Raw genomic sequence first — 57,671 nt, 5'->3', positions numbered from 1 at the left:
GGGTGATGCTCAACCGCGCCTTCGGCATCCCCATCTTCCTCTTCGTCATGTACCTGATGTTCATGTTCACCATCAACATCGGTGGTGCATTCATCGACTTCTTCGACATCGCGGCCGGCACCCTCTTCGTCGACGGCACCGCCGCCTTCCTGACAGCCGCCCGGGCACCCGAATGGTTCGTCGTCGGCGTCGCCGGTGGCATCGGCGGCGGCATCCAGGTGGTCGCGACCTTCATCCCCATCATCGCCTTTCTCTATCTGTTCATGTCGGTGCTCGAGGACTCGGGCTACATGGCGCGGGCGGCCTTCGTAGTCGACCGCTTCATGCGCGGCATCGGACTGCCCGGCAAGTCCTTCGTGCCGCTGCTGGTCGGATTCGGCTGCAACGTCCCGGCCATCATGGCTGCCCGCACCCTGGAGAATCAGCGCGACCGGATCCTCACGGTGCTCATGGCACCTTTCATGTCCTGCGGTGCGCGGCTGCCCGTCTATGCGCTCTTCGCGGCGGCCTTCTTCACCTCCGGCGGACAGAACATCGTCTTCGGTCTCTATCTGATCGGGATCGCGGCGGCCGTGCTGACCGGATTCATCCTCAAGCGGACACTCCTCCAGGGCCAGGCCATGCCCTTCGTGATGGAACTGCCCCCCTATCATCTGCCGACCCTCAAGGGCGTGGCGCTGCGCACCTGGGACCGCACCAAGGGATTCGTGGTCCGCGCCGGATCCGTGATCGTGCCCATGGTGCTGGTCATCAACGTGCTCAACAGCACGGGCACGGACGGCAGCTTCGGCAACGAGGACAGCGACCGCTCGCTCCTGGCCGAGATCGGACGCACCATCGCGCCCGCCTTCGGTCCCATGGGGCTGGACGAGGAGAACTGGCCGGCGACCGTCGGCATCTTCACCGGCATCCTCGCCAAGGAGGCCGTGGTGGGAACGCTCGACGCCACCTACTCGGCCCTGGGCAGCCAGGACCAGGGCGGTGAGGCAGCCGCCGCGGAAGAAAAGGATGGCGGCTACGACATGGGCGCCGGCCTGGCCGAGGCCGTGGCCACCATCCCGGCCAATCTCGGCGACGCCTTGGGCGGCTGGGCCGATCCGCTCGGACTCGATATCGGCGATGTCGACGACCAGGAGCTGGCCGCCTCGGAGCAGGAGGTGACGACCACGACCTTCGGCGCCATGGCGGCCCGCTTCGACGGCGCGGCCGGCGCCTTCGCCTATCTGCTCTTCATCCTGCTCTATGCCCCCTGCGTGGCGGCCATCGCGGCCATCAACCGCGAGACCTCCCCGGGCTGGACCCTGTTCGCGGTGACCTGGACGACCGGGCTCGGCTATATCACCGCGACTATCTTCTACCAGGCAGCGATCTTCGCGCGCGATCCGGCGAGCTCGGCATCCTGGATCGGCGCCATGCTCGCGCTCTTCGGCGCCGCCGTCGTCGCCATGCGCTGGTGGTCCCAGCGCACCTTGCCGAAGCGCGACCTGGCGCGTGAGACCCTTTAAGGAGCCACTATGATCGTCACCGAACTTTCTGGCTATCTGCGGGAGAACGGACGGGCCGCCTTGCGGGATCTCTCGCACCGGTTCGACGCGAATCCGGAGGCATTGCGCGGAATGCTGGAGACGCTGGAACGCAAGGGCCGCGTCCGCAAGCTGCCCGCCAACACGCCGTGCGCCGGAGGCTGCTGCAGTTGCGATCCGGCCTCGATCGAGATCTATGAATGGGTCGGCTGATCCTACCCTCGGCACCGCCAGAGCGACCTGGCGAACGCCGAGGCAAGAACTGAGAAGACAGACAGCAGAGTCGATTCGGATCGGAATCGAAGGGCCGACCTAATCAGTCCTTGATTATTTACTAAAATAAAAGACACGGGGCCCGGATCCCATACTTCCGTGGGATCGGATTCGAGGTCCCAGTGGAGGTGCATCATGAAACGTCCACATGTCTTCCTTTCCGCATTGTTCGCGACCCTGCTGCTTGCGACTCCGGCACAGTCGCAAGCCTTCTTCGGGTTCTTCGGCGGCGGCTTCAGCTTCGGTTTCGGCGGTGGCTGGAGCGGCTGGGGCGGTCCGGGCTGGTGGGGCCCCGGATACTGGGGCGGACCAGGCTATTGGGGCGCTCCGGGTTACTGGGGTGGCCCGGGCTACTGGTATCGGCCCTATCGCCATTGGCACCGCTACCATCATTGGCTCGGATATCCTCGCTACTGGGACCATGCCTATCCGGCACTGCCCTACGTACCCTGGCAGCAGCCGGCCCAGCTGACTCCTGAAACCCCGACATCGGCCCAGGAGAAGTGATTCCCTGCCGATATCGGGTCGACGGATGAAACGAGGGATCCGTTTCCGACTCGAACGGCTCCATAAGGCCAGGGAAGGCCGCCTCACCACCTGCCGAACCGCGCTCCATCATCCATTCGACAGGCTTGGCCCCGTCGGACCTCCATGGAGTTTGGCAAGCCGGCCCGGAGCGGTTATCTTCCCCTGCTCATGGACACCCTCGTTCGCGTCACCGATCTCTCCAGACGATTCGGAAGCCAGCAGGCGCTCTCCGACGTGAATCTGTGTCTGGACAGGGGCGAGGTACTGGGCCTGCTGGGACCGAACGGCGCCGGAAAGACCACCTGTCTGCGGATCCTGTCCGGAATGCTCGCCCCCAGCCGGGGCCGCATCGAGATCCAGGGGATCGATCTCGCGCGCAAACCCTTGCAGGCGAAGCGCCATCTCGGCTATCTGCCCGAGCGTCCGCCGCTTCACCCAGAGTTGCGGGTAGACGAATATCTGACCTTCTGCGCCCGGATCCATCGCCTGCCCTCCCGCCGCATCCCCGAATCCGTGGCCGAGGCCAAGCGCCGCTGCGGTCTGGAGAACAGCGGACAGCGGCTGATCGCCAAGCTGTCGAAGGGCTTCCGTCAGCGGCTCGGGATCGCCCAGGCCATCCTGCACCGGCCCAAGCTCCTGATCCTGGACGAGCCGACGGAGGGCCTGGATCCCTTTCAGATGCGCGAGCTGCGCGCGCTTATCCGCAGTCTGGCCGAGGAATGCGGCGTGATCCTCTCGAGCCATCTGCTCGGCGAGGTCCAGGCCGTCTGCGATCGTGCGGTCATCATGCATCAGGGCCGCGTCCGGTTCGACGCCCGGCTCCAACCCTCGTCTCAGTGCAGCCAGTGGCGGATTCGCCTCACGCCCACCTCGGACGCCGGGGTGCTGGTCACCCTGCCGCACGTGCTGAGTTCCGAGGCGATCGGCGGAGACCGGTATCTGGTCGAGCTGGACGAACTTGGCACGGCCGCCGACCTGTCCCGTGGCATCGTCATGGCCGGTCTCGGGTTGCTCGAGCTGCTTCCCGAACACAGCGATCTGGAGCGCGTCTTCTTCGACCTGATCGGCGTGGAGGACAGGACATGATCGGCGCCATCGCCGGACGCGAGATCCGGAGCGGTCTGGTGACACCCCTGATCTGGGTTCTGCTCGGGGCCGGGCAGGTCGTGCTCGCCTGGATCTATCTGAAGGTCGTCGAGGATTTCAGCGGACTCTCGGCCGACGAGCGCGTGGGCAGCCTGACCCAAGAGCTGGCACTCAATCTGTTCGGATTCGCGGCCGTGATCGCCCTGCTGGCGGCCCCCCTGCTGGCGATGCGGTCTCTGAGCGCCGAATTGCGCGAGGGCAGCTTCGACCTGCTGGGCTCGGCACCCGTCCGTCTGGGCGAGGTGGTGATCGGCAAATTCCTGGGGCTGATCCTGCTCATCACGCCACTGTGTCTCCTGCCGGCCGCGAATCTGCTCATGCTGAGCGGCATCGCCGACCTGGATCCGGGTCATCTGGCCGCGGCGACGCTCGGGCTCTGGCTGGCCGCCGTCATGTTCTGCGCCATCGGTCTCTATGGATCCAGCCTCAGCTCCCAGCCTGGCGCATCGGTCCTGATCGGATTCGGTCTGCTCCTGCTGCTCTCGATCGTCGGCCGCGCCGATTCCATCGGAGACATGAGCCTCTCGCTGTTCGACTGGCTCTCCTGGAACGAGCATCTCCTCTGGTTCCTGCTCGGTGCGGTCCGCATGAGCGATCTGGGCTATTTCGTTCTCTTCACGCTCTTCTTCCTCGCGCTCACGCATCGCCGACTGATCAACCGTCGTCTGCAATGAAGCCCTTCCCGCAACAAGAATTCCCGCAACGTCTGTGGATCCGGCTGCAGCGGGTGGAGCGCGCCCTGGCCGACCTGACGTTCGTCCTGCTGCTGCTGGCGCTGGTGATCGGATCCGGATGGCTGATCGCACGCCACGATCGCTACTGGGACTGGACAAGCTCGGGAAGCAACAGCCTGACCGCCGAGAGCCTGGCGATTCTCGACCGTCTCGACGCCCCGCTGCGGATCACCGTCTTCTCGCCCGAGGATACGCCGCTCGGCGAGGCCATCGAGCGTCTGCTCGCCCCCTATCGTCAGAACCTCCCCGAGATGCAGGTCGACTACCTGGATCCGCAGCTGTTCCCGGAACGGGCGCGCGACGCGGACGTCACCCTGATCGGTCAGATCCTGCTCGAATACCAGGGACGCCGCGAGACGCTCAAGGAGGTGGGGGAGCGCTCCATCTCGGCCGCGATCGCTCGGCTGGCCGAAACCCGTTCGCCCTGGGTCGCCGTGATCGAGGGTCACGGCGAGCGCTCCATCCAGGGCGGGGGCACCACCGATCTGGGACGGCTCGGACAGGAGCTCCGGGATCAGGGCTTCCTCGCCCGCCCACTGGACCTGGCGACCATCCAGGAGGTCCCGCACAACACCCGCCTGCTCGTGCTCTCCATGCCCCAAATCCAGCTCTTTCCGGGCGAGATCGAGAGCCTGCTGCGCTATCTGGATCGCGGCGGCAACCTGCTGTGGCTGATGGATCCGGGCCCCATGCACGGACTCGACCCTCTGGCGGCTCAGCTGGGACTGTCCATCCTGCCGGGCGTCATCGTGGACGCCGCCGCCGCCAAGATGGGCGTGGAGACCCCAGCCGTCGCCGTCATCTCCGACTACCCCACCGACCCGCTCACAGAGGGGCTCAGCGCACCCGCGCTGCTGCCGGGCAGCTTGGGATTCGAGACCCGAATCGCCCCCGGCTGGGATCTCGCGACCTATCTCTCGACCGGCAGCCAGAGCTGGAACGAGACCGGCCGTCTGGAGGGCAAGATCGTCCGTGACGAGGTGGTGGGCGAGCAGGCTGGGCCGCTCGCCGTGGTCCTGGCGCTGACCCGCAATCTGCCCGACTCGGATCGCCAGCAGAGGGTGCTGGTCGTCGGCGACAGCGACTTCCTCAGCAATGCCCAGATCGGCAGTCACGGCAACCGCGAGCTGGGTCTGAGGTTCTTCCGCTGGCTGAGCGGCGAGGAGCCGCCGCTCGCATTGCCCCCTCCGCCCCAGGCGGCCGAGGCGCTGGAGCTGAGCTCGACTCAACGCATGCTGATCGGCGTCGGGGTGCTGCTGCTCCTGCCCGGACTCTTCGTGACCAGCGGATTCGCGATACGCTGGTATCGCTGGAGGGGACGATGAAGGGACGCTGGCTGATCAATCTGCTCCTGGCCGTGGCGGTGATGGTTGTGGGTATCCGCATGCAGCAGGAGCTGGCCCAAACGGATTCAGGATCGAGGCTGACCGATCTCAGCGCCGCCAATCTGCAGCTGATCGAGATCGCCCGCGACGGCGAGCCGCTCATCCGGCTCGGTCGCAGCGGATATGGCTGGCGACTCGAAGAGCCCATGCAGGTCGATGCCGAGCCCGCTCAGGTCGAGAGGCTGCTCGGAATCCTGGCGACGCCCGTCCATCGCAGCGTCCCCGAAGAGGCCGCCGCGATCGACGAGATCGGCCTCACCACGACCCGGCTCCGTCTGAGGCTGGATACGCTCGAACTCGTCTTCGGTGGAATCGATCCGATCACCCAGGATCGCTACGTCTCCGCGGAAGGGGTGGTGCACCTGATCGACGATCGCTTCTATCCGTCCCTGATCGCCCCGCCCGTCCTCTATGTCTCGCGGCACCTGCTGCCGCGCGGTTTCGAGCCGGTGTTCGGACGCATCGGCGGCACGCCGCTCGCTTCCAAGGTATTGAAGGATCTTGAATCGGTCGTCGCCGAGCGCGTGGAGCCGCTCTCGGGCGCATTCGATGGCGTCGGTGTCGAGCTCGAGGTCTCCGAGGACGATATCCTGGCCTTTCGGGTCTCCCCGGACCGGAAACTCTGGGCTCGACCGGATCAGCGCCTGCTCTATGTGCTGGCGACCGCCCCCGATCTGGTCGAGAATCCGGCCGCGATCGATCCGACCCCGGACGCCCGGCAAGCCGTCGCGGATATACCCGCCGACCCCATCGATCCGGAGGAGGTGTTCGCACCCATCATGGAGAAGCCGACGCCTCCCTTGTCGCTGTCCGAGGGTCTCTACGCCCCGTCCAAGGATCCGGATACCATCCTTCCCGGAGACGTTCAGCTCGGCAAGCCACCCGAGGTTCGCCTGACGCCGGATGGAGAGATGCCGGCTGTCGCCAGACCGCGTCCCAGGCCACGCACCATGACCAATCCGGGAACGGCCGAGGATTACGGTCTCGGTCAGGATCCGTTCGCCCCGGATCCGGAGATGGACATCACGACCGATCCGGACAGATTGGATCGATAAGTCCGCCGATGCCGGAGCTGCCCGAGGTCGAGACCACCCTGAGGGGGATTCGCCCGCATCTGGAGGGACGCCGCATCGCACGACTCCTGGTCCGCGAACCGCGACTGCGCCTGCCCATCCCTTCCGACATGCCGGCTCGGGTCGACGGCCAGCCGATCCTCGGACTCTCACGCCGCAGTAAATATCTATTGATTCACTTGGAGCGGGGCACACTGCTGGTCCATCTCGGGATGTCCGGCAGTCTCAGGGTCGTCCCCGTATCCAGTCCGCCGAGGAAGCACGACCATCTTGACCTGATCCTGAACGATGGACGCTGTCTGCGTTTTCACGATCCCAGACGCTTCGGCATCTTTATCTGGGAGCCGCAATCGGCCGACAGACTGGAGTCGCAGCACCCGCTGCTCAAAGACCTGGGACCCGAGCCGCTGGGCGACGGATTCGACGGGGATCATCTCTACGCACTGAGCCGCAGACGACGTATCGCGGTGAAGTCCTTCATCATGGACGCCTCCGTGGTGGTGGGCGTGGGTAACATCTATGCCAACGAGTCGTTGTTCCTTGCCGGCATCCATCCCTCACGAGCCTGCAACCGGATCGGCCTGGAGCGCTATCGGCGGCTTGCCGCGACGATTCGCTCGCTGCTGCAGGACTCGATTCGTCAAGGCGGAACCACATTGAGGGACTTCGTCCGCGAGGACGGACAACCCGGCTACTTCGCCCAATCGCTCCGGGTCTATGGACGCGCCGGCGAACCCTGCAAGGTCTGCGGAACGCCGGTCGGGCAGATCCGTATCGGACAGAGATCGACCTTCTACTGTCGAACGTGCCAGCATTGAGCTCGGACGTGAAGGCGTTTCAGAGCATAACCATCCAACCCGGAGTCGACGAATGAGTCCATGGTGGAACGAGTACGCGGGCGACATCATCTGGGTCGGCGTCGGGCTGACCGTTCTGATCGCCTACCAGATCGCGCTCGCCTGGTGCGTCCGCCGCAATCCGCGCTGCACCATCCAGAGCGTCAACCGCCAGGCCCGCACCCTCTGGGTCCAGCACATCATGGAAGAACCCAGTCTGCGAATCCTCGCGGTACAGACGCTGCGCAACTCCACCATGGCCGCGACCTTCTTCGCCTCGACCGCCGTCATCCTGGTGATAGGCGTCCTGAACCTCAGCAGCGAGGCCGACAAGCTCGCCGAGAGTTGGCATACCCTGAACGGGATCGGCTCGCATCACCCGGGTCTGCGGGCCGCGAAATTCATGGTGCTGCTCGCCGATTTCCTGGTCGCCTTCTTCAGCTTCGCCATGTCGGTGCGGCTCTACAATCACGTGGGCTTCCAGATCTCGCTTCCGCCGTCGTCGCGTCCACCCGGAGTCTCTCCCGAGCATGTCGCCAAGCATCTCAATCGCGCGGGTGCCTTCTACAGCGTCGGGATGCGAAGCTACTATCTCGCCGTCCCGCTGGTCTTCTGGCTGTTCGGTCCGCACCTGATGGCCGTTGCCAGCCTGGTGCTGGTCGCCGCGCTCTATTTCATCGATCGCATCGCCCCGGATGCTGCCGAGGATTGAGCGGCGATCCCGATGTTGTTGAACCGCAAAGGCGCAAAGGACACGAAGATCGATATTCCATCAGGCTCTTCGGGTGCCTCGCGGTTCGGCGGTGGATTCAGGCTTGCTGGGACAGGTTGGAGAACTGGCGGCAGTTGTCGATCAGATCGCGTCCGTTGGCGTGCAGGTCACCGCCGATGAGCAGGATCACGTCGGGGCCGTAGAAATCGCACATCTCGGCGACCCGATCCAGGCGCATGCCGCCCGCGGGAACGGGGAAGATGGGCCTGATGGACCCCATGGGGCGGACCGTACCCTCGACCAGATCCAGACAGGCCTCCCTGGTGAAGGAGAAGCGCCCGCCCCAGTTGGGAAAGATGGTCGCATCGGCACCGGCCATTCGATTGAGCTGCCCGAAGAGGGCGCCATGCGACACTCCAGAATCGGGATGGATGCAGTGACCGCCCTGGAAGGCCGGGTGACTGAGAATGGGCAGATCGAGCCGATCGTCGGCGGCCAGTGCCCGCACGGCATCGAGTCCGGCGAGTCCAGGGCAGAAGAGCAGCCCGCCCGCGCCGGCCTCCTTGGCGAAATGGGCGCGCCGCCCGATCTCGCCGGCCGGGGCGGTGACGTTGGGCAGATAGAGGGCATTCCCGCCGGTCTCGCGGTTGGCCCGAGACACGGCCTCCGAGCAGAGTGCCACGCGTTCGTCGAATGGGCAGAAGACCTGATCGGCGAGGCCGTGATCGTCCTTGATGAGATGGATGCCGCCCAGGGCCAGCCGATGGGCGAGATCCGCCAATTCATGGGGTCCGAGACCCATAGGTTTGATGGCGGTACAGAGCAGGGGCCGATCCGTCACGCCCACCAGTGTCCGCAACCCATCGCGGCCGAATCTGGGTCCCGGATAGAGATCGGCCAAGGCATCCGGAACCTCGAATCGAACCAGTCTCACCCCGGGCTTCAGACTGATATTGCCGAAGAGCAGATTGACGAACTGCGTCAGCTCGGATCCGGCCGCCTCGACCGGATAGGCGATCCTCGCCTCGAAACGTCCGGCATCCAGTGCCTCGATCGCGAGGATGCGTCCGACGATCTGCTCCCGGATCTCTGGATTCGGGATCGCGGACTCGGGGAATTCGACGGTCTGCTCGATACAGATATCGCGAGCCCGCGTCTCGACCTCGGTGCCCGGACAGGCCAGATGGTAGACGACCTCAAAACGCGCCCGGCTGAGATCCAGGGAGGCGCCGGAAACGCTCGAACCGGACGGCATCAGAGGTCCTCGGTCTTGTCGATTCGGCTCATGGTCTCCAGCCGCACTCGACTCAGAGCCTCTTCGGTGAGATCGAACTGCGTGCTGGTCAGATCCTCGGCGGCCCGCACCAGCGCCATGGCATCGAGTCCGTACTCGCGCATCAGATAACGACGGCTCGCTCCGTGCGCATAGGTGTCGCGCAGACCGATCCGGATCAGACGCCCGCCCAGCCCCTTCTCCGCCATGAGCTCAGCGACCACGGATCCGAGCCCGCCGATGATGCCGTGGTTCTCCATGGTGACGACACCGAGACGCGCACCGGCGATGGCCGCCTCGATCGCCGGATCCTCGAAGGGCTTGAGCGTGGAGACGTGCAGATGCGCGATCGAGAGCCCCTGGCCACGCAGCGCCTGGATCGCGCGCATCGCCTCCTCGGTACAGATGCCGCTCGAGAGCACCGTCAGATCCCTGCCTTCGCCCAGCACGCGCGCCCGGCCCAAGACCATGGGCTCGCCGGCATCGAACAGACGCGGGACCTCGCCGCGCAGCATGCGGACATAGACGGGACCATTCACCGCCTGGGCGACGTCGAGCACGGACTCGACATCGGTCGCGTCGCCGCATTCGAGGACGCTCATGTTCGGCAGGATCCGCATCAGGGCGACGTCGTCGATCGCCTGATGGGTCACCCCGCCAGCGGTGGTGATCCCGGGCAGGAATCCGATCAGCCGTACCGGAAGATTGGGATAGGCGATCGACATAGCGACCTGGTCGAAGGGACGCCGGGTGACGAAGACGGCGAAGGTATGGATGAAGGGAAAGAGACCCTCGCGCGCCAGACCGGCGGCGAAGCCCATCATGTTCTGCTCCGCCATCCCCATGGAGAAGAAGCGCTCGGGATAGGCGTCGCGAAAGCCGTCGGCCTCGCAGGAGGCGGTGAGATCGGCCGACAGCACCAATACCTCGGGGCGAGACTGGGCCCAACGCACCAGGTTTTCGCGGTGGGGACGCTGTACCGTTTCCATCAGCGAATACCCTCGCGCATCTGGTTCAAGAGTGTCCGATAGGTCTCGAACTCCGTCTCAGACTTGAAGCGGACATAGTGGAGTTTGGGTGCACGTTCGCGGAGCCGTTCGATCCCCCGACAGGGATCGGTCCGTGCAATCACCACCAGCGGCCGGTCGCGCTCCGCCATCGACTCGGCGGGCGCGGCGAGGGCATCCGGATCATGCCCGTCCACCTCGTGCACCTCGGCGCCGAAGGCGCGGAGCCGGTCGCCGAGCGGCTCGATGCACATCACCGAGTCCATGGGGCCGTCGCACTGCTGGGCGTTGGCGTCGACATAGACCCCGATGTTGCCGAGTCCGTGATAGGCGAGGGCGGCGAAGGCCTCCCAGGTCTGTCCCTCCTGGAATTCGCCGTCCGACATGAAGACCCAGACGCGCCCCGAATCCCCCCGAAGCCGCCGCGCCAAGGCGATCCCGCCGGCCTGGCTGATCGCCTGCCCCAGGGATCCGGCCGTGACCTCGTGACCCGGCGAATGCTCGGCGCCGATCAGGTCGACCGTGCTTCCGTCCCGATTGAAGGCGTCGAGCGCATTCGGGTCCAGCCGGCCGAGCTCGATCAGAAGCGAATAGAGCACCAGGGCATAGTGGACCGGGGAGAAGATGAACCGATCGAAATCAGGCCCTTTCGGTCCGTTGTATCCGGCCCCCGTGAAGGCATCCGGATTGTCCGCGCCCGGGACGCCCGCAAAGGGTTTAGGGATCGAGGAGGCATCGCTCGGACCCAGCCGCATGACCCTCAGATAGAGGGTCGCCAGGATCTCGGCGGAGGAACAGGCCTGACTGAGATAGCCGCCGTTGTTGGTCAGCGTATGTTCGAGCACCCGACGACGCACGGCATCGGCGACCGAGCGGATCGAATCGACAGTAGGTCGCTCGGACGATTGGGAATGGATTCGTGCCATGAATCGGTTCTCCGGACCGGAGGCTGAGGGATCTCTCCGACGCACATCACGGCACCGGGTGATCCGAAAAACGGACGAACCGGGATTTATACACCCAAGAGTTGAAGAAGAGATGACGGTGCTGGAGTCCCGCCGGAGCGCGAGACCTGACGCGATCCAATCACTTGCCGATACAGAAACTGGAGAAGATCCGTCCCAACAGATCCTCCGATGTCACCTCTCCGGTGATCTCGCCGAAGGCCGTTTGGGCGAGCAAGAGTTCCTCGGCGACCAGTTCGGGACCGAGTCGTCCCGCGAGATGTCGCTGGGCCTCGAGCAGTCGCTGGAGACCTCGATTCAAGGCGTCCAGATGGCGGCGGCGCGCGATGAAGACGCCCTCGTTTCCGAAGTCCAGACCCGCACGGACTTTGAGATGGGTCCGCAGCAGTTCCAGCCCCTGTCCAGTGGCGACGGAGAGCGAGATCTCGGTTCTGGATTCACTCTGCTCGATCCGAGGGGACGCGTCGATCAGGTCGATCTTGTTGCGGATCCGCACGACAGGAATCCCAGAGGGCAGCGCCTCGGTAAGGCTCGCGTCCGGTCCCTTTTGGGCATCGTAGACCAGGAGCACCAGATCCGCGTCGTCGAGCTGTCTGCGGGCGCGCCGCACGCCCTCGCGCTCGACCGGATCCTCGGTTTCGCGCAGTCCGGCCGTATCCACGACCCGAATCGGCAATCCGTCGATCTGGATGTCCTGACGCAGGACGTCGCGCGTGGTCCCGGGAATCGGGGTGACGATGGCGGCATCCGTATCGGAGAGCGCGTTGAGCAGGCTCGACTTGCCGACGTTCGGCGCACCGGCGATCACCACGACCAGACCTTCGCGCAGAACCTGGCCGCGATGGGCCTCGTCCAGGACCTGACGGGTCATGACGATGGCCCGGTCCAGATCCTCGGCGACGGACGAGTCGGCCAGAAAATCGATCTCCTCCTCGGGAAAGTCGAGCGCGGCCTCGATGAAGACCCGCAGTCGGACGAGTTCCTCGACCAGCGACTGGATGCGGCGCGAGAAGTCGCCCTGCAGGGTCCGTCCGGCGAGACGCACGCCGAGGGCGGTCGAGCTTTCGATCAGATCGGCGACGGCCTCGGCCTGAACCAGGTCGAGCTTGCCGTTGAGGAAGGCCCGTTCGGTGAATTCGCCCGGCCGGGCCAGTCGCGCGCCCAGAGCCAGACAGCGCTCGAGCAGAAGATCCATGACGACCGGACCGCCGTGCCCCTGGAGTTCGAGCACGTCCTCGCCGGTGAAGGATCCGGGACATGGAAAATAGAGGGCGATGCCTTCGTCGATGAAGCCGTTCTCGGCATCGCGGAAGAGGCGATAGGTTGCCGTGCGAGGGGAGGGGAGCGCGCCCGTGACGGCCCGGGCGATCTCCGGAGCCAAGGGCCCGCTGACGCGGACGATGCCGACGCCCCCGAGTCCCGGGGGCGTGGCGACGGCCGCGATGGTCTCTATGTCCGCCATGGCTGGCGAAGGAGAAGCGGCACGCTCAGCGGCGCTTCTTGGCGGATTCCTTCTCGATGGTGCGGGTGATGTGCCATTGCTGGGCGATCGACAGCAGGTTGTTGACCGTCCAGTAGAGCACCAGGCCCGACGGGAAGAAGGCGAAGAAGACCGTGAAGACGAACGGCAGGCTCATCATGATCTTCTCTTGCATCGGATCCGGCGGAGGCGGATTCAGCTTCTGCTGGACGAACATGGAGACGCCCATGATCAGGGGCAGAATGTAATAGGGATCCGGTGCCGACAGGTTGTCCAGCCAGAGCATGAAGGGCGCCTGACGCATCTCGACGCTGTCGAGCAGCACCCAGTAGAGCGAAATGAAGACCGGGATCTGGACCAGGATCGGCAGACAGCCGCCGAGCGGATTGATCTTCTCGGTCTTGTACATCTCCATCATCGCCTGGTTCAGACGCTGCTTGTCGTCGCCGTAGCGATCCTTGAGCGCCTGCAGCCGCGGCGTCAGCTGACGCATGTTGGCCATCGAGCGATAGCTGGTCTCGGACAGCTTGTAGAAGGCCAGCTTGATGAGGATGGTGAGGATGATGATGGTCCAGCCCCAGTTGCCGACCAGGGCGTGGATCCAGGTCATGACCCAGAAGATGGGCTGAGCGATGACGGTCAGCCAGCCGTAGTCGACCGCCAGGTCCAGTCCGGGGGCGATGGTCGCGAGCTGATCCTGGAGCTTGGGACCGATGAAGAGACGATCCTCGAAGGTATGGCTCGCTCCTGCTGGAACGCTCACCGCGGGCGAATACTGACCGATGATGTAGCGCGAGTTGTTGAGCGTATTGGTGTAGAAGGTCTGCTGCACACCCTGGGGAGGGATCCAGGCGGCCATGAAATAGTGTTGGATCATGGCGATCCAGCCGTCGGAGACCGACTTGTCCAGCGGCGACTCGGTCATGTCGTCGAAGGAAACCTTCTTGTACTTGTCCTCGGGGCTGTAATAGACACCGCCCGTATAGGTGTGGACGAAGCGCGGCTCGTTCGGATCGTTCAGAGGCGTGCGCTGCAACTGGGTGTATTCGCGTGCGGCGATCGCCTTGTCGGAACCGTTCGACAGGGTCTGGGTGGCATGGATGAGATAGCTGCCGCGGGAGAAACGGTAGGTCTTGGTGACCTCCAGTCCGGCCTCGTTCTTCCAGGTCAGCACCACATCGAGCTGATTCGCGCTGGACTCCATCCGATAGCTGGGCTGGGCAGTCTGGAACAGACTCTCGTGGGTCGGCAGCCCGGCCGATTTGTCGCCGAGCAGACCGGATTGGCTGATCAGCATGTTCGGCGGAACCGGCTTGAAAAGACGGTATTTGTCCTCAGGCTTCTCGGGTACGACCGAATAGTCCAACAGCCAGACACTGGCGATGGTGCCGCCTCGCGGCGAGATCTCGACCTTGAGCACGTCCGTCTCGACCAGAATCGGACGCTCCGCCGAGCCGGTCGCGGTCATCGCTGGGGCGGCACCCGGCACCTCGGCATTGGTGATGGGAGCAGCGTCGGGCAAATCCGCGGGAGTCGAAACGGAGGGGGAGGGAGCCGCGGATGACTGGATCTGCTCCGTCTGCGCCACCGGCTGGGCAACCTGGCCGTAATCCTGCTGCCAGGCCTCGAATATCAAGAAGAGCACTGCAGCGAGTGCGAGGAATAGGATCAAGCGCTGGTTATCCATGAATCTTGGTCTGCCTTTCTTGGGGAACTGGGTCGATGCCGCCCGGATGCCAGGGATGGCAGCGGGATAGGCGACGAAGAGCCAAGTAGGTGCCGTAAACCACACCATGACGCTCGATGGCTTCGACGGCGTAGTGGGAGCACGTAGGATAGAAGCGGCAATGGGGGCCGAGAAGCGGACTGATCAGGTACTGGTAGATCCTGATCAGTCCGATCAAGATGCGGCGCATGCTGTATTCCTAATACTGGCCCAAGCCTGCTCTAAAGCCTGAAAGAGCCGCCGATTCGGATGCGACGTAGCGCCATGCGAGCAAAGTACGACGATGTCGACCCCTGGAAGCCGTTCGCGATGGATCCGGAAACTCTCGCGAACGATACGTTTGAGCCGATTTCTGTCGACGGCGCGCCGGGCACACTTCTTGGAGATGGCCAGACCAAGTCGGGGTTGCTCGAGCTCGTTGTAGCGATAGAGCACCACGAAACCGGATTTTCCTGTCCGTTTCGGCTCGGCGAACACTCGCCGGAACTGGGTCGCGTTCGTTAATCGTCGGCCGCGCGGGTGGCTGCGGTCGGGTCGACCGGACGTAGGCTCGCTCAGGGGATCAGACGAAGCCGGCCCTTGGAACGACGAGCGGCGAGGACTTTGCGCCCATTACGGGTCGCGCTACGCGCCCGGAACCCGTGAGTACGAGCCCGCTTCAGGCGGCTGGGTTGAAAAGTGCGCTTCATGAAGGGTACTCCAGAGAGACGTTGGTTTGGGGCGAAGAAACCCCGCCATAAAAGGGCGGAAAATATATGCAATTTATCGGCGCCCGTCAATCAATTAGATAGGTCCGAATCCGCGAAGGTTGTGGATAAGTCTGTGCTGGAACGCTAGACTGCCTGTCCATGTCTGTCGCGCCCGGTGCCGCGACCTGACGCATCACTATCAAGAAATCGACCGTTGTCGGGAGTCGCTGTGGGTCTGTGGGATCAGTGTGTCAAGCAATTGAAGGGCGAATTGACGTCTGCCGAATTCAATACCTGGATTCTGCCGCTTCAGGCCCGAGTGGATGGCCGCCTGATGCGCTTGCTTGCACCCAACCGCTTCGTTCTCGACTGGACGCAGAAGCATTACGAACGGCGATTGCTGGATCTCTGTGCCGAGTTCAGCGAAGGCGCGATCGCTCAGATCGTCTTCGAGGTCGGCGGACTCGACAAAGAAGCCCCCATCATCCCCGGATACAGCCGCTTCGAGACTCCGCCTCCGGCGCCCGATCTCGACGAACGGCGTTCCAGCGCCAATCTCAATGCGGATTTCACCTTCGACACCTTCGTCGAGGGCAAATCGAACCAGATCGCCCGCGCCGCCTCCATGCAGATCGCGCAGAATCCTGGAACGGCCTACAACCCGCTGTTCGTCTACGGCGGTGTCGGCCTGGGCAAGACCCATCTGATGCATGCGCTCGGCAACGTCATCCTGGCCTCCAACCCGAATGCCAGAGTGGTCTATCTGCATTCCGAACGATTCGTCGCCGAGATGATCAAGGCGCTGCAGCACAACCGTATCGAGGAATTCAAGAAGACCTACCGCTCGGTCAACGCCCTGCTGATCGACGACGTGCAGTTCTTCGCCGGCAAGGAACGGTCTCAGGAGGAATTCTTCCACACCTTCAACGCGCTCTTCGAGTCGCGCCAGCAGATCGTACTCTCCAGCGACCGCTTTCCGAAGGAGGTCGTGGGCCTGGAGGAACGGCTCAAGTCCCGATTCGGTTGGGGGCTGACCGTCTCCATCGATCCCCCGGATCTCGAGACCAGCGTCGCCATTCTGCACTGCAAGGCCAGTCAGCTGGGCGTCGAGCTTCCGGAGGACGTCGCCTTCTTCGTCGGCAAGCGCATCCGCTCCAACATCCGCGAACTGGAGGGCGCGCTCAGGCGTCTGGTGGCCAACTCTCAGTTCACCGGCAAGCCCATTACCATGGAGTTCGCGAAGCACGCCTTGAAGGACGTGCTCGCCGCCCAGGACAAGCAGGTCAGCATCGAGAACATCCAGAAGACGGTCGCGGAGTACTTCAAGCTGCGCACCTCGGATCTGCTCTCGGCGAAGCGCAGCCGGTCTCTGGCACGCCCGCGTCAGATCGCGATGGCCTTGTCCAAGGAACTCACGAAGCATAGTCTGCCCGAGATCGGCAACGCCTTCGGTGGTCGAGACCATACCACCGTTCTGCACGCCACCCGCAAGATCAAGAGCCTGCGAGAGAGCGACGCGGCGGTCGAGGAAGACTATAAAAACCTGTTGAGAATACTGAACTCCTAGCTGTGGACAAGCTGTTCATGGATTCGGTCGGTCGCCGGGAGGTCGATTTGTCCACAGCTTCGACAACACTTACGAAGAGGTCGGGAACGATTCAGCACCCTGTTCCAGCGAAGATTTTCGTCGAACAGAGACTTTTCCACAGACCCTATAACTAACATTAAATATATATATTTCCCTCTGGAGATATTGATGGAATTCGTGGTCAACCGAGAAACCTTGTGGCCCATCGTCGGAAAGGTAATCGGCGTCGTCGAACGACGGCAAACATTGCCGATCCTTGGAAATCTTCTGGTCAAGGCTCAGGGGCAACAGGTTCGTTTCACCGGCTCGGATCTCGAGGTCGAGGTCAGCGCCGAATGTGCCGCGGATGTCTCCGAGGAAGGCGAAACGACCGTTCCGGCCAGGAAGCTGGCCGATATCTGCCGGAGTCTCGAAGAGGGGGCGGACATCCGCTTCCAGACGAAGAACGACCGATGCGTGCTCACCGCCCGCCGAGGCCGATTCGCGCTCGGTGTACTGCCGGCGACGGATTACCCGACGATGGAGATCGAGCAGGGTGGACGAGGCATCTCGCTGCCAGAGAACGTCCTCAAACGCCTGCTGGAGAAAACGGCCTTCGCCATGGCGCAGCAGGATGTCCGCTATTACCTCAACGGCCTGCTGATCGAATTCCAGGGAGAGGACATGATCGCCGTGGCTACGGACGGCCATCGGCTGGCGCGATACAAGATTCGTCCGGGCGGAGACTTCGGAGAGGGCAGGCAGGTCATCGTCCCGAGCAAGACCGTGCTAGAGCTCAAGCGGCTTCTCAGCAACTCGGAAGAAATGGTGGAGTTGTTGGTCGGCGCCAAGAGCGTTCGCATCGCCGTCGGTCATACCACCATGGTCTCCAAATTGGTCGACGGCCGCTATCCGGACTATGAACGTGTGATCCCGCGCAGCCTCGAGAAGACGGCGACGCTCGACAAGGACGAGCTCAAGGGAGCCTTGTCGAGAACGGCGATTCTGTCGAACGAGAAGTATCGAGGTGTTCGACTCGCATTCGGAGATGGCGTGCTGAGGCTATTGGCGCACAACCCGGAGCAGGAAGAGGCGGAAGAGGAGATCGAATCCGACTATTCCGGAGAGGCCATTTCGATCGGCTTCAATGTCGCCTACCTCATGGACGTTCTGAATGCCATCGATGCGGAGAAGGTTCAGGTTCAGTTTCAGGATGCCGACAGCAGTTCGATCTGGCGTGGTCGGGACTCGGACGACGAGACCTATGTCGTCATGCCCATGCGGCTTTGATATCCGGATCGGCTGATCGCGATCCGTCCGCGACATTGGTCCCATGAGGACCTATCGGCTCGTCTCGCTCGACATCGATGGCCTGAGAAACATCGAACGAGCCCGCTTGGACACGGATGTCTCCGCTGTCTGGCTCTTCGGTGCCAATGGCGCCGGCAAGTCCTCCGTGCTGGAGGCCCTCTATCTGCTTGCCCGGGGAAGAACCTACAGGGGCAGAAAATTTGGCCCCCTGGTGAATCGCGATCAGTCCAGGACCCGCATCAAGGGATCCTTCGCGTCCGAGCCGGACGCACCCTTCGAGGTTCGCTTCGTCCAGGATTCGAAGGGGGCGCAGAGAGAGATCCGGCCTCCCGGTGTGCTGGATCACGACCCCGATGTTCCCCTGATTCCTACCAAGCTGGTCACCGACAATCCTCAGTCTCTGATCGAAGGCGACCCGCAGCTGAGGCGTCTCTTCCTGGATTGGAATACCTCGCTCTGGAACGATCGATTCAAGGGGCAGAGATATACCTTTCAACGGCTCTTGCTCCAACGCAATGCCGCACTCAAGGCCAAGTGGAAGGATACGGCTCAATGGGATTCTCTATTCGTCGAGGCTGCGCAATCGATCGATGAATCGAGAAGGGCCTTTCTCGAAGGACTGAGGATGCCATTCCTGTGTTTGAAGGCGGACTTCCCGTTCCTGGACGATCTCGATCTGGAGTACGATCCAGGATGGCCGCATGGTCTTGCTTTGACCGAGGCGATGGACGCGTGCCGGGACCAGGAGAGGTCCAGGGGCTTCACGCTGAGAGGTCCACATCGAGCCGACTTCTATCTTTCAAGGGATGGGGAGCGAGCCTCCCTGTCGCGAGGCCAGATGAAGGTGGTGGTCAGCCTGCTTCAGCTGGCATGCGAACAACTGCATCGAAGCGCCGGGGCGCCCCGATCTATTTGGCTGCTGGACGATCTCCAGGCCGAACTCGATCGGAATCATGTGCGGAAGCTCTGGTCCCTGTTCGTCGAAACCGGTTCCCAGATATTCGTCACCGGGGTCTCTCGCCCCTCCGATCCGCTGGATGCGGGACCTTCCGCGGCCATGTTCCACGTGGAACATGGTGTCCTCAACCGTGAAGTCTGATGGTCACCCGAACCGCCTTCGCGAATCGTGCGGGAACACCGAAGGGCCGGCTTCCCGTATAATCGCAAGGTGTTATCTCTCCCTCCGAATCTGTCTCGGCCATCCCTCGGCCGGAGCACATATCCCGGGAATGCCTTCGCTGGGAGAGCCTGGCAGCCGCTGGGTCTCTCTGCGCACGACAGGGCCTTCCTCATTTTTTATCGCCACCAGTCAAAAAAGGTCCAATGACGTACGACTCCACCAACATCAAGGTACTTCGCGGATTGGACGCTGTCCGCAAACGCCCAGGGATGTATATCGGTGACACCGACGACGGAACTGGCCTCCATCACATGGTCTTCGAGATCGTCGACAACTCGATCGACGAGGCCCTTGCCGGATACTGTTCGAATGTCAGCGTAACCCTGCACGACGATGGCTCGGTGTCGGTCTCCGACAACGGCCGAGGCATTCCTGTCGACCTTCACTCGGAAGAGAATCGCTCGGCCGCCGAGGTCATCATGACCGTCCTGCATGCGGGCGGAAAGTTCGACGACAATTCCTACAAGGTGTCTGGCGGTCTGCACGGAGTCGGCGTTTCGGTCGTCAATGCATTGTCGGAGCGGCTGTTGCTCAGGATCTATCGAGGCGGCCATATCCATCAGCAGGAGTATCAGCTCGGGGTCCCCAAATATCCCCTGGAGATCATCGGCGATACCTCATTGACCGGAACCGAGGTCCGCTTCTACCCATCCGCCGAAATCTTCTCGAATCTCGATTTCCATTACGACATCCTCGCCCGTCGACTGCGCGAATTGTCCTTCCTCAACTCGGGGGTTCGGATCTCTCTGACCGAGGAATCCAGCGGGCGCTCGGACACCTTCGAATACCACGGCGGCATCAAGGCCTTCGTGGAACATCTCAACAAGAACAAGGATCCGATCCATCCGACGGTCTTCTATTTCAGTGCCGAGCATCAGTCGATCAATGTCGAACTGGCCATCCAGTGGAACTCCAGCTACCAGGAGACGATCTTCTGCTACACCAACACCATCCCGCAAAAGGATGGTGGAACCCATCTGTCCGGCCTCCGCACCGCACTGACCCGAACGCTGAATACCTACATCGAGCGGGAGGCGCTGGACCGCAATCAGAAGGTTCGGCCCGTCGGCGACGACGCGCGCGAGGGACTGACGGCCGTCCTCTCGGTCAAGGTTCCAGATCCCAAATTCTCCTCTCAGACCAAGGATAAGCTGGTGTCCTCCGAGGTGAAGGGGGCGGTCGAATCCCTGGTGGTCGAGCAGCTCAACACCTTCCTGGAGGAGCAGCCGGGCGAGGCCAAGGTGATCGCCAACAAGATGCTGGAGGCCGCCCGCGCCCGCGAGGCCGCGCGCAAGGCTAGAGAGATGACCCGGCGCAAAGGCGTGCTCGACATTGCGGGTCTACCGGGAAAACTGGCCGACTGTCAGGAGAAGGACCCCGCCAAATCCGAACTCTATCTGGTCGAGGGCGACTCGGCAGGGGGCTCGGCCAAGCAGGGTAGGGACCGGACCTTCCAGGCGATCCTCCCCCTGAAGGGAAAGATCCTGAACGTCGAAAAGGCCCGGTTCGACAAGATGCTCTCATCGGCCGAGGTTGGCACCCTGATCACGGCACTCGGGTGCGGGATCGGTCGCGAGGAATACAATCCGGACAATCTGCGCTATCACCGCATCATCATCATGACCGATGCCGACGTGGATGGCGCGCACATCCGAACCCTGCTCCTGACCTTCTTCTATCGGCAAATGCCCGAACTGGTCGAACGCGGCCACATCTATATCGCCCAGCCGCCGCTCTTCAAGATCAAGAAGGGCAAGTACGAGGAATATCTCCTGGACGAGGGCGAACTGAACCGCGCGATGCTCCAGGCCGCGCTCGACGACGCGGACCTCTTCGTCACCGAGGACGCGCCACCTCTGTCGAAAACCGCCCTGGAATCCCTGGCGCGGGAATATCAGCTCTTCATGGGCATCGTTCGTCGATTGGCGAATCGCTATGACGCGAGCTTCCTCACGGCACTGTCGAAGGTTCCTCTGCTCGAGGAGGCGATCCGCTCGGATGCCCAGGGATTGGCCGAATGGTGCCATCAGGTCGAGCAGCATCTGAACGACGATGGTCAGACCACATACCATTACAGGCTGCGTGCCTCGGAAGCCACCGAGGATTCCGTCAGCGGACTCGAAGTGATTCGTTTGGTCCATGGGATACCCGAAACCCGGATCGTGCCTTTCGAGTTCTTCCAGACCGCCGATTATGCCAAGCTGCGTGAATTCGGGCTCAAGACCGAAGGACTGCTGCACTCCGGGGCCTATATCAAGCGCGGCGAGCGTCAGTGTGCGATCCAGGACTTGGGGGCGGGGATCCGCTGGCTGCTGTCGGAGGCTCAGCGGGCATACGGCATCCAGAGATACAAGGGGCTTGGCGAGATGAATCCCGACCAGCTGTGGGAGACCACCATGAACCCCGAGCTGCGCCGGTTGCTTCGAGTCACGATCGAGGATGCGGTCGCCGCCGATCAGATCTTCACCACACTCATGGGCGATCAGGTCGAGCCACGACGGATATTCATCGAGAGGAATGCATTGAACGTCGAAAATCTCGACGTTTGAGGGAAGGTCCTTTCATCGCCCCTTGTCGGGGCGAGAGCCCTGCGGGATCCAGGAACGCTTGGATCCTGCAGGACTCGAGATAGAATAAAGGCGTCTGCTTCAGCCTTCAACGCGCCGAAATCTCGGCGACCGTCACTGTCTTGCGGCTGCCACCTGTCCGAAGCGATCGGGGAGGGCAGCGACCTGGGATTCGATCCATTCCTCGACCTCGGCGTTGATCTCGGTCGCCTTGCGGCCTTGGGTCGGAATGACCGGCCCGACCACGACATCGATGGTGCCCGGATATTTCAGAAAGCTTCTCCGCCCCCAGAACTCTCCGGCATTGTGAGCGACCGGAATCACATCCCTCTTGCACCGCTCGGCAAGCAGAGCTCCACCGATCTCATAGCGCTGACGGGTTCCGGGGGCGACCCGGGTCCCTTCCGGAAACACCATGACCCAGCGCCCTTCGTCCAGAACCTGCTGGCCCTCGCGAATCAGCTTGATCATGCCCTTGCGACCCTCCGAACGTCGGATGGCGATCGACTTGAATCGCTTCAACGCCCCGCCGAAGAGGGGGATCCGGATGAGTTCTTCCTTGAGCACCCATGACTGATTCAGCGGCAAAATCGCGCGGAGCGCGATCGTCTCCCAAGCGGATTGATGCTTCGAAAGGACGATCGCGGGCTCCCGGGGCAGATGGTCGAGACCGCTAACCCGGTAGTCCAGACCACAGAGCTTGCGCAGCGCCCAGAGATTGGAATATCCCCAGGCGCGTCCGAGCCGATCGGTGGGCGGGTGACGGAGCAGCGCATCCAGAATCAGAATCGCGCTCGAATAATAGATCGTGGATCCGATCAGATAGACCTGAAACAGCAGCGAGCGAACAAGGATCATAGTCAACCTTCGTTGTGCATGAGGGCATCGGCAGCGGACGCGAGGTCCCGATAGACCGGCAGGTCGGACAGCGAGCGAGAATCCTCCAACGCCCGGAGTTTGGCGAGCGTCCGTTCACCCTTTCCCGTGCGAACCAGAATGGGGTAGGCGCCGGTCGCTCGCGCGGCCTCCAGGTCGGAGATCGAATCGCCGACGAACGGGATCCCTGAAAGATCGACGCTCAGTCGGTCGCCGATCTCCTCCAAGAGGGCGGTTCCAGGCTTGCGGCATCGACATCCATCCGCGGGGCCATGGGGACAGAAGGCGATCATCTCGATGCGTCCCCCTTGAGCGGACACCAGATCCCGCATGCGCTGATGCATGCCGTTCAGGTCCGACCAGGAGAAATATCCCCTGGCCAGCCCGGACTGGTTGGTGGCCACCGCAATCCGCAATCCGGCCCTGGAGAGTCTCGCGATCGCCTCGATGCTCCCTGGAATGGGCGTCCATTCGGTCCTGGATCGGATGTAGCGGTCGGAGTCCTGATTGATAACGCCATCCCGATCCAGGATGATCGCCCGGCCGGTCAGATCGGGACCCTGCATCACTGCAGCCGCGAGATATCGGCAACCTTCAGAAAGAGTTCCGCGACGGAGGCCAGAAGATGGATCCGGTTGTTGCGTACCGCCTCGTCATCCGCCATCACCATGACCTCGGTGAAGAAGCGGTCGATGTCATCCTTGATATCGGCGAGACATTCCAGTGTTTCGACATAGTTCCGCTGCTCGACCAGAGGCAAGACCTTGGCCGCGAGCTGGGAGACGGTTTCAGCCAAGGCGATTTCGGCAGGATCCGTCAACAGATCCGCGACCACCTCTCCGCTATCCGCCACTCCGGGATCCGCCTTGGCCAGGATATTGCGGATGCGCTTGTTCGCCGCCGCCAGCTCGGATGCCGAGGCCAGGGTCAGGAATCTGGAGACGGCGGCGATGCGCCGGTCGATGTCGAATGCATTGGTCACCCCGACATGGACCACGGATTCCACGACGTCGGCCGGAATGTCCCGATCGCCATAGTAGCCGCGCAGTCGATCCAGCATGTAGGCGAGTACCGTCTCCACCGTGTCGTCGGCGAGGATACCCGGCTCGAAACCCTCGGCCGCGGTCTTCAACAGGTCCTCGAGATCCAGGTCGACCGGCGTTTCGATCAGGATGCGGAGGACCGCGATCGAGGCGCGCCTCAGGGCGTAGGGGTCCTTGGTCCCGGTCGGGCGCAGACCGATCCCGAAGATGCCCACCAGGGTGTCGATACGATCGGCGATGGCCAGCGCACGGCCGCAAGGGCTGGACGGCAGCATGTCTCCGGCGAATCGCGGCAGATATTGCTCCTGCATCGCCTGGCAGACACAGGGATCCTCGTTCGAATGGGTCGCATAGTATCGCCCCATGATTCCCTGCAGACCGGGGAACTCGTAGACCATGGAGCTCACCAGATCGCATTTGGCGAGTCCGGCCGACCGTTCGACCAGATCCGGATCGGCCTCGACACTGGCGGCGAGGTGCCGTCCCAGCCGGGCGACCCGCGCGCTCTTGTCCGCGATGGTTCCGAGCTTGTCCTGGAAGACGACCGTCTCCAGACGCTTCGCGAACGACTCGAGCGGCTGCTTGATGTCCTGGGACCAGAAGAATGCGGCATCGGCGAATCTCGGCCGGATCACCCGCTCGTTGCCGGCCCGGACCTGGTCCGGATCCTTGCTCTCGAGATTGGTGATGACGATGAAGGCCGACTGAAGCCGTCCCTCGGCATCCTCGAGCGGGAAATACTTCTGGTTGCTCTGCATGGTCTCGATCAGGACCTCCGGAGGGATCTCCAGATATTCGGAATCGAAATGACAGAGCAGCGGCTGTGGCCACTCGACCAGTCCCGTGACCTCGTCCAGGAGCGCCGGATCGATACGGGCCGTCAGACCTTGCTCGGATGCCAGGGCACGGATCTTGTCCTCGATCGAGGCGCGGCGCCTGTCGAAGGATGCCTCCACGTGGCCTCGGTCCTCGAGTAGGCGTTCGTAATCGGCGGCCTTCCCGACCGCGATCGTCTCGGGATGATGGAAGCGATGGCCGCGCGTCTGGGGAGCCGCCTGCAGACCGAGCACCGAACCCTTGACGGGATCGGATCCCATCACCAGGCAGACCCAATGAACGGGCCGAACGAATTCCTCGCTGCGGTCGCCCCAACGCATGCGTTTCGGGATGGGCAGGCTGGCGAGCGCCTTCTCGGCGATCGCCGGCACCAGAGAGGCGGTTTCCTGGCCGGGCGTGACGCTCTTGAAGATCAGCCACTCGCCCTTGTCGGTCGCCTCGCGATCCAGATCCCCGATCTCCACGCCGCACGAGCGGGCGAAACCGAGCGCGGCCTTGGTCGGCGCTCCGGAATCATCGAAGGCGGCACGCACGGCGGGACCGCGACGAACCGTTTCCTGATCCGACTGCTTGGTCTGGAGTTCGCGCACCAGAACCGCCAGACGTCTGGGGGTCGCGAAGCGCTCGACGGAACCGTATGAGATCCCATAGCCCTCGAACTGGGATTCCACCTCGTCCGCGAATGCCTTCGACAGGGCGGGTAGCGCGATCGGCGGGAGTTCCTCGGTTCCGATCTCGATCAGGAGGTCAGCGAAAGTATCCAAAGTCATCTCCCTTACACCGATTCGGTTTGGCACGGCTTCAACATGGGAAAGCCGAGGGCCTCCCGTTTTTCGTAATAGGCCTGGGCGACCGCGCGAGACAGGGCCCTGACCCGCAGGATGAACCTCTGGCGTTCGGTCACCGAGATGGCGCCCCTGGCATCCAGAAGGTTGAAGGTATGGGATGCCTTCAGGACCTGCTCATAGGCGGGCAGAGGCAGTCCCTTGTCGATGAGCGTGGAGCTCATGCGCTCGCAGACGTCGAACTGCTCGAAGAGTGCGTTGACGTCGGCATGCTCGAAGTTGTAGGTGGACTGCTCGACCTCGTTATGGTGGAAGACGTCTCCGTAGGTGACCGTGCCTTCGGGCGTTCGGCTCCAGGCCAGGTCGTAGACGCTTTCGACGTTCTGCAGATACATGGCGATGCGTTCGAGGCCATAGGTGATCTCGCCCGTCACGGGACGGCAATCGAGTCCGCCGACCTGCTGGAAATAGGTGAACTGGGTCACCTCCATGCCGTTGAGCCAGACCTCCCAGCCCAGGCCCCAGGCGCCGAGGGTCGGGGATTCCCAGTTGTCCTCGACGAAGCGGATGTCGTGCACGGCCGGATCCAGCCCCAGGCGACGCAGCGAATTCAGATAGAGATCTTGGATGTCGATGGGCGACGGCTTGAGCACGACCTGGAATTGGTAGTAGTGCTGCAGGCGGTTGGGGTTGTCGCCGTAGCGTCCGTCCGTCGGTCGGCGCGAGGGCTGGACATAGGCGCTCCGCCAGGGCTCGGGGCCGATCGAGCGCAGGAAGGTCGAGGGGTGAAAGGTACCGGCACCGACCTCCATGTCCAGCGGCTGAACGATGACGCAGCCGAGTTCGGCCCAGTATCGTTCGAGTGCGAAGATGAGACCTTGAAAGGTCCCCAGGTCCTCGGATTCAAGATTCAAAGGGGGCTCCTTCATCCAGATGATGGGGGAAAATAGCGCAGTATATTCGGATACCGCCCAAGCTGTGCCGAGCAGGCGGAAAGCCGGAAATCGGAGAGCTTGCCGGGGAGTTCGACGCCAGATGGCAATGGACGTCATAGCATAACGCCTGAGGTCGAAAGAGGTACGTCTTCGGCGGGCGGCGGCCCCGATCGAATCAGGCCGCGTCTTGCGCATACGGGCGACTCCATCTCCGAGCATGGCCTATACTGCAGCGCCATTCGGCAACATCCGAACACATTCATTTCATCTTGCGAACCGTGTCCACCGAATCCACACCCCAGATCGACCGCAATCAGGCCGTGACCCGGACAGCCGTCGTTGGCGGCATCGTCAATCTGTTGCTGTCGGCCATCAAGATCGTCGCCGGTCTGCTCGGCCACTCCCAGGCATTGATCGCCGACGGTATTCATTCGCTGTCGGATCTGCTGTCGGATCTGCTGGTCCTGATCGCGGGACATCATGCGAGCCAGGAGCCCGACCGCGACCATCCCTACGGGCATGCACGCTACGAAACGGTCGCGACCCTGGTGCTCGGATTCCTCTTGTTCGCGGTGGCCGTCGGGATCGGCTGGGATGCCGCCAAGCGTCTATTCGAGCCGGAGGATCTCCTGCGGCCAGAGATGTCTGCACTGATCGTGACCCTGGTCTCCATCGGCGCGAAGGAATGGCTCTACTGGTGGACGCTGGGCTACGCCAAACGCGTCAGGTCCGAGCTTCTCAGGGCCAATGCCTGGCATCATCGTTCGGATGCCATTTCCTCGATCGTGGTCTTCATCGGCGTGGCGGGAACCATGGCCGGCCTTCCCTATCTCGATGCCATCGCTGCGATCATCGTGGCGGTCATGATCGCCAAGATCGCCTGGGAACTCGGATGGGAGGCGACCAGCGAACTGGTCGATACCGGATTGGAGGCATCCCGTCTGAAAGAGGTCACGGACACCATCTGCTCGGTCGGCGGCGTTCGGTCCATCCATATGCTGAGGACGCGACGCTCGGGCGGACAGGCGTCTGCAGACGTCCATGTCCTGGTGGATCCCTATGTCAGCGTTTCCGAAGGTCACATGATCAGCGTTCTGGTCGAGCAGCGACTCAAGCGTCAGATCGCCGAGATCACGGACGTCACGGTCCACATCGATCCAGAGGATGACGAAGTCGTGCCTGTCGGTCCGCCTCTGCCCCTGCGTGCCGAGGCACTGGCACGCCTGGCCTCGTCCTGGTCGGCGATTCCCGCTGCATGCGAGCGCGAGCGCCTGGTGTTCCATTATCTGGGGGGCAGAATCGATATCGACGTCTATTTCCCCCTCGCCGCCTGCTTCCGGAGTGGCCAGGATCCCGAATGGCTGCGAGAGGAACTGCAAAAGGCGTTGGTCGATGAGCCTGCATTCGGCAGGGTCAGGATCTATTTTGGCTGAACGAAGCGCACTATTTTGGTGCTAAACTTGGGCGTCTTGATCGTTTTGGTGCATAAAGATCTTTGGCGGCCATCGCAGCGGGCCTCGAGCCTCTGTGTGCCGTTCCCTTTTCAGCCAGCCTCGAGCCGAGGCTATCCATAATAAATCAGTCGATTAGATCTATTTTGGACCGATCGATCCACGAGATTGCCACCAGGAGCCATGAGGATCACATGGCGCAACTCTTTGGCGTATTCATTGCATACGGGCTGCGAGTCGATTGAGTGTGCCGACCGCCCCAATTTCTTCCGCCCAGCAGGTGGCACGGCAGTCGCTGCTCGCGGCATCCGAGGATTCACTAGCGGGTCGTGCAACTCAAGTGACGACCTGTTACGCTCCGGCGCCGGATGCGATGCCTGCTGAGCCTGTTCCTCGACTTGGCATCCAGAATCGCCTCTGCCGGACCAGTTCTTGAGAAACAGCATCGGAGACAGTCAAATGACAGATGTCATTAAGATGATCAAAGACAACGAAGTGAAGTTCGTCGACCTTCGCTTCACGGATACCCGTGGCAAGGAGCAGCACGTCTCCCTGCCTTCCAGCGTCGTCGACGAGGACATGTTCAAGGACGGCAAGATGTTCGACGGCTCCTCCATCTCCGGCTGGAAGGGAATCGAGGCATCCGACATGGTGCTCATGCCCGAGGCCGACACCGCGGTCATGGACCCCTTCTCCGATGAGAGCACCCTGATCATCCGCTGCGACATCCTCGAGCCCGACACCATGGTCGGCTACGAGCGCGATCCGCGTTCCGTCGCAAAGCGCGCAGAGGCCTACCTCAAGTCGACCGGCATCGCCGACACCGCCTATTTCGGTCCCGAGCCGGAATTCTTCGTCCTCGACGACGTTCGCTGGGGCGCCGACATGTCGGGCGCCTTCTACAAGGTGGACTCCGAGGAGGCCGGCTGGAACTCCGAGCGCGTCTTCCCCGACGGCAACATGGGTCATCGTCCCGGCGTCAAGGGCGGCTACTTCCCGGTTCCTCCGGTCGATTCGCTCAACGATCTGCGCGCGGCCATGTGCCTCACCCTCGAGGAGATGGGCGTCGAGGTCGAGGTTCACCACCATGAGGTGGCGACCGCGGGTCAGTGCGAGATCGGCACCAAGTTCGAGACCCTGGTGAAGCGCGCCGACAACAACCAGATTCTCAAGTACGTCATCCACAACGTCGCGCATGCCTACGGCAAGACCGCGACCTTCATGCCCAAGCCGCTGGTCGGCGACAACGGCAACGGCATGCACGTGCACCAGTCGCTCAGCAAGGACGGCCAGAACCTCTTCGCGGGCGACAAGTATGCCGGTCTGTCCGACAATGCCCTCTACTACATCGGCGGTATCATCAAGCACGCCCGTGCCCTGAATGCCCTGACCAACGCCTCGACCAACTCCTACAAGCGTCTGGTTCCCGGCTTCGAGGCCCCGGTCATGCTGGCCTACTCGGCCCGCAACCGCTCGGCGTCGATCCGTATCCCGCACTGCGCCAGCCCCAAGGGCCGCCGCATCGAGGTGCGTTTCCCCGACTCCATGGGCAACCCCTACCTGTCGTTCTCCGCGATGATGCTGGCCGGTCTCGACGGCATCATGAACAAGATCCATCCTGGCGATGCCATGGACAAGGACCTCTACGACCTGCCGGCCGAAGAGGCCAAGGCCATCCCGACCGTGTGCTCCTCGCTCGAAATGGCGCTGGAAGCACTGGACAAGGATCGCGAGTTCCTGACCGCCGGTGGCGTCTTCTCCGACGACCTGATCGACAGCTACATCGCACTGAAGATGGCCGAGGTGACCCGTCTGCGCATGACCACGCACCCCGTCGAGTTCGACCTCTACTACAGCCTCTGATCGGATCCATGGTCATTCGCTAGCAATGACCGGACGCATGGACGCGTCCAATAGGTTCTTCTTCGTCCCGTAAGCGACGTATCTCTTCTGGGTCGATCCGGTCCTCGCGTCCGATGACGCGGCAAGGGCCAGTCTTTCTTCGTGTGCCGGCTTCGCACACCCGTCCGCTATGTTATCCACGTCCCTTGCTTGCTGCGCTCGCACCCGGTTCCGGTCCGTTCAAGACCCTCCAGGGATGGTGTGATTTTTGCATTTCTAGAGCAGGATACCGATCCCTGGACACGATCGAATCATCTCATCGCAGCGAGTCGCCATCGCTTCTCGATGCCGTCCGAGATCGGCGGTGACAGAGCCCCTATGCGGATTATGCTTCATGACGATTCAGCCAACGGTCAAACCGGCCATTGAGAGGATGATACTGGATCACCTCAATACGGCAGTGATGCTGTTCGGCAAGGATTTACGCCTCCGCTACATCAATCCCGCGGCAGAGATCCTGTTCGAGGTCAGTTCGCGCCACCTCATCGGTCAACATGCCAGCCTTCTGCTGCCTTGCCCTGAAGACTATGCCGGAGAGCGTCTGGCCGCCGCTCTGAGTTCACACCATCCATTCACCGAACGTGAGATCAACATCAGTGTCGCGGACGGGCGCACCAAAACGGTGAACTGTACCGTCCTGCCAATGCACCATTTCGATGCGGACGAGGAATTGCTCGTCGAGCTCTATCAGGTGGACCGCCAGCTTCGCATCACCCGGGAAGAGCAGCTCCTCACCCAACATCAGGCGGCACAGACCCTGATCAAGGGGCTGGCCCACGAGATCAAGAATCCGCTGGGCGGACTGCGCGGGGCCGCGCAGCTGCTCGAGCAGGAGCTTCCCGATCCGGCCTTGCGCGAATACACCCGGATCATCATCGAGGAAGCGGATCGCCTGCAGGCGTTGATGAACCGGATGATCGGTCCGAATCTGATGCCCCGCCGCGAACTGCTCAACGTCCACGACGTCATCGAGCATGTCAGGGGGCTTCTGCTGGCCGAGTTTCCGCGCGGACCGGTCATCCTGCGCGACTATGATCCCAGCATCCCGGATTTCATGGCCGATCAGGACCGGCTGATCCAGGCATTCCTCAATCTCTCGAGAAACGCCGCGGCCGCGGCCGGTCTCGATGGCTACGTGGAGTTCCGGACCCGGGTGTTGCGTCAGTTCACCATCGGCAACCGGCGTCATCGGCTCGTCCTCCTCGCCCAGGTTCGCGACAATGGTCCGGGCATCCCAGAGGAAATTCGGGATCAGATCTTCTTTCCAATGGTCTCTGGACGACAGGGAGGCAATGGTCTCGGTCTATCCATCGCTCAGGAGCTCATCAATCAGCATGGCGGACTCATCGAATGCGAAAGCCTCCCCGGGGAGACGACCTTCTGTGTCTACTTGCCGCTGGAGTGCGATTATGAATAAGGACCCCAAGGTTTGGGTCATCGATGACGATCGCTCGATTCGCTGGGTGCTGGATCGGGCGCTGCGCAAGGCCGAGATGAACGTCACCTGTTTCTCGAACGGTGTGGGCGTCATGGAGGCCATGCAGCAGGAGCAGCCGGACGTCATCCTCACCGACATCCGCATGCCGGGCGTCGACGGACTGGATCTGCTGCGTCAGGTCTCCGATCGCTATCCGGCGGTGCCCGTCATCATCATGACCGCCCATTCGGACCTGGACAGCGCCGTATCGGCCTTTCACGGCGGGGCGTTCGAATATCTTCCGAAACCGTTCGATCTCGACGAAGCGGTCTCCCAGGTCCTGCGCGCCTGTCGCCGCGGACGCGACGATCGCACCGACGAAGTGGCGGTCGCCAAGGGACCCGACATCATCGGCGAGGCACCGGCGATGCAGGACGTTTTTCGCGCGATCGGACGCCTGGCGCGCTCCAACATCACGGTCCTGATCAACGGCGAATCGGGAACGGGCAAGGAACTGGTCGCCCATGCGCTGCACCGTCACAGCCCGCGCAGCGACTGTCCCTTCATCGCCCTGAACATGGCCGCCATTCCGCGCGACCTCCTGGAGTCGGAGCTCTTCGGTCATGAGCGCGGCTCCTTCACCGGCGCCCAGGCCCGCCGCGAGGGACGTTTCGAGCAGGCCGACGGCGGGACCCTCTTCCTCGACGAGATCGGCGACATGCCCGCCGAGCTCCAGACCCGTCTGCTCAGGGTCCTGGCGGACGGCGAGTTCTACCGTGTCGGCGGCATCGCCCCCATCAAGGTCGACGTGCGCATCATCGCGGCCACGCACCAGAACCTCGAGGACCTGGTTCGCCAGGGACGTTTTCGCGAGGACCTGTTCCATCGCCTGAACGTGATCCGCATCCATCTTCCCGCCCTGCGCGATCGGCGGGAGGACATTCCGCTCCTGATGCGTCATTTCCTGGCCCAGGCCGCGCAGGAACTGAGCTGCGAGTCCAAGGTGCTGCTGCCAGATGCCATCGATCACCTCAAACGGCTCGACTGGCCGGGAAACGTCAGACAGCTGGAGAATACGGCCCGCTGGGTGACGGTCATGGCATCCAGCAAGCATATCCATGCCGAGGATCTGCCGCCCGAGCTCAATGCCTCCTTCGCCAATCAGACGACGGACGAGTCCTGGGAGAGCGTGTTTCGACGCTGGGCCAGACACAGCCTCGAGCAGGGGCGAGAAAACATACTCGACACGGCACTACCGGCCTTCGAGCAGGTCCTGATCCAGACCGCGCTCGAACATACCGGCGGAAGACGCCAGGAAGCGGCCCGATTGCTTGGATGGGGACGTAATACACTGACGCGCAAGATCAAGGAGCTCGGACTGGATACGGATGGAGATCCGAGCGAACTCATGTCGAACGAGAGCTGATATCGGCTCGATACAAGAATCTGGAGGGTACTTTTGGACAGCATCAGCATCGAGCTGAAGGGATCGGAGATCGCGTCCATCGATTGCCGGCAGGACGGGCTCACCATCGAATTCTCGCGCGCCTATCTGATCAAGACGATGACCGGATCGAAGGAACGCACGCGCTGGTGGCAGGCCGGCAGCCTGCTCATCGATGGGGCGGAGACCGGCGGGGACATTCCCTCCGGACCTCTGGTCTGTGCGGGAGGGGACATCGAGGAGAATATCTATACCTACCGGGACATGATTCCAATCCCCTTGGAGAGCCGAGGACGGATCCGCTGCGAGCTGTCATTCGGCGATGGGGAGAGCCTCGTGGTGACGGGCACCGGGATTCGCCTGATCATGCACGAGACGCCCAAATATATCGAACATCTGCGAGCCGAGGCGTTCTGAACGAAAAGCCCGCGTCCAGACGCGGGCTTTCGTTGGATCGAGAGGTCGACCCTTGCGAGCCGGCCGCGAATCAGAAGCGGGAAGAACCTACGATCTCGTGAGCCAGATCCACGACGCGTTTGGCCATCTCCTGATATTCCTCGCGATAATTCGCCAGCAGTCCATCCGAGGAGGCCCAGTAGTCCTTTCCGGAGACACCGTTCTGGTGCTCGTGCTCGATGAACTGTTTCTGCATGTCCAGCATCTTGTTGATCAGTTCTTGCTTTTCTTGTTTCAGGGCGGCGATGTCGCTCATGGATGTGTCCCCCATCTGCGTGAGCAGAAGATGCAAGGCGTTTCGGGTAAATACTGATCTTTTAATATATCATGACACTCGGAAAAACAGTCAATATCGGACTGTGTCTTGCCTCATGCCCGCCTGATTCGGATCCATGTTCGACGTCATTCTTTACCAGCCCGAAATCCCCCCCAACACCGGAAACATCATGCGCTTGAGCGCCAACCTGGGGACCAGGCTGCATCTGATACGGCCCCTCGGCTTTTCTCTCGACGATCGGCTTCTACGTAGAGCCGGTCTGGACTATCGCGAATGGGCGGATGTCAGACAGCACGAATCGCTGGAGGAGTGTCTGGAGGGGCTTGGACCACACAGGCTCTTCGCCGCGACGACACGCGGACAGGCGGCCTATACGGAGCCGGACTATCTCCCTGGAGACGCCTTTCTGTTCGGACCCGAGACCCGGGGGCTGCCCGGGGATGTCTTGGAGGGCGTTGTCGCCGAGCGTCGGCTCCACGTCCCGATGCGCCCGGACAACCGGAGCCTGAATCTCTCGAATGCGGTGGCCGTGATCCTGTTCGAGGCATGGCGACAGCAGGGTTTCGCCGGGGCGGCGCGCCGCCCCGGGGTCGGTCGTCAGTAACCGCGCCGGGGCGGACGGGTCTCAACCGAATTCAGGTTTGGGATCCCGCTCCAGGAGCGCCTTGGTCGCCTGCTCGGGTGAAATCCCTTCGTAGAGAACTCGGTAAACCTGCTCGCTGATCGGCATCTCGATGTCCAGCCGGGTCGACAATCGATGGACGGCCAATGCGGTGACCACGCCCTCGACCTCCTGGCCGATCTCGCCCATCGCCTCACGGACGCCCTTGCCGCTGGCGAGGGCGAGGCCCATGCGCCGGTTGCGCGACTGGTTGTCGGTGCAGGTGAGAACCAGATCGCCGATCCCGGCGAGTCCCATGAAGGTCTCGGTGCGTCCGCCCAGTGCCATTCCGACCCGGATCAGCTCGGCGAGCCCCCGGGTGATGATGGCGGCCCGAGTATTGGCCCCGAAGCCCAGTCCGTCGGCGATTCCGGTGGCGATGGCCAGGACGTTCTTGGCGGCACCGCAGACCTCGACGCCCACCATGTCCGAGCTGGTATAGGCGCGAAAACGATCGCCGTGGAGCAGCCGCGCGATGCGTTCGGCGAAGCTCCCGGTGGCGGAGGCCACGGTGATGGCGGTCGGCAGACCGCTCGCGACCTCCAGGGCGAAACTGGGTCCGGATGCGACCGCGAGCGGCCGGTCGCCGAGACACTCCTGGGCGATCGTATGCAGCAGCTGGCCGGAGGTCGAATCCAGACCCTTGGTCGCCCAAGCGATCCCCATGCCGCTCGGTAGCCGCTCATGGAGTGCCGATACGACCGATCGGAATGCATGGCTCGGAACCACGACGAGACAATCGGTCGCATCGGCCAGTGCCTCGTCGAGCGAGTCGGTCGGAATCAGCGTCGGGGGCAAACGAAAACCGGGCAGAAACTGTCTGTTCTCCCCGTCGCGTTTCAGCGCCTCGATCTGAGCGGCCTCATGTCCCCAGAGCCGCACCTGATGACCGTTGCGACACAGCTGGATGGCCAAGGCGGTTCCCCAGGATCCCGGCCCCAGCAATGCGACCCTTGCCTTCGGCGATTCGCTCATCGGCCCGGATTCGCTCAATGATGGCTCGGCTGGGCACCGCCGGATTCATCTTGCTCCATGGCCTGCTTCTGGTGCTGGGCGTAAAGCATGTCGAAATTCACATGCTGGAGCACGAGCTGCGGATAACTGCCCTTGACCACCAGATCCGAGACCACCTCCCGCGCATAGGGAAAGAGGAGATTCGGGCAATAGGCACCGAAGAGCGGACCCAGTTCCTCCTCGGAGAAGCCGTTGGCGGTGAAGATGCCCGCCTGCTGGACCTCTACGACGAAGGCGACCTTGTCGTCCACCTTGGCGCTGACATTCACGGACAGCACGACCTCGTAGACGTTCTCGTTCAGCGGGTTGACCTTGGTGTTGAGGTTCAGCTCGTGCTTGGGCTTCCACTCGCCGCGAAAGATCTCGGGTGCGTTGGGCGACTCGAAGGAAACGTCCTTGATGTAGACGCGCTGAACGGAGAACTGACGCTCGGAGGATTGCTGCTGGTTATCTGCCATGTCCTGGTATCCTGATTTCGATCACGTGGGTGTGAAGATGGGCTCGAGGTGAATGCGGTGTCCGGATCGGCTCGGATTCAGCGCTTCTTCTTGCTCAAGGGCAGACTCGCGGTTTCCCAGGCCATGATCCCGCCCTGCAGGTTGTAGACCTCCTCGAATCCAGCCTTGCGCAGCTGGCCGCAGGCGACGGAGGATTGGGCACCGGACCGACAGTTGACGACGATGGGACGTCCCTTGTATTTCGTCAGCGTCGCCATCTGATTCTTGAATCCGTTCATCGGGATATTGATGGCGTCGATGATGTGTCCCTTGGCGAAGTCGGCCGCCGGGCGGACGTCGATGACGACGGCCTCGCGGTGATTCATCAGCTCGGTGGCCTGCAGCGGGCCGACGGTGCCCTTGCTGCCGACGATCAGATTGTGGATCAGCAATCCGAGGATCACGATCAACGCCAGGAACAAAAACCAGTGATTCCCGATGAATTCGAGGAGTTGCTGCATTAGCGCCATGATGATGCTGTCTCGATGATAGGTGATTGGCCCGCATGGAGGGAATGCGCGTCGGTGCGCGCTGCAAGGCCCGGCCGGGTCAAAGGCGCAGAAGTATAAGGATCGCGCGGACGGACGTCACCCCGCTGGGCGGGAATGGCCTCTAACGCGTGTGTTGGCAGAAGACCTCTCGCATCATCCCGATCAGACGCAGCGTGCGGCCGTCGCTGACCCGGTAGTAGACCCGGTTGGCGTCCTTGCGCGATGCCAGGATGCCCTTGTCGCGAAGGATGGCCAGATGCTGCGAGATGTTGCTCTGAGAGGTGCCGACGTGATCGACGATCTCCTGGACGCTGATCTCCTGATCGCCCAATGTGCAGAGGATCTTCAGCCGCAGCGGATGGGACATCGCCTTGAGCGACCGCGAGGCGCGTTCGATGTCGGCGTCATCCGCAAACAGATCCATTTCCTCGCGGTCTGTTTCCGAAAGGCTCAGGATCGGGCGGGGGGGATGGCTGAGGTTGTTGCCCATTGCATCGCATCTGATCGACTTATCACCATACAATAATAAACTTTTTCCGCTCGCCTGCGAAGCGTCGGCGTCGGTAGACAGACATGCATCCGGATCCATTCCTCCGGTCCAGCGGATGCAACCAATCCCGGACCCCATCGCGATGAGCAAGACTCGAGAGCAAGTCGACAGGATCTGCAAACGGCCCAGATTCGGCGTTTGGGCGCTCGTTATCGGTGGCATCGCGACCTCGCTTCTCATCGTCTCGACGCTCGGATACGCGGCGATTCCCGAGGATGCGGATGGCGGATTGGACGCACGCAAGCGGGACTTGATCGAGATCGAGCGAAGGGTCGAATCGATCGGCGAGGATCTCATCGGACAGCGCGAGGACAGACGCGCACTCATCCTGGAACTGGAGGCTCGCGAGCGCAACGTCGCCGAGCTGGCCCTCGCCAACCGGGAGCTGCAGCGTTTGGTGGCGGAGCATACCCGCATCGCGACCGAGCTGAGGGCACGTCAGGCCGAGGAGCGGCGCTCGCTCGAGAAGCAACTCGGGCTGCTGTCCGAACTCATCCGCACGGCCTATGTCATGGGGCGCGCCGATCGACTGCGTCTGCTGCTCAATCAGGAGGATCCGAGCCAAGCCAGCCGGGTGATGTCCTATTTCGCCTATTTCAACCGCGAGCGCATGAAGCGCATCCAGGCCGTTCAGGAGTCGACCGAGCGTCTGGCCAGACTGGCCCGCGACGCCGAGGAGGAAGCGGCGCGTCTCGCCCAACTCGCCAAGAGCCAGGAGGCGACCAGGCTGCGGCTCGAGGTAGCCAGGACCAAGCGAACAGAGGTCCTGAAGCAATTGGAGGCGACCATCGCCAATCGCGAGGATACGCTGGAGAATCTCCAGAAGGACGCCGAGTCGCTTCGACTGCTGATCGAGCATCTGCGCCAGCGCGCCCAGATTCGGGCCGAACTCGATATCCATCGAGAGAGCTTCGCGGCGCGCAAGGGCAGGCTCTCATGGCCGCTGCTCGAAGCACGGGTGATCGCCGCCTTCGGGAGTCGAAAGGAGGATTCGGATGTCAATTGGGACGGTGTCCTCCTGGCGGCCCGGGAAGGAGAGGAGGTTCGGGCCGTCAACGGTGGACGCGTCGTTTATGCGGATTGGCTGCGCGGTTTCGGACTGCTGCTGGTGATCGACCACGGAAACGGCTTCATGTCGCTCTACGGCCACAACGAGGCCCTGCTGCGGGAGGTTGGCGAATGGGTTTCCACCGGCGACGTCATTTCGCTGAGCGGAAAGAGCGGCGGACGCAACAGGCCGGTGCTCTATTTCGCCATTCGCCATAACGGCCGGCCTCAGGATCCGACCGATTGGTGTTCGGGACCTGGGGCCAGAGGCTGATTCCAGCCCTGCCACCGCATCCGGTCGGCCCGACCCAGGTCCGACGACCGCCTACTGTCGAGCCAATCGAAAACATGCGATCCTTTCACGCGATATCCTCGGCCTGGAGTCCGAATCCCCATTCGGGATGCCGTCAGGGCCGAGCGAGCGTATCGCCTCGGATACGCCGCACTCATTTCCTGAAGGAAGACCTCGGAACATCATGATGCGTTTCCATTTCGCCCAACGTTTCTGCCTCGGCGCACTGCTCCTCGCCGGTGCGACGGTTGCCGTCACCCATGCCGAGGAGACCGCGCCCGCCGGACCTCAGCCGACCGCCGATCTGCCGCTCGACGAGCTGCGGACATTCGCGGATGTCTTCGGCCGTATCAAGGAGGATTATGTGGAGCAGGCCGATGACAGGTCGCTGATCGAGAGCGCCATCCGCGGCATGCTGTCGGGTCTCGATCCCCATTCGTCCTATCTGAACGCCGAGGAATACCGCGACCTTCAGGTCGGAACCAGCGGCGAGTTCGGGGGGCTCGGGATCGAGGTCGGTCTCGAGGACGGGTTCGTCAAGGTGATCGCCCCGATCGACGACACGCCCGCACAACGGGCCGGTCTGCAGGCGGGCGACATGATCATCCGGATCGACGAAAAGCCGATCAAGGGTCTGGGCCTGGACGAGGCCGTCAAGCTGATGCGCGGCAAGCCGGGAACCGAGATCCGGCTGACAATCATGCGCGGCACCGAGCAGTCTCCCTTCGACGTCACCATCGAGCGCGCCATCATCCAGGTCGCGAGCGTGAAGAGCCGAATGCTGGAGCCGGGCTTCGGATACGTGCGCATCACCAGTTTTCAGGCCCATACCACGGACGATATGCAGAAGGCCATGGGCCAGCTCGAGAAAACCAACGGCGGCAAGCTCGAGGGGCTGATTCTGGATCTGCGCAACAATCCAGGCGGCGTTCTGAGCGGTGCGGTCGGTGTCAGCGATGCCTTTCTGACCCGGGGTCTGATCGTCTATACCCAGGGCCGGGTCAAGGACAGCAAGATGCAGTTCGAGGCCGGACCGGACGACCTCCTGGACGGTGCTCCCATCGTGGTTCTGGTCAACGGCGGAAGCGCCTCCGCATCCGAGATCGTCGCCGGAGCGCTCCAGGACCATAAGCGCGCCATCATCATGGGCACCCGAACCTTCGGCAAGGGTTCGGTCCAGACCATCGTTCCCATCGACGACACCACCGCGCTCAAGCTGACGACCGCCCGCTATTACACGCCTTCCGGGCGTTCCATCCAGGCTCAGGGGATCGAGCCGGACATCGTCCTGCATCCGGGCGAATTCAAGCCCAAGTCGGATGACGACCTGAAGTCGGTGAAGGAGGCGGACCTGATGAGGCATTTGGGCGAAGAAACCGAGGTGCCGAGCGCGGCGGATGAAGCCCAGCGACCGCCAGAAGAGGAAAAAGCGAACGAAGAGGATTCCGATAGCCCGACCATCGACGATTTTCAGCTGAACGAGGCGCTCAATGTCCTCAAAGGCGTGACGATCTTCGGATCCCGTAAGGCCGGATCCGAGAAGGCGCCATGATCCCTTAGCCGTTCGTCATCGAGGCCGGCTTCCTGTGCCGGTCTTCGCTTTGCCGGCCGGATCCCTGTTCTCGGAACCCAGACGGGCTCATCCGGCCATTTCGACCCACCTTGACTCGTTTCGATTCATTCGGAGGCCATTCAGATGCCTAAAGTGCTCGTTCCGCTCGCCCAGGGATGCGAGGAGATGGAGGCCGTCACCATCATCGACCTGCTACGTCGCGCCGAGATCGAGGTCGTCACGGCGAGCCTGACCGACACACCGGTGACGGCCAGCCGAGGGACCGTATTGATCGCCGACACCGCACTGGACGCCGTTGTGGATCAGGCGTTCGACATGATCGTCTTGCCGGGCGGTCTGCCAGGCGCCACCCACCTTCAGGAAGACGATCGCATACGCGACCTGCTGCAGCGCCAGCAGTCCGAGGACAGGTACTCGGCGGCGATCTGCGCGGCCCCGAGGGTCCTGGCCGCGGCGGGTCTTCTGGAGGGCAAGACGGCCACTGCCTATCCGGGTGCGCTGGTCGCCGACGACCTTCCCCTAACCAGGCTCACCGACGCCCCGGTCGAGGTCGACGGCAAGATCGTGACCGGCCGAGGGCCCGGAACCGCCATGGACTTCGCCCTCCAGCTCATCGAGATCCTGCAGGGACGTTCCAAGCGCGACTCCGTGGAGCGCGATCTGGTTCGCGCACCATAGGTTTCAAGCAGCGACCCTAGCCATCCTACCGGCCCTCGACGACCAAGATCCGACACCATGACCGCATCGCTCTGGATAACGGCCGCGATTCCACTCGTCTCGCTCCTGTCGAGCCTGGCGGCGACCCGCTGGCTATGTTCCGACGCTGCGTTACGAATCGGTCCCATGGATCTTCCGAACGACCGCTCGCTGCATTCGCGCCCGGTTCCGCGAACCGGCGGACTGGCCGTGCTGTTTGGAACGCTCGCTTCGCTGGCCTTCCTGTTTGTCTGGGAACCTCTGCCACCGGAGCTCATCTGGCTCGCCGCATCGCTGGCCATGGTGGCGGCGATCTCCTTTCTGGACGATCTCGGAGAGGTCTCGGCCGGCATTCGCCTGGGCGTGCATCTCGGGGCGGCGCTCCTGCTACTGATCGGCGGACTGGGCTGGACTCGGCTGGATCTGCCGAGCGGCTGGGTGACCCTTCCCGCCTGGATCGGTATCCTGCTGACCCTGCTCTATGTGGTTTGGATGATCAATCTCTATAACTTCATGGACGGCATGGACGGACTGGCCGCCGGCATGGCCGTCTTCGGCTTCGCCGCCCTGGGTCTGCTGGGACTGATCGGCGGGGAATTCCTGTACGCCCTCGTCGCCTTCTGCATCGCCGGGGCGGCGGCCGGATTCGGGATCGTCAATTTTCCTCCCGCCCCCATCTTTCTCGGTGACGTCGGCTCCTCGAGCCTGGGTCTGCTGGCCGCCGGTCTCTCGCTCTGGGGCGTTCAGCTCGGACTCTTCCCTCTCTGGACCGCCTGGCTGGCCTTCTCGCCCTTCATCGTCGACGCAACCTGGACCCTCGTGGCCCGCGCCTGGCGGCGCGAGCGGCTGTGGGAGGCGCATCGCTCCCATCATTACCAGCGTCTGGTGCTCGCCGGCTGGAGCCACCGCAAGACGCTGCTTCGCGCCTATGTGCTCATGGCCGCATCCGGTGCCTGCGCGGTCGCCGCGCCCAGGCTCGCCGAACGGGAGCAATGGATGCTGCTCGGGGCCTGGGTTCTCATCTACGGATTCGTTCATCTCCGGGTGCGATTGACCGCGTCCGTATCGGCACCGGACCACCCATGAACCCTCTCGTCGACCGGCTGCGCTCGCGAACGGCCGCCTTCACGCACGATCTGCTGACGATTCCGGGCGCCTGGCTCCTCGCCTATTGGCTGCGCTTCAACCTGGACCGGATCCCGGCCGAATTCCTGGCCAGCGCACTGCATTCGCTGCCCTGGGTGCTGCTGGTCCAGGGCGGCATGTTCTGGATCTTCGGACTCTATCGCGGTGTCTGGCGCTTCGCCTCGCTGCCCGACCTGGTGCGGATCACCAAGGCCGTGGCGGCGGGCACCCTGCTGATCGTGCTCGCGCTCTTCCTGATCAACCGCTCGACCCATATCCCACGATCGGTTCCGGCCATCTATCTGGGTTTGCAGCTGCTGATGCTGGCGGGTCCGAGAATGATCTACCGCTGGCTGAAGGACCATCGCCTCAATCTCTCCTCCGGCCCGAGGGTGCTCATCATCGGGGCCGGACGGACCGGGGACATGCTCGCCCGCGACATGCTCCGCGATTCCCACCGTACCTACTTCCCGGTCGGATTCGTCGACGACAAGCTGCGCCGCCAGGGCAGCGAGGTCCAGGGACTGACCGTCTTCGGCCCGACCTCGGCGATCCCAGAGATCGTCCGCCAGCAGGGGATCGATCTGCTGCTGCTGGCCGTACCCAACGCCAACGGCAAGGAGATGCAGCGTCTGGTCGAGATCTGCGAACGGACCGGTCTGCCGTTCCGCATCCTGCCGCAGCTGAAGCGTCTCATGAGCGGCCAGCTCGACATGAGCCAGCTGCGGCCCGTGTCGATCGAGGACCTGCTCGGACGCGATCCCGTCTCTCTGGACTGGCCGGAGATTCGCGCCGGACTGGCCGGCAAGCGGATCCTGATCACGGGGGCGGGCGGCTCGATCGGCTCCGAGCTGGTGCGCCAGATCGCCGGCAGCGATCCGGCCCGCCTGATCCTGGTCGACCACGGCGAGTTCAATCTCTACCGCATCGAGACCGAGCTGCTGGAGACCCATCCGGATCTTCGCTTCTCACGGCATCTGCTGGACGTGGCCGACGCGGGGGCCATCGCCGCGCTCTTCGACGCGGAGCGGCCCGACATCGTCTTCCACGCCGCCGCCTACAAGCACGTCCCCCTGCTGGAGAATCAACTGCGGGCCGCGATCCGCAACAATGTGATCGGGACCCGGATCGTCGCCGAGACGGCGGCCGAGAAGGGATGCGAACGCTTCGTCCTCATCTCGACCGACAAGGCGGTCAACCCGGCCAACGTCATGGGTGCGACCAAGCGCATCGCCGAATCCATCTGTCAGGGACTGGATCGTCGCTCGGAGTGCCGCTTCATCACGGTACGCTTCGGCAACGTCCTGGGCTCGGCCGGGAGCGTGGTGCCGCTCTTCCGCCGCCAGATCGAACAGGGCGGACCCGTGACCGTGACGCACCCGGACATCGAGCGTTTCTTCATGACCATCCCCGAGGCCTGTCAGCTGATCATGCAGTCGGCGGTGATCGGCGACGGCGGCGAGATCTTCGTGCTCGACATGGGCGATCCCATCAAGATCCGCTATCTGGCCGAGCAGATGATCCGGCTCTCGGGACGCGAACCGGGGGTGGACATCGCCATCCGCTACGTGGGTCTGCGTCCGGGCGAAAAGCTCTACGAAGAGCTCTTCTACGCATCCGAGGAGTTGGTATCCACGCGTCATCCCAAGATCCGGGCGGCCAGACATGCGAATACCCTGTCCGACACCGAACTCGTCGAGGGTCTGGAGGACTTGAGGCGTTCCGCCGAGACCTTCGATCATGAACGCATGCTGGTGGCCTTGAACCGCCTTCTGCCCGGTTGGTCGAAGGAGCGGTCGGGAGCGCCTGCACCGTCTCGATCCGATGCCATCTCCACAGAGCAGGCTTGATCCAAGGTCACAGATGGATACGAATCCCAACCAAGACGCGCTTCTGGTCGAAGGGGTGCCGGTCATTCGCGGCATGCGCGAGGATCCGGACGAGGGACGGCTGGAATCATCCGCTCCTGATGTCGATGGCAACGAGGACGAGGCGCCGCTCCCCGGAGAATCAGGCTCTGCAGAGAGCCAGGTGCTCGCCCATCTCCAGACGCAGGGCAAGCTCACGGTGGGCGATCTCGGACGGGCGCGTCGACTGGCCGACGATGCCGGCGATCCGCTCGTCCCCATGCTGGTGAGATTGGGTCTGGTGTCAGAGCGCGATATGGCGCGGGCGATCTCCGAGGTCCTGGATATCCCGCTCGCAGAGCCGAACGGATTCCCGAGCGAGCCGGTTTCGGAGGAGCTCTTCTCGCTCAGGTTCCTCAAGGATGCGCGGGTGCTGCCCTTGAGCGAGGATGCCCAATCCATCCGCGTCGCCGTGGCCAATCCGATCGACGAATTCACCCTGGCCGCGATCCGCATGGCGGCGGGCAAGGAGGTGTCGCCCCTGGTCGGACTGCCGACCGAGATCGAGTCGGCGATCGAGCAGCTCTACGAGAAGGTGAAGGAGGCCCCGGCCGAGGCCGAGTCCGATCTCGGCGATTTCGACGAGGAGGACATCGAGCATCTCAAGGACCTCGCCAGCGAGGCCCCGGTCATCCGCATGGTCAACCAGCTGATCCAAAAGGCGGTCGAGTCGCGCGCCTCGGATATCCATATCGAACCCTTCGCGGACACGCTGAAGGTCCGCTACCGGGTCGACGGCATCCTCAACGAGGTCGACGCCCCGCCGGTGCGCTCCACCGCTGCGGTGATCTCGCGCGTCAAGATCATGGCCAAGCTCAACATCGCCGAGCGCCGTCTGCCCCAGGACGGGCGCATCCCCATCCGCATCCAGGGCAAGGATCTCGACCTGCGCGTCTCGACCGTGCCCACCATGTTCGGCGAGAGCGTGGTGATGCGTCTGCTCGACAAGGAGAGCATACGCTTCGATCTGGACGCGCTCGGCTTCGACGGTCCCCCGCGCCAGCGCCTCGGCGAGATCCTGGAGAAGCCCTACGGCATCCTCCTGGTGACGGGTCCGACCGGCTCGGGCAAGAGCACCACCCTCTACACCGCGCTCAGCCGGCTCAACACCGAGGCGCGCAAGATCATCACGGTCGAGGATCCGGTCGAATACCAGTTGCCTGGCATCAATCAGATCCAGGTCAAGTCCTCGATCGGCATGACCTTCGCCGGGGCACTGCGCGCCATGATGCGCCAGGACCCGGACATCATCATGGTCGGCGAGATGCGCGACCTGGAGACGGCGCGGATCGCGGTCCAGTCGGCCCTGACCGGCCACATCGTGCTGTCCACCCTGCACACCAACGACGCCGCCAGCGGTGTCACCCGTCTGCTCGACATGGGGGTCGAGGACTATCTGCTCACCTCGACCATCAACGGCATCCTGGCCCAGCGTCTGGTACGACGTCTCTGCCCCGAGTGTCGTCAGCCCTATCCGGCCGTGGCCGAACTGGCCGAGCGCTTCGGACACATGGCCGATACCTCGCAGCCCCTGGAGCTCTATCGCGCGGTCGGCTGCGACGCCTGCAACGGCACCGGCTACCGCGGGCGTCTCGTCATCAGCGAGGTCCTGACGATGAGCGACCGGATCCGCAAGGCGGTGCTGGCCCAGGCTACAGCGACCGAGATTCGCCAGATCGCCGTCGATGAAGGCATGGAGACCATGTATCAGGACGGTCTGCGCAAGTCGCTCGACGGCCGCACCACCATCGAGGAGGTGCTGCGCGTGGCCGAGGGCAATTGACGATGTTCGCACCCGATGCCCGCAGGGGCCGCGAAGATCCACCATCGATAGGGATTCGGGATGCCGAAATTCTTCTATAAGGCGGTGAAGCCGGACGGCGAGGCCGTGGAGGGCGAACTCGAGTCGGTCGACGAGGCGACCCTGATCCGCCGACTCCAGGGCGAGGGTCTGATTCCGATCGAGACGCGGACGACCCGCAGTCTGATGTCGCGTTTCGGGCGTACCCGCCGCCGCCGGCTGAGCCAGAAGGAGACCGGCATCCTCACGCGCGAGCTGGCGACCCTGCTCGAGGCGGGGATGACGCTCGACCGCTCGCTCCAGATCCTGGTCGATCTGACCCAGGAACAGCACATCGTCCGCGTTCTGAGCGATCTGCAGGAACGGGTTCGCGGCGGCGCCACCTTCTCCAGCGCGCTGGAGGCGCAGGACGGTCAGTTTCCCCGGCTCTACGTCAACATGGTGCGGGCCGGGGAGGCGAGCGGCGCGCTGGATCAGGTGCTGGACCGTCTCGCCGACTATCTGGAACGGGTCGCCGAATTGCGCCAGACGGTGACCTCGGCGCTGGTCTATCCTTCGATCCTACTGTTCGTCTCCGGGCTCTCGGTGATCATGCTGCTGGTGTTCGTGGTGCCCCAGTTCACCGTACTCTTCGACGACATGGGCGAGGCGCTGCCGCTGCCGACCCAGATCGTGGTGGCGGCCGGCGATCTGTTCCGCAACTACTGGTGGGCCATGCTGTGCATGGTCGCGCTGGTCGCCGTGCTCATCGAGCGCTGGCTGCAGAATCCGCGCGTGCGCGACCGTGTCGACGCCAGGGTGCTGACACTGCCCATGTTCGGCGATCTCGTCTGGAAGATGGAGACGGCGCGGCTGTGCCATACCCTTTCGACACTGCTGAAGAATGGACTTCCACTGCTGAATGCACTGACGCTTGCCAAAGAGGTCGTCTCCAACCGCAAACTCTCCGGACTCTTGAACGAGGCCGCGGACGATCTCAAGCACGGCCGAGGACTCGCATCGCCGCTCGCCCGTCTGGAGGCGCTTCCCGATCTGGCGTTGCAGATGATCCGCGTCGGCGAAGAATCGGGCAGTCTGGACGCCATGCTGGCCAAGGTAGCCTCCATCTACGACCGCGAGACCCGAACCAGCGTCCAGAGCATGCTCACCCTGCTGGAACCTGTGCTGATCATCGGTCTCGGCGTCATCGTCGCCGGCATCATCATTTCCATCCTCATGGCCATCCTCGGGGCGAACGACCTGGTCTTCTGAGTCGGATCAGACCCTCACTTGGCCGCCAATCGCCGGCAACCTACAATGCCGGCCCGCAATCAACGGATATCGAGGCAACAAGATGCGCACAAACAACGCTCGTCGCAGCAAGGGTTTCACCCTGGTCGAACTGCTCGTGGTACTGGCCATCCTGGGTCTGCTGGCCGGTCTGGTCGGTCCTCAGGTCATGAAGTTCCTCGGCTCGTCGAAATCCAAGACCGCCAAGCTGCAGATCGAGGATCTGTCGTCGACGCTGGATCTCTACCGTCTGGAGCTCGGCCGTTACCCCACCGAGTCGGAGGGCCTCAAGGCGCTGGTCGAGAACCCAGGCAACCAGAGCAACTGGAACGGTCCCTATCTGAAAAAGGGCGAGGTTCCCAAGGATCCCTGGGGCTTCGAGTATCAGTACCGTTTCCCGGGCGAGCACGGCAGTTTCGATCTCTGGTCGCTCGGCGCCGACAACCGCGAGGGCGGCGAGGGCGAGAACGCCGACATCGCCAGCTGGGAGTGACGGTTCCGGGGATGCACTGAGGTGCGCGCTTCCGGTCGAGGCTTCACCCTCGTCGAACTGCTGGTCGTGATGGTCATCGCGGCACTGGTGATGGCCGCGACCCCGTCGCTCTTCTCGGCGGCCCTGCCCGGCCTCGAGATGAAGTCGGCCGCGCGCCGCACCGCGTCGACCTTGCGTATGGCCAGAGAATCGGCCATACGTCAGGGCGCGGACGCGGCTTTGACCGTCGATCTGGAGCACCATCGGCTCGATCTGCCCGGTTATCGCAGCCTCGTCCTGCCCAAGGGGCTCTCACTCCGGCTCGAGGCCGCCAGCAGCGAGATGATCGACGACCAGCGGGGCAGGATCCGCTTCTTCCCGGACGGCAGCTCGACCGGCGGCCGGATCCTGATCCTGAACGGGAACCACGGCTATCAGGTCGGGGTCACCTGGCTGACCGGGCGGATACAGCTCACGCCCTGGGAAGAGCCATGACCGGGTCCAGGCAACGGGGCTTCTCACTGTTGGAGGTCTTGGTCGCCTTCGCCATTCTGGCGATTTCGCTGGGGGTCCTGCTGCAGATCTTCTCGCGCGCGACCCTGACTGCGGCGACCACATCGCAGTACGTTCAGGCGGCCTCGCTCGCCGAATCGCTCCTGAACGACGTGGACGTGGATATTCCGCTCCTCGAGGGTGCGGTCTCGGACCGATCGGAGGACGGATTCGACTGGGAGGTCACCATCGTGCGGGTCGAATTCAACGAGGAGGCATTCTTCGAGCCGCCGGCGACTCCCTATCGGGTCAATGCGACCGTGATCTGGGACGATGCGGGCCGCACGCGTCATCTGACGCTCTCGACCCTCAGGCTCGGCGAGAAACTCTGAGATGCGCTCCATCGCCGTTCATCGTTCGCCGAACCAGGGCTTCACCCTGGTCGAACTGCTGATCGCGCTCGCCATCATCGGTCTCATCACCCTGCTGCTCTTTTCCGGTCTGAGGCTCGGATCGCGCGCCTGGGAGGCGGTGGACGCCGCCGCGCTGCGAACCGGGGATCTGCGTCTGGCACATGGCTTTCTGAGAACCAGCCTGAGCCAGATGCGAACCCTGTCGACCACCTTCGACGGCGAGCAGATCCTGCTCTTCAACGGCGATTCGAGACATATCGAATTCGCGGCTCCACTGTCCGACCGTGTCGGCATTCCAGGAATCTATGTGCTGCGTCTCGCGCTCGAGGACGACCGGGAACGGCCCAGCCTGGTGCTCACGCGCTGGCTGTTCCATCCGGAGGTCCTGGCGGGCGGCGACGATTATCCGCCCTGGGAGCCGTTGGAGAGAGAGCGCGGCATGTCGCTCGCCGGCTTCGAAACGGACATGGACGCCGGCGGCGGGGCCTTCGGCCGGACGCTGCTGCTCGAACAGGTGAAGGTTCTGGATATCGCCTATTACGGACTCGCCGATGGCGACAGCGAACCGCAATGGCACGAGGAATGGATGAAGCAGACTCAATGGCCGTTCGTGATCCGCATTCGTCTATGGTCCCAGACCCAGACCTGGCCGGACCTCTTCGTCGATCTGCCGGTGCGCCGATGACCGGGGTCGCCCGTCAATCCGGCATTGCACTGGTCCTCGTCATGTGGGTACTGACCCTGCTGACCGTCATGGCCCTGGGCATGACCGCGACCCAGAGAACCGAGACCTCCCTGACCGACAATGCCATCTCCACGGCCCGCTTCCACGCGCTGGCCGATGCCGCCATCGCCTATACGGCCTTGTCCTTCATGTCGGAGCCACAGGATTCCGAAACCGACGGGGAGCAGGAATCCCCCACCGTCTGGCTGCCCAACGACGTCCCTCGGATGTGGAGTTTTGCTGGCGAGAACCTGATCATTCGGGTTTCGAACGAGTCGTCCCGAATCAACCTGAATCAGGCCCAGCCGGATGAGCTGCGCACCTTGCTGGGGTTGCTCGGCGTCGGGGCGGAAGAAGGGGATGCGATCGCCGCGGCCATCGCCGACTGGCGCGACGAGGACGATCTGGTTCAGCTCGATGGGGCCGAGGACGACGACTACATGGCCGAGGGTCGCTCGCTCGGAGCCAAGGACGCATTCTTCGACTCGGTGGAGGAACTGCATCAGGTCATGGGGATGACCGGCGAGATCTACCGCAGGCTAGCTCCGCTGGTGACCGTCTATACGAGCGGTGGCTCGGTCGATGAGGATTTCGCCGCGCCCGAGGTGCTTGCAACCCTGCGAGACCTCTCGCTCGAAGAGGCGATCGAGGAGGTCGAGAAGCGCGACCTGCCGACGGTGCCGGGGGCCGAGGCCCCCAAGACCCGCAATCGAGGCGGCCCGCTGTATCGGGTGCGTATCGAGGAAAACTCGGCAGGGCGGCCCGGTCGGACCATGGAGGCGCTGTTCGAGCTGACTCCCGGACAGAAGCCTCCCTATTACGTACATTGGCGACGCTACGGACTGGATCGTCGGCAGCCGAATGCGGCCCCTTCGGACCAGGGCTAGCTGGTTTCGGCTGGATCTCGGATTTACACTGGACGCCGATCTGCTCGATATCCTTCTTTTTGCACCTTTTCGTTCAGACTGAATCGCGTCAGGATCAACTCCGGTCAACGGCCGGCCACTGGAATGCAACCTTAGAGATGGCCTTCACAGATCGTCTGAACCAGCTCGTTGGCGGGCTCTCCCGCTCGGCGCCCATTCCGCTCGGCTCCTCGGAGGTGCTCGGCGAGCGCTTGTTCGGCTGTCTGCCCGTGGCGGCACGGGACGCCCTGGCGCGCAGACATCGGCGCCTGGTCTTGGAACTGGCCGGCGACATGGCGCGGGTGAGCCAGCTCATCGGTCACCAACGGGACTATCTGGGCGATATCGCACTCGAGGGTCCCGTGGGGCTGCCGTCCTCCTTCTACGAATTGGCCAAGGAACAGTCCTCCACCATCGAACTGGTGCTGCCGAAATCGGCCGTCCTCCTGCGGCCGGTGTCCTTCCCCTCGCAGGTCAAGACCAATCTGGCTCAGGTGATCCGATACGAATTGGATCGCCTCTCGCCCTTCCGGGCCGACGAGGTGATGTTCGATTTCGTCTCGCAAGGCAACGCCAGGCACAGCGAGAAATTGTCGCTGGAATTGGCCATTTGCAGACGTGATATCCTCGAACCTTGGATCCAGCGCTTCTCGGATCTCGGCGCCGCCGTCGACAGAATCCATTGGGTCGGGTCCTGGCCACGGGCCAATCTGCTTCCACCCGATCAGCGACCGCGCAGGCGAAGATTGCATATCGGTCTCGGTATGGTCCTCTGGATCCTGGTCATCCTCTCGACCGCGGTGGCCATGGCGACCCCGATCTGGCAGAAATCGCGTGTCCTCGAAGACCTGGAGACCGAGCTCAAGCGTGCGCGCAGCCAGGCGGTCGCGGTGGACGAACTGCGCCAGGAATTGGAGCGCGCCCGCGAGGGAAGCACCGCCGTGTTGCAGCGCAAGGTCGATCAGCCGCCCATTCTCGAGCTCCTGCGCGAGCTCACCGATCGTCTGCCGGACGATACCTGGATCCAGAATCTCGAGTTCAATGATGGTCAGGTCGACCTGCGTGGCGAGTCGGGGCAGGCGACCGCCTTGATCGCACTCCTGGAACAGACGCCGGGCATCGATGACGTGTCCTTCAAGTCCCCCGTCACCCAGATCGCTCGGACGGGCAAGGAACGCTTCTACATCTCTTTCAGCTTCAACCGAAGGGAGGGGCCGTGAGGGCCGTGTCGAAGCCCAAGACCTTTTGCCTGATCGTCTGGCTGAGCGGTGTCGCCGTGCTGCTGGGCATGCTTGGCGGAATCCTTCTGCCATGGGCCGATGGCAACGCCGATCTGAACGAGCGGATCTCCGGCACGCAAGACCAGCTGGTCCGCTATCGGCGCATCCTCCAGTCCCGTCCCGCGCTGGAATCCGAACTTCAGAAGGTCCGCAACAACGACAGCTACAAGGCATTCTATTTCAATGCCCCGACCAAGTCGCTCGCTGGAGCCCAGCTCCAGTCTCTGGTCCAGGACATCGTCAACACGGCCCAGGGGCGTCTCGTCAGCACTCAGCTGCTGAACCAGCAGGACCAGGCGAGCTCGCCGGCACGCATCAGCGTGCGCACCCAGATCCAGGGATCGACGGATGCCTTGCTGACGATTCTCTATCAGATCGAACAGGCCAGGCCCTTTCTCTTCATCGAACGCATGTCGATCCGCTCCTCGGCGCGTCCCATCGTGGTGAACCAAAACAACGCGAGACTTCCGGTGCGTAGGCCGCCCATGAACCGCGACGAGCTGACGGTGAGACTGGATATCTTCGGATTTACCCTGGGGAGCGAATCTTGATCAAGTCGATTCCTGGTATCTCCATCCCCGGTGCCTTCCTATTCCTGCTGTTGGGGATTCTGGTCCTGCAATGGCGATCCTGGCCTCCGCCGGCATCTGAGCCCAGCGAAGGCGAGTCCCGGGTTCCTGTCGCGGCTCCGGACTCCTCGACGAGCACGGATCCGTCGCTGATCGATCGATTGAGCTACCTGGACGACAAGGAACACTATGCGATCGTCATGGAGCGACCCTTGTTCCGTCCCGATCGCCGTCCGCTTCCCCCGGACGATCCGGAGTCGGAGGCCCCTTCCGGGCCGGATATGAGCCTGGAGCTCGGTAATCTCGACCTGACCGCCGTGCTCATCACGCCGTCGCTCACATCGGCCTGGATCAAGGATCCGGCGCAGCCCAAGCTTCAGCGTCTACGGATCGGCGATGACTATGCCGGCTGGTCGGTTCGCGAGATCCAGGAGGATCGGGTACTGCTGGAGCGACAGGGTGAGCGGCATGCGCTAATATTGCGCGACTATTCCAAGACACCGCCCTCTTCGACCACCACCGTTCCTGCCAAGCAGCGTCCGCGTCCAATCAGGGCGAGGAAGCGCCCGGACATGCCCTCTCGGAAATGATCCATCGGTCGTCGTTCACGCACCGCTCCAATCGAGTCACCATGTATTCCGACCTGCATACCCATCGCCCCCTTCCGCTTGGAAACTGGCTGACAGTCATCGTGCTGCTCGTCCTCCTCCCGTGTCTCTCCGCGTGCGAGCAGAAAGACTGGGATCCGACTCTCAGGGTCGGTAAACCCGAGGGCCATATCGTCGACGGCGATCAGCTGAAGCGTCTGGAGGAGATGAAGCAGCGTGGCGGGACGGACGCGACGACGATCGCCCTGGGAGACCAGGGCGGCAAGGGGCTCAAGGCCGTGGATTCGCTGCAGCGGGGTACCGGATCCTTCGTGCGCAAGGTCAACCCTCCGAGCGTGGATACGACGCCTGGAGACGTCACGCTCAACTTCGACGGCACCGATATCCGCGAGGTGGTCAAGGTGGTGCTCGGGGATCTGCTGAAGGTGAATTATGTCCTTCATCCCTCGGTGCAGGGCGTGGTCTCCCTGCAGACCGGACGCCCATTGCGTCGCGAAGACCTGATTCCGACCCTGGAAACCCTGCTGCGCATGAACAATGCAGCCATCGTCTATCACGACGGGACCTACGAGGTGGTTCCGATCGCGAACGCCATGCAAGGCAAGGTGGTGCCGCAGCTCGGCGAATCCTCGCGCGCGCTGCCGAACGGCTACAGCGTTCAGGTCATCCCCTTGCGCTACATCGGTGCCGAGGAGATGAGCAATATCCTCCAGCCTTTGGCTCCCGAGGGGAGCGTCATCCGGGTCGACAATCTGCGCAATCTGCTGGTGATCGCCGGAACCAGCTCCGAGATGGGCAATCTGCTGGATACCATCCGGGTCTTCGACGTCGACTGGATGTCCGGTCTCTCGGTCGGATTCTTCGTGCTGGAGTTCGCCAAGGCCAACGAGGTGCAGGACCAGCTCAAGAGCCTCCTCGCCGACGAGGGCGGCAATCCGCTGAAGGGCCTGTTCCGATTCGTACCGATCGAAAGCGCCAACGCATTGCTGGTGGTATCGCCTCAGGAGCGCTACATCCAGCAGGCGCGCAACTGGATCGAGCGGCTCGACATGGCCGAGGCGAGCGGCGACGCGGCCGAGCGTCTGTTCGTCTATCGGGTGAAGCATGGCGATGCGGAGAAGCTCGCCGAAATCCTATCCCAGCTGTTCGGCGGAGACAGCGGCGGCTCGACCAACCGTTCCGTCGGCAGCGTGGCCCCCGGCCTCGGCAGCTCCAGCATCGGCTCCAAGGCCAATGCGGTCATGGCGACCGACAGCACCTTTGGGAGCAGTGGTAGCACCACATCTAACACCTCTACCGGATTCTCCGGAGGGACGCAGCGATCCTCCACCTCGCACGAGGTCCAGATGAGCTCGCAGGTCAGCATCGTCGCGGACGGTGTGAACAATTCCTTGTTGGTCCGGGGATCGCCGCGTGACTACAAGAAGATCCTGGATGCCTTGAAGCAGCTGGATATCGTTCCATTGCAGGTCCTCGTCGAGGCGACCATCGTCGAGATCACCCTCAGTGGTGGCCTGCAATATGGCGTTCAGTGGGAACTCTTCGGTCCGGCCTCTGAGGGGAAGAGCTATGCCTCCCTGGATGGCTCGCTCGATGACTCGACCAAATCGGGGATCTCCACATCCTTTCCGGGATTCAACTGGGCACTGGTCTCGGATCCCAACACCATCAAGGCGACATTGAGCGCATTGGCGAGCGAGAGCCTCGTCAATGTCCTATCCTCGCCCTCTGTCATGGTCATGGATAACCAAACGGCCAAGATTCAGGTTGGCGAGGAGGTTCCAATCGCGACCTCCGAACAGCAGAGCACCACGACCGACAACAGCCGTGTTCTCAATACCATCGAATACAAGAAAACAGGCGTGATGCTCTCGGTGAAGCCGCGCGTGACGCCCGGCGGTCTGGTTCAGATGGAGATTGAGCAGGAGGTGAGCAACGTTGCCAAAACGACCAGCTCGACACTGGATTCACCGACCTTCCAAACCCGTAGCATCAATAGCTCGGTTGCGGTGCGCTCGAATCAGGCGGTCGTTCTGGGAGGCTTGATCAAGGATCAGCGCGAGCAGGGCAAGGCCGGAATCCCCGGGCTCTACAAGCTGCCATTCGCCGGCGTACTGTTTGGCGAGAGTACCAAGTCGGCCGGACGCACCGAGCTGATCGTGGTGCTCACACCCAAGGTCATCTCGAGCGATCAGGACTTGGAGGCCGTGACCGAGGACTTTCGCCGGAAGGTCAAGGGGCTCGACTTCAAGTTCTGAGGCAGCTACCAGCGCGATGATCGCGCTGGAGGCCAATCGTTCGGACACAAAAAAGGCGGCCCGATGGCCGCCTTTTTCGTCTTTCCGAGCAATCGGCTATCTCGGCAGATCCGTCTGACCCATCAGCCATTGATCGACCGCGCGAGCGCATTGACGCCCCTCGCGGATCGCCCAGACGACGAGGGACTGGCCGCGGCGCATGTCGCCGGCGCAGAAGATGCCCTCGACCGAGGTGTGATAGGCCTCGTCACCCTCGGTGACACCCTTGACGTTGCCTCTGGGGTCGAGCTCGAGACCGGCCTCTTCCTGAAGCTGCTGGATCATGCCCGTGTGCACGGGATGCACGAAGCCCATGGCGAGCAGGACCAGATCGGCCTTCATCTCGCCCTCGCTGCCCGGAATCTCCTTCATCTGCCAGCGACCCTCGGCATCCTTGCTCCACTCGACCTTGGCGTAACGGACGGCGGTCACATGGCCTTCGTCATCGCCGACGAATTCCTTGGTGGCGAAGTTCCAGATACGCTCGCAGCCCTCTTCCTGGGAGCTCGATGTGCGCATCTTGTTCGGCCAGTTGGGCCAGGTGAGATTCTTGTCCTCCTTCTCCGGAGGACGATCCAGGATCTCGACCTGGGTTACGGACTTGGCGCCGTGCCGATTGGAGGTACCGATACAGTCGGAGCCGGTGTCGCCGCCGCCGATGACCAGCACGTGCTTGCCCTGGGCGCTGATGAAGTCGGCGTCCTGGACGAAGGATCCCTGGACCCGCTTGCTGTTGCGCGAAAGGAAGTCCATTGCGAAATGGACACCCTCGAGCTCGCGTCCGGGCACCGGCAGATCGCGCGGCTTCTCAGAGCCGCCGGCCAGAACGACCGCGTCGTAGGACTCGCGCAGCTTGCCGATCGGGATGTCGACGCCGATATGGGCGTTGGTGTGGAACTCCACGCCCTCGGTGCGCATCTGCGCCATGCGGCGGTCGATGAGGGACTTGTCGAGCTTGAAGTCGGGAATCCCGTAGCGCAGCAGACCGCCGATGCGGTCGGCCTTCTCGTACAGGGAGACCTGATGGCCTGCACGGGCCAGCTGCTGGGCCGCGGCCATGCCGGCCGGACCCGAACCCACCACGGCGACCCGCTTGCCGGTACGGCGCTCGGGCACCTGAGGCTTGATCCAGCCCTCTTCCCAGCCGCGATCGACGATCGCGCACTCGATGGTCTTGATGGTGACCGGGTTGTCGTTCAGGTTCAGGGTGCAGGATGCCTCGCAGGGCGCGGGGCAGATGCGTCCCGTGAACTCGGGGAAGTTGTTGGTCGAGTGCAGGACCTCGATCGCCGCCTGCCAGTCGCCTCGGTACACCAGATCGTTCCAATCCGGAATGATGTTGTTGACCGGACACCCCTGATGACAGAAGGGAATCCCGCAGTCCATGCAACGGGCGCCCTGCTCGCTGAGCTCGGACTCGCTGAGCGAGATCACGAACTCCTTGTAATGAACCACGCGGTCGGCCGCCGGCGCATAGCGCCGGTCGCGACGTGCGTATTCCATGAAACCGGTTGGCTTACCCATGGTCGACGATCCCCTTCAGCGGCTTGTTCGGCTTGGGCGGTCGGCTCTGATTCTGTTGCATGTCCTGCAGGGCGCGCCGGTAGTCCACCGGCATCACCTTGACGAACTTGGCCAGATAGCTGGACCAGTCGTCGAGGATTCGGCGAGCGACCGCTGAATTGGTGTAGTGCAGGTGCTTTTCGATCAGCGACCTGAGACGCTTGGCATCGTGACGGGTCATGTCGCGGCTCACGTCGACGCGGCCATGGGTCTCCAGATCGCCGCCCTGATGGTCGAGCGCCTCGAGCACGTCGTCCTCTTCGGCGATCGGTTCCAGCTCGACCATGGCCAGGTTGCAGCGATCGGCGAAATCGCCGGCCTCGTCCAGGACGTAGGCGACGCCGCCCGACATGCCGGCGGCGAAGTTGCGTCCGGTGGGACCCAGGACGACCGTAATGCCGCCGGTCATGTACTCGCAGCCATGATCGCCGACGCCTTCGACCACCGCCGTGGCGCCCGAGTTGCGCACGCAGAAGCGTTCGCCGGCCACGCCGCGGAAGAAGCATTCGCCGCCGATGGCACCGTAGAGCACGGTGTTGCCGACGATGATGTTCTCCTCGGCATTGCCGATGGCGGATTCGGCCGGCGGATAGATGATGACGCGTCCGCCCGAGAGACCCTTGCCGACATAGTCGTTGCCCTCGCCCTCGAGTTCGAGGGTGACGCCGCGCGCCAGCCAGGCGGCGAGCGATTGACCCGCGGTGCCCTTGGCCTTGATGTGAATCGTGTCGTCGGGCAGGCCGGCATGACCGTAACGCTCCGCCACGCGTCCCGAGAGCAGGGTGCCGAAGGTGCGGTTGAAGTTCTTGATCGGGGTCTCGATCCGAACCGACTCGCCACGCTCGAGCGCGGGCTGAGCCTGACGGATGAGTTCGTGATCGAGCGCCTTGTCGATACCGTGGTCCTGACCCTCGCAATTGCGCAGCGCCACCTCGGGACCGACCTTGGGCTTGGCGACCAGACCGCCGAGATCCAGGCCGTGCGCCTTCCAGTGCGCGATCGCGCGGCGCATCTCCAGACGATCGGACTGACCGACCATCTCGTCGAAGGTGCGGAAGCCCAGTTGCGACATCAGCTGACGCACCTCTTCGGCGACGAAGAAGAAGTAGTTGATGACGTGCTCGGGCTTGCCGGTGAAGCGCTTGCGCAGCTCGGGATCCTGGGTCGCGACGCCGACCGGACAGGTGTTCAGATGGCACTTGCGCATCATGAGACAGCCTTCGACGATCAGCGGAGCGGTCGCGAAACCGATCTCGTCGGCGCCGAGCAGGGCGGCGACCACCACGTCGCGGCCGGTGCGCATGCCGCCGTCGGCCTGGACGGCGATCCGGCCGCGCAGACGGTTGAGCACCAGGGTCTGATGGGTCTCGGCGAGACCGATCTCCCAGGGCGAGCCGGCATGCTTGATCGAGGTCAGGGGGCTGGCGCCGGTACCGCCGTCGTATCCCGAGATGGTGACGTGATCCGCATGCGCCTTGGAGACGCCCGCCGCGACCGTGCCCACGCCGATCTCGGAGACCAGCTTGACCGAGATGCGCGCCTTGGGATTGACGTTCTTGAGATCGTGGATGAGCTGGGCCAGGTCCTCGATCGAATAGATGTCATGGTGCGGCGGCGGCGAGATGAGCCCGACGCCCGGGGTCGAGTGACGCACCCGCGCGATCTGCACGTTGACCTTGTGGCCGGGCAGCTGACCGCCCTCGCCGGGCTTGGCGCCCTGGGCGATCTTGATCTGGATGTCGTCGGCGTTGACTAGATACTCGGTGGTGACGCCGAAGCGGCCCGAGGCGACCTGCTTGATCGCCGAGCGCTCGGGGTTCCGGGAGCCGTCCGCGAGCGGATTGAAGCGCTCCGGCTCCTCGCCGCCCTCGCCCGTGTTGGACTTGCCGCCGATGGCGTTCATCGCCTTGGCCAGGGTCGAGTGCGCCTCGTAGCTGATCGAGCCGAACGACATGGCGCCGGTCGCGAAGCGCTTGACGATCTCCTTCGCCGGCTCGACCTCGTCCAGGGGTACGGGCTTGCTGGCG

54 protein-coding genes (2 of these 54 cut by a window edge) are annotated in these 57,671 nt (G+C 63.1%); 35 read left to right on the top strand and 19 right to left on the bottom strand.

Annotated elements, in window-relative coordinates; all coding sequences use genetic code 11:
- The 9 genes from feoB to D779_RS00885 form a co-directional block, all read left to right on the top strand.
- Positions 1–1,505: the 3' portion of a Fe(2+) transporter permease subunit FeoB gene (gene feoB / locus D779_RS00925; RefSeq protein ID WP_043748021.1), read on the top strand. Its footprint begins 850 nt before the window's first position; only the last 1,505 of its 2,355 coding nucleotides appear in the window; its start codon lies beyond the left edge, outside the window; it ends in the stop codon at positions 1,503–1,505.
- A gap of 9 nt (positions 1,506–1,514) precedes the next feature.
- Positions 1,515–1,736: a FeoC-like transcriptional regulator gene (locus tag D779_RS00920; RefSeq protein ID WP_043748020.1), complete on the top strand. Its 222-nt coding sequence runs from the start codon at positions 1,515–1,517 to the stop codon at positions 1,734–1,736.
- A 195-nt stretch (positions 1,737–1,931) separates the two neighbouring features.
- Positions 1,932–2,303: a hypothetical protein gene (locus D779_RS22570; RefSeq protein ID WP_198295643.1), complete on the top strand. Its 372-nt coding sequence runs from the start codon at positions 1,932–1,934 to the stop codon at positions 2,301–2,303.
- Between the two features lie 144 nt (positions 2,304–2,447).
- Positions 2,448–3,410, top strand: a complete 963-nt coding sequence (locus D779_RS00910; RefSeq protein WP_232424033.1) for an ABC transporter ATP-binding protein — start codon at positions 2,448–2,450, stop codon at positions 3,408–3,410.
- Complete coding sequence (locus tag D779_RS00905) at positions 3,407–4,144, top strand: ABC transporter permease (RefSeq protein WP_043748017.1); 738 nt, start codon at positions 3,407–3,409, stop codon at positions 4,142–4,144. The genes D779_RS00910 and D779_RS00905 overlap by 4 nt, the downstream gene beginning before the upstream one ends.
- Positions 4,141–5,529 (top strand): GldG family protein, encoded by a 1,389-nt coding sequence (locus D779_RS00900; protein ID WP_052347637.1) that lies wholly within the window; start codon positions 4,141–4,143, stop codon positions 5,527–5,529. The genes D779_RS00905 and D779_RS00900 overlap by 4 nt, the downstream gene beginning before the upstream one ends.
- On the top strand, positions 5,526–6,644 hold the full coding sequence (locus tag D779_RS00895) for a hypothetical protein (RefSeq protein ID WP_043748015.1): 1,119 nt from the start codon (positions 5,526–5,528) through the stop codon (positions 6,642–6,644). Before D779_RS00900 ends, D779_RS00895 begins: the two co-directional genes overlap by 4 nt.
- Before the next feature lie 8 nt (positions 6,645–6,652).
- Positions 6,653–7,480 carry a bifunctional DNA-formamidopyrimidine glycosylase/DNA-(apurinic or apyrimidinic site) lyase gene (mutM, locus tag D779_RS00890; RefSeq protein ID WP_043748013.1) on the top strand — a complete coding sequence of 276 codons (828 nt, stop codon included), beginning with the start codon at positions 6,653–6,655 and terminating at the stop codon, positions 7,478–7,480.
- A 52-nt stretch (positions 7,481–7,532) separates the two neighbouring features.
- On the top strand, positions 7,533–8,210 hold the full coding sequence (locus D779_RS00885; protein ID WP_043748010.1) for a DUF599 domain-containing protein: 678 nt from the start codon (positions 7,533–7,535) through the stop codon (positions 8,208–8,210).
- 97 nt (positions 8,211–8,307) lie between these two features.
- Here the strand turns inward: D779_RS00885 and D779_RS00880 are convergent, their stop codons facing one another.
- The 8 genes from D779_RS00880 to rpmH form a co-directional block, all read right to left on the bottom strand.
- Positions 8,308–9,465 (bottom strand): RuBisCO large subunit C-terminal-like domain-containing protein, encoded by a 1,158-nt coding sequence (locus D779_RS00880; RefSeq protein WP_043748008.1) that lies wholly within the window; start codon positions 9,463–9,465, stop codon positions 8,308–8,310.
- Positions 9,465–10,472, bottom strand: a complete 1,008-nt coding sequence (locus tag D779_RS00875) for a transketolase family protein (protein ID WP_043748005.1) — start codon at positions 10,470–10,472, stop codon at positions 9,465–9,467. The genes D779_RS00880 and D779_RS00875 overlap by 1 nt, the downstream gene beginning before the upstream one ends.
- Complete coding sequence (locus D779_RS00870; RefSeq protein ID WP_043748002.1) at positions 10,472–11,416, bottom strand: transketolase; 945 nt, start codon at positions 11,414–11,416, stop codon at positions 10,472–10,474. Before D779_RS00870 ends, D779_RS00875 begins: the two co-directional genes overlap by 1 nt.
- A gap of 160 nt (positions 11,417–11,576) precedes the next feature.
- Positions 11,577–12,917: a tRNA uridine-5-carboxymethylaminomethyl(34) synthesis GTPase MnmE gene (mnmE, locus tag D779_RS00865; RefSeq protein ID WP_043747999.1), complete on the bottom strand. Its 1,341-nt coding sequence runs from the start codon at positions 12,915–12,917 to the stop codon at positions 11,577–11,579.
- A 25-nt stretch (positions 12,918–12,942) separates the two neighbouring features.
- Positions 12,943–14,622: a membrane protein insertase YidC gene (yidC, locus tag D779_RS00860; protein ID WP_043747996.1), complete on the bottom strand. Its 1,680-nt coding sequence runs from the start codon at positions 14,620–14,622 to the stop codon at positions 12,943–12,945.
- The gene (gene yidD / locus D779_RS21430; RefSeq protein ID WP_081763255.1) at positions 14,615–14,851 is read right to left on the bottom strand and encodes a membrane protein insertion efficiency factor YidD; all 237 of its coding nucleotides are present in this window, start codon (positions 14,849–14,851) and stop codon (positions 14,615–14,617) included. The genes yidC and yidD overlap by 8 nt, the downstream gene beginning before the upstream one ends.
- Positions 14,836–15,138, bottom strand: a complete 303-nt coding sequence (gene rnpA, locus D779_RS21425; protein ID WP_232424032.1) for a ribonuclease P protein component — start codon at positions 15,136–15,138, stop codon at positions 14,836–14,838. Before rnpA ends, yidD begins: the two co-directional genes overlap by 16 nt.
- Before the next feature lie 77 nt (positions 15,139–15,215).
- Entirely contained in the window at positions 15,216–15,350 is a 135-nt protein-coding gene (gene rpmH, locus D779_RS21420) for a 50S ribosomal protein L34 (protein WP_081763260.1), read from the bottom strand.
- Between the two features lie 229 nt (positions 15,351–15,579).
- Between rpmH and dnaA the strand changes: the two genes are divergently transcribed.
- The 4 genes from dnaA (at position 15,580) to gyrB (ending at position 21,957) form a co-directional block, all read left to right on the top strand.
- Positions 15,580–16,917: a chromosomal replication initiator protein DnaA gene (dnaA, locus tag D779_RS00850; protein ID WP_043747991.1), complete on the top strand. Its 1,338-nt coding sequence runs from the start codon at positions 15,580–15,582 to the stop codon at positions 16,915–16,917.
- Between the two features lie 189 nt (positions 16,918–17,106).
- Positions 17,107–18,207: a DNA polymerase III subunit beta gene (dnaN, locus tag D779_RS00845; protein ID WP_043747989.1), complete on the top strand. Its 1,101-nt coding sequence runs from the start codon at positions 17,107–17,109 to the stop codon at positions 18,205–18,207.
- 43 nt (positions 18,208–18,250) lie between these two features.
- The gene (recF, locus tag D779_RS00840) at positions 18,251–19,327 is read left to right on the top strand and encodes a DNA replication/repair protein RecF (RefSeq protein WP_043747987.1); all 1,077 of its coding nucleotides are present in this window, start codon (positions 18,251–18,253) and stop codon (positions 19,325–19,327) included.
- Positions 19,328–19,551: 224 nt separating this feature from the next.
- Positions 19,552–21,957, top strand: a complete 2,406-nt coding sequence (gyrB, locus tag D779_RS00835; RefSeq protein ID WP_043747985.1) for a DNA topoisomerase (ATP-hydrolyzing) subunit B — start codon at positions 19,552–19,554, stop codon at positions 21,955–21,957.
- 132 nt (positions 21,958–22,089) lie between these two features.
- Here the strand turns inward: gyrB and D779_RS00830 are convergent, their stop codons facing one another.
- The 4 genes from D779_RS00830 to glyQ are packed head-to-tail and all read right to left on the bottom strand — an operon-like array spanning position 22,090 to position 26,430.
- Entirely contained in the window at positions 22,090–22,833 is a 744-nt protein-coding gene (locus D779_RS00830; RefSeq protein ID WP_043747982.1) for a lysophospholipid acyltransferase family protein, read from the bottom strand.
- Positions 22,834–22,835: 2 nt separating this feature from the next.
- The gene (gene gmhB / locus D779_RS00825) at positions 22,836–23,417 is read right to left on the bottom strand and encodes a D-glycero-beta-D-manno-heptose 1,7-bisphosphate 7-phosphatase (protein ID WP_081763253.1); all 582 of its coding nucleotides are present in this window, start codon (positions 23,415–23,417) and stop codon (positions 22,836–22,838) included.
- Complete coding sequence (gene glyS / locus D779_RS00820; RefSeq protein ID WP_043747979.1) at positions 23,417–25,501, bottom strand: glycine--tRNA ligase subunit beta; 2,085 nt, start codon at positions 25,499–25,501, stop codon at positions 23,417–23,419. Before glyS ends, gmhB begins: the two co-directional genes overlap by 1 nt.
- A 5-nt stretch (positions 25,502–25,506) precedes the next feature.
- The gene (gene glyQ, locus D779_RS00815; protein ID WP_094300746.1) at positions 25,507–26,430 is read right to left on the bottom strand and encodes a glycine--tRNA ligase subunit alpha; all 924 of its coding nucleotides are present in this window, start codon (positions 26,428–26,430) and stop codon (positions 25,507–25,509) included.
- A gap of 299 nt (positions 26,431–26,729) precedes the next feature.
- Here glyQ and D779_RS00810 point away from each other — a divergent pair, with 299 nt between their 5' ends.
- The 5 genes from D779_RS00810 (at position 26,730) to D779_RS00785 (ending at position 33,082) form a co-directional block, all read left to right on the top strand.
- Entirely contained in the window at positions 26,730–27,884 is a 1,155-nt protein-coding gene (locus D779_RS00810; protein WP_043747974.1) for a cation diffusion facilitator family transporter, read from the top strand.
- 477 nt (positions 27,885–28,361) lie between these two features.
- Positions 28,362–29,765 (top strand): glutamate--ammonia ligase, encoded by a 1,404-nt coding sequence (glnA, locus tag D779_RS00800; RefSeq protein WP_043747970.1) that lies wholly within the window; start codon positions 28,362–28,364, stop codon positions 29,763–29,765.
- 373 nt (positions 29,766–30,138) lie between these two features.
- Positions 30,139–31,221: a nitrogen regulation protein NR(II) gene (glnL, locus tag D779_RS00795; RefSeq protein WP_043747968.1), complete on the top strand. Its 1,083-nt coding sequence runs from the start codon at positions 30,139–30,141 to the stop codon at positions 31,219–31,221.
- A complete protein-coding gene (gene ntrC / locus D779_RS00790) occupies positions 31,214–32,647 on the top strand; it encodes a nitrogen regulation protein NR(I) (protein ID WP_043747966.1) in 1,434 nt (477 codons plus the stop codon). The genes glnL and ntrC overlap by 8 nt, the downstream gene beginning before the upstream one ends.
- A gap of 33 nt (positions 32,648–32,680) precedes the next feature.
- Positions 32,681–33,082: a hypothetical protein gene (locus D779_RS00785; RefSeq protein WP_081763252.1), complete on the top strand. Its 402-nt coding sequence runs from the start codon at positions 32,681–32,683 to the stop codon at positions 33,080–33,082.
- Between the two features lie 70 nt (positions 33,083–33,152).
- On the opposite strand, the gene D779_RS00780 is transcribed toward D779_RS00785, so the two are convergent.
- The gene (locus D779_RS00780; protein WP_043748125.1) at positions 33,153–33,377 is read right to left on the bottom strand and encodes a hypothetical protein; all 225 of its coding nucleotides are present in this window, start codon (positions 33,375–33,377) and stop codon (positions 33,153–33,155) included.
- Between the two features lie 136 nt (positions 33,378–33,513).
- On the opposite strand from D779_RS00780, the gene D779_RS00775 reads away from it, so the two are divergent.
- Positions 33,514–34,002 (top strand): tRNA (cytidine(34)-2'-O)-methyltransferase, encoded by a 489-nt coding sequence (locus tag D779_RS00775; protein ID WP_043747962.1) that lies wholly within the window; start codon positions 33,514–33,516, stop codon positions 34,000–34,002.
- Between the two features lie 21 nt (positions 34,003–34,023).
- Here the strand turns inward: D779_RS00775 and D779_RS00770 are convergent, their stop codons facing one another.
- From D779_RS00770 to D779_RS00755, 4 genes are all read right to left on the bottom strand, one after another.
- On the bottom strand, positions 34,024–35,034 hold the full coding sequence (locus D779_RS00770; protein ID WP_043747961.1) for an NAD(P)H-dependent glycerol-3-phosphate dehydrogenase: 1,011 nt from the start codon (positions 35,032–35,034) through the stop codon (positions 34,024–34,026).
- Positions 35,035–35,048: 14 nt separating this feature from the next.
- The gene (gene secB, locus D779_RS00765; RefSeq protein WP_043747957.1) at positions 35,049–35,531 is read right to left on the bottom strand and encodes a protein-export chaperone SecB; all 483 of its coding nucleotides are present in this window, start codon (positions 35,529–35,531) and stop codon (positions 35,049–35,051) included.
- 77 nt (positions 35,532–35,608) lie between these two features.
- The gene (locus D779_RS00760; protein ID WP_198295642.1) at positions 35,609–36,040 is read right to left on the bottom strand and encodes a rhodanese-like domain-containing protein; all 432 of its coding nucleotides are present in this window, start codon (positions 36,038–36,040) and stop codon (positions 35,609–35,611) included.
- 142 nt (positions 36,041–36,182) lie between these two features.
- Complete coding sequence (locus tag D779_RS00755; protein ID WP_081763251.1) at positions 36,183–36,551, bottom strand: ArsR/SmtB family transcription factor; 369 nt, start codon at positions 36,549–36,551, stop codon at positions 36,183–36,185.
- A 142-nt stretch (positions 36,552–36,693) separates the two neighbouring features.
- Between D779_RS00755 and D779_RS00750 the strand changes: the two genes are divergently transcribed.
- The 16 genes from D779_RS00750 (at position 36,694) to gspD (ending at position 54,042) form a co-directional block, all read left to right on the top strand.
- Positions 36,694–37,932, top strand: a complete 1,239-nt coding sequence (locus D779_RS00750; RefSeq protein WP_081763259.1) for a murein hydrolase activator EnvC family protein — start codon at positions 36,694–36,696, stop codon at positions 37,930–37,932.
- A gap of 205 nt (positions 37,933–38,137) precedes the next feature.
- A complete protein-coding gene (locus tag D779_RS00745; protein WP_043748116.1) occupies positions 38,138–39,502 on the top strand; it encodes a S41 family peptidase in 1,365 nt (454 codons plus the stop codon).
- 144 nt (positions 39,503–39,646) lie between these two features.
- Positions 39,647–40,201: a DJ-1 family glyoxalase III gene (locus tag D779_RS00740; RefSeq protein WP_043747954.1), complete on the top strand. Its 555-nt coding sequence runs from the start codon at positions 39,647–39,649 to the stop codon at positions 40,199–40,201.
- A gap of 165 nt (positions 40,202–40,366) precedes the next feature.
- A complete protein-coding gene (locus D779_RS00735; RefSeq protein ID WP_332307729.1) occupies positions 40,367–41,305 on the top strand; it encodes an MraY family glycosyltransferase in 939 nt (312 codons plus the stop codon).
- Positions 41,302–43,194 carry a polysaccharide biosynthesis protein gene (locus tag D779_RS00730; protein WP_043747949.1) on the top strand — a complete coding sequence of 631 codons (1,893 nt, stop codon included), beginning with the start codon at positions 41,302–41,304 and terminating at the stop codon, positions 43,192–43,194. Before D779_RS00735 ends, D779_RS00730 begins: the two co-directional genes overlap by 4 nt.
- Before the next feature lie 13 nt (positions 43,195–43,207).
- Positions 43,208–45,034 (top strand): type II secretion system ATPase GspE, encoded by a 1,827-nt coding sequence (gene gspE / locus D779_RS00725; RefSeq protein ID WP_198295640.1) that lies wholly within the window; start codon positions 43,208–43,210, stop codon positions 45,032–45,034.
- A gap of 60 nt (positions 45,035–45,094) precedes the next feature.
- Positions 45,095–46,303, top strand: coding sequence for a type II secretion system F family protein (locus tag D779_RS00720; protein ID WP_043747947.1), 1,209 nt, complete (start codon positions 45,095–45,097; stop codon positions 46,301–46,303).
- 82 nt (positions 46,304–46,385) lie between these two features.
- Positions 46,386–46,814, top strand: coding sequence for a type II secretion system major pseudopilin GspG (gene gspG / locus D779_RS00715; RefSeq protein ID WP_043747944.1), 429 nt, complete (start codon positions 46,386–46,388; stop codon positions 46,812–46,814).
- A 21-nt stretch (positions 46,815–46,835) separates the two neighbouring features.
- Positions 46,836–47,288: a GspH/FimT family pseudopilin gene (locus D779_RS00710; RefSeq protein WP_043747941.1), complete on the top strand. Its 453-nt coding sequence runs from the start codon at positions 46,836–46,838 to the stop codon at positions 47,286–47,288.
- Positions 47,285–47,677, top strand: a complete 393-nt coding sequence (locus D779_RS00705) for a type IV pilus modification PilV family protein (RefSeq protein ID WP_043747938.1) — start codon at positions 47,285–47,287, stop codon at positions 47,675–47,677. The genes D779_RS00710 and D779_RS00705 overlap by 4 nt, the downstream gene beginning before the upstream one ends.
- A gap of 1 nt (position 47,678) precedes the next feature.
- Positions 47,679–48,383, top strand: coding sequence for a prepilin-type N-terminal cleavage/methylation domain-containing protein (locus tag D779_RS00700; RefSeq protein ID WP_043747935.1), 705 nt, complete (start codon positions 47,679–47,681; stop codon positions 48,381–48,383).
- Positions 48,380–49,309: a type II secretion system minor pseudopilin gene (locus D779_RS00695; RefSeq protein WP_052347635.1), complete on the top strand. Its 930-nt coding sequence runs from the start codon at positions 48,380–48,382 to the stop codon at positions 49,307–49,309. Before D779_RS00700 ends, D779_RS00695 begins: the two co-directional genes overlap by 4 nt.
- 137 nt (positions 49,310–49,446) lie before the next feature.
- Positions 49,447–50,547 carry a PilN domain-containing protein gene (locus tag D779_RS00690; RefSeq protein ID WP_043747932.1) on the top strand — a complete coding sequence of 367 codons (1,101 nt, stop codon included), beginning with the start codon at positions 49,447–49,449 and terminating at the stop codon, positions 50,545–50,547.
- 5 nt (positions 50,548–50,552) lie between these two features.
- Positions 50,553–51,158, top strand: coding sequence for a type II secretion system protein GspM (gene gspM, locus D779_RS00685; protein WP_232424031.1), 606 nt, complete (start codon positions 50,553–50,555; stop codon positions 51,156–51,158).
- A complete protein-coding gene (locus tag D779_RS00680) occupies positions 51,155–51,766 on the top strand; it encodes a hypothetical protein (RefSeq protein WP_043747928.1) in 612 nt (203 codons plus the stop codon). The genes gspM and D779_RS00680 overlap by 4 nt, the downstream gene beginning before the upstream one ends.
- Before the next feature lie 41 nt (positions 51,767–51,807).
- The gene (gene gspD / locus D779_RS00675) at positions 51,808–54,042 is read left to right on the top strand and encodes a type II secretion system secretin GspD (protein ID WP_043747925.1); all 2,235 of its coding nucleotides are present in this window, start codon (positions 51,808–51,810) and stop codon (positions 54,040–54,042) included.
- A 96-nt stretch (positions 54,043–54,138) separates the two neighbouring features.
- On the opposite strand, the gene D779_RS00670 is transcribed toward gspD, so the two are convergent.
- Positions 54,139–55,605 carry a glutamate synthase subunit beta gene (locus D779_RS00670; protein ID WP_043747922.1) on the bottom strand — a complete coding sequence of 489 codons (1,467 nt, stop codon included), beginning with the start codon at positions 55,603–55,605 and terminating at the stop codon, positions 54,139–54,141.
- Positions 55,598–57,671, bottom strand: the 3' end of a protein-coding gene (gltB, locus tag D779_RS00665; RefSeq protein ID WP_043747919.1) for a glutamate synthase large subunit. Its footprint extends 2,582 nt past the window's final position; the window shows 2,074 of its 4,656 coding nt (coding positions 2,583–4,656); its start codon lies beyond the right edge, outside the window; the stop codon is at positions 55,598–55,600. Before gltB ends, D779_RS00670 begins: the two co-directional genes overlap by 8 nt.

It is taken from the genome of Imhoffiella purpurea, assembly GCF_000585215.1.
In the GTDB taxonomy this organism is placed as follows: Bacteria; Pseudomonadota; Gammaproteobacteria; order Chromatiales; family Chromatiaceae; genus Imhoffiella; species Imhoffiella purpurea.
Note: the sequence above shows the minus strand (reverse complement) of the source record. Positions and strands in the feature narration are given on the sequence as shown.

Bases quoted from the DNA above. Each gene is read 5' to 3' on its own strand.
- D779_RS00920 (WP_043748020.1), top strand. From the start codon at position 1,515: ATGATCGTCACCGAACTTTCTGGCTATCTGCGGGAGAACGGACGGGCC.
- D779_RS22570 (WP_198295643.1), top strand. From the start codon at position 1,932: ATGAAACGTCCACATGTCTTCCTTTCCGCATTGTTCGCGACCCTGCTG.
- D779_RS00910 (WP_232424033.1), top strand. From the start codon at position 2,448: ATGGAGTTTGGCAAGCCGGCCCGGAGCGGTTATCTTCCCCTGCTCATG.
- D779_RS00905 (WP_043748017.1), top strand. From the start codon at position 3,407: ATGATCGGCGCCATCGCCGGACGCGAGATCCGGAGCGGTCTGGTGACA.
- D779_RS00900 (WP_052347637.1), top strand. From the start codon at position 4,141: ATGAAGCCCTTCCCGCAACAAGAATTCCCGCAACGTCTGTGGATCCGG.
- D779_RS00895 (WP_043748015.1), top strand. From the start codon at position 5,526: ATGAAGGGACGCTGGCTGATCAATCTGCTCCTGGCCGTGGCGGTGATG.
- mutM (WP_043748013.1), top strand. From the start codon at position 6,653: ATGCCGGAGCTGCCCGAGGTCGAGACCACCCTGAGGGGGATTCGCCCG.
- D779_RS00885 (WP_043748010.1), top strand. From the start codon at position 7,533: ATGAGTCCATGGTGGAACGAGTACGCGGGCGACATCATCTGGGTCGGC.
- D779_RS00880 (WP_043748008.1), bottom strand. From the start codon at position 9,465: ATGCCGTCCGGTTCGAGCGTTTCCGGCGCCTCCCTGGATCTCAGCCGG.
- D779_RS00875 (WP_043748005.1), bottom strand. From the start codon at position 10,472: ATGGAAACGGTACAGCGTCCCCACCGCGAAAACCTGGTGCGTTGGGCC.
- D779_RS00870 (WP_043748002.1), bottom strand. From the start codon at position 11,416: ATGGCACGAATCCATTCCCAATCGTCCGAGCGACCTACTGTCGATTCG.
- mnmE (WP_043747999.1), bottom strand. From the start codon at position 12,917: ATGGCGGACATAGAGACCATCGCGGCCGTCGCCACGCCCCCGGGACTC.
- yidC (WP_043747996.1), bottom strand. From the start codon at position 14,622: ATGGATAACCAGCGCTTGATCCTATTCCTCGCACTCGCTGCAGTGCTC.
- yidD (WP_081763255.1), bottom strand. From the start codon at position 14,851: ATGCGCCGCATCTTGATCGGACTGATCAGGATCTACCAGTACCTGATC.
- rpmH (WP_081763260.1), bottom strand. From the start codon at position 15,350: ATGAAGCGCACTTTTCAACCCAGCCGCCTGAAGCGGGCTCGTACTCAC.
- dnaN (WP_043747989.1), top strand. From the start codon at position 17,107: ATGGAATTCGTGGTCAACCGAGAAACCTTGTGGCCCATCGTCGGAAAG.
- recF (WP_043747987.1), top strand. From the start codon at position 18,251: ATGAGGACCTATCGGCTCGTCTCGCTCGACATCGATGGCCTGAGAAAC.
- gyrB (WP_043747985.1), top strand. From the start codon at position 19,552: ATGACGTACGACTCCACCAACATCAAGGTACTTCGCGGATTGGACGCT.
- D779_RS00830 (WP_043747982.1), bottom strand. From the start codon at position 22,833: ATGATCCTTGTTCGCTCGCTGCTGTTTCAGGTCTATCTGATCGGATCC.
- gmhB (WP_081763253.1), bottom strand. From the start codon at position 23,417: ATGCAGGGTCCCGATCTGACCGGCCGGGCGATCATCCTGGATCGGGAT.
- glyS (WP_043747979.1), bottom strand. From the start codon at position 25,501: ATGACTTTGGATACTTTCGCTGACCTCCTGATCGAGATCGGAACCGAG.
- glnA (WP_043747970.1), top strand. From the start codon at position 28,362: ATGACAGATGTCATTAAGATGATCAAAGACAACGAAGTGAAGTTCGTC.
- glnL (WP_043747968.1), top strand. From the start codon at position 30,139: ATGACGATTCAGCCAACGGTCAAACCGGCCATTGAGAGGATGATACTG.
- ntrC (WP_043747966.1), top strand. From the start codon at position 31,214: ATGAATAAGGACCCCAAGGTTTGGGTCATCGATGACGATCGCTCGATT.
- D779_RS00780 (WP_043748125.1), bottom strand. From the start codon at position 33,377: ATGAGCGACATCGCCGCCCTGAAACAAGAAAAGCAAGAACTGATCAAC.
- D779_RS00775 (WP_043747962.1), top strand. From the start codon at position 33,514: ATGTTCGACGTCATTCTTTACCAGCCCGAAATCCCCCCCAACACCGGA.
- D779_RS00770 (WP_043747961.1), bottom strand. From the start codon at position 35,034: ATGAGCGAATCGCCGAAGGCAAGGGTCGCATTGCTGGGGCCGGGATCC.
- secB (WP_043747957.1), bottom strand. From the start codon at position 35,531: ATGGCAGATAACCAGCAGCAATCCTCCGAGCGTCAGTTCTCCGTTCAG.
- D779_RS00760 (WP_198295642.1), bottom strand. From the start codon at position 36,040: ATGGCGCTAATGCAGCAACTCCTCGAATTCATCGGGAATCACTGGTTT.
- D779_RS00755 (WP_081763251.1), bottom strand. From the start codon at position 36,551: ATGGGCAACAACCTCAGCCATCCCCCCCGCCCGATCCTGAGCCTTTCG.
- D779_RS00750 (WP_081763259.1), top strand. From the start codon at position 36,694: ATGAGCAAGACTCGAGAGCAAGTCGACAGGATCTGCAAACGGCCCAGA.
- D779_RS00745 (WP_043748116.1), top strand. From the start codon at position 38,138: ATGCGTTTCCATTTCGCCCAACGTTTCTGCCTCGGCGCACTGCTCCTC.
- D779_RS00740 (WP_043747954.1), top strand. From the start codon at position 39,647: ATGCCTAAAGTGCTCGTTCCGCTCGCCCAGGGATGCGAGGAGATGGAG.
- D779_RS00735 (WP_332307729.1), top strand. From the start codon at position 40,367: ATGGATCTTCCGAACGACCGCTCGCTGCATTCGCGCCCGGTTCCGCGA.
- D779_RS00730 (WP_043747949.1), top strand. From the start codon at position 41,302: ATGAACCCTCTCGTCGACCGGCTGCGCTCGCGAACGGCCGCCTTCACG.
- gspE (WP_198295640.1), top strand. From the start codon at position 43,208: ATGGATACGAATCCCAACCAAGACGCGCTTCTGGTCGAAGGGGTGCCG.
- D779_RS00720 (WP_043747947.1), top strand. From the start codon at position 45,095: ATGCCGAAATTCTTCTATAAGGCGGTGAAGCCGGACGGCGAGGCCGTG.
- gspG (WP_043747944.1), top strand. From the start codon at position 46,386: ATGCGCACAAACAACGCTCGTCGCAGCAAGGGTTTCACCCTGGTCGAA.
- D779_RS00705 (WP_043747938.1), top strand. From the start codon at position 47,285: ATGACCGGGTCCAGGCAACGGGGCTTCTCACTGTTGGAGGTCTTGGTC.
- D779_RS00700 (WP_043747935.1), top strand. From the start codon at position 47,679: ATGCGCTCCATCGCCGTTCATCGTTCGCCGAACCAGGGCTTCACCCTG.
- D779_RS00695 (WP_052347635.1), top strand. From the start codon at position 48,380: ATGACCGGGGTCGCCCGTCAATCCGGCATTGCACTGGTCCTCGTCATG.
- D779_RS00690 (WP_043747932.1), top strand. From the start codon at position 49,447: ATGGCCTTCACAGATCGTCTGAACCAGCTCGTTGGCGGGCTCTCCCGC.
- gspD (WP_043747925.1), top strand. From the start codon at position 51,808: ATGTATTCCGACCTGCATACCCATCGCCCCCTTCCGCTTGGAAACTGG.
- D779_RS00670 (WP_043747922.1), bottom strand. From the start codon at position 55,605: ATGGGTAAGCCAACCGGTTTCATGGAATACGCACGTCGCGACCGGCGC.